The sequence below is a fragment of the Kitasatospora sp. NPDC023176 genome (assembly GCF_055560495.1).
In genome coordinates this window covers 115,344-171,721 of record NZ_JBVHIP010000018.1, presented here as the reverse complement: position 1 = coordinate 171,721, position 56,378 = coordinate 115,344, and the positions used below count along the sequence as shown (strand labels likewise).

General features: G+C 70.6%; 51 protein-coding genes and 6 pseudogenes (1 of these 57 only partly in view). 24 read left to right on the top strand and 33 right to left on the bottom strand.

What is annotated here, in order from left to right:
• Positions 1–885: 885 nt before the first annotated feature.
• The gene (locus tag ACZ3YL_RS24250; RefSeq protein WP_465659791.1) at positions 886–1,671 is read right to left on the bottom strand and encodes a hypothetical protein; all 786 of its coding nucleotides are present in this window, start codon (positions 1,669–1,671) and stop codon (positions 886–888) included.
• Positions 1,672–2,207: 536 nt separating this feature from the next.
• Positions 2,208–2,678 (bottom strand): VOC family protein, encoded by a 471-nt coding sequence (locus ACZ3YL_RS24245; protein WP_359008639.1) that lies wholly within the window; start codon positions 2,676–2,678, stop codon positions 2,208–2,210.
• 830 nt (positions 2,679–3,508) lie between these two features.
• Between ACZ3YL_RS24245 and ACZ3YL_RS24240 the strand changes: the two genes are divergently transcribed.
• On the top strand, positions 3,509–3,712 hold the full coding sequence (locus ACZ3YL_RS24240; protein WP_465659789.1) for a zinc finger domain-containing protein: 204 nt from the start codon (positions 3,509–3,511) through the stop codon (positions 3,710–3,712).
• Positions 3,713–4,007: 295 nt separating this feature from the next.
• Here ACZ3YL_RS24240 and ACZ3YL_RS24235 read toward each other — a convergent pair whose 3' ends face one another.
• Both ACZ3YL_RS24235 and ACZ3YL_RS24230 read right to left on the bottom strand, forming a co-directional pair.
• Positions 4,008–5,480, bottom strand: a complete 1,473-nt coding sequence (locus ACZ3YL_RS24235; protein ID WP_465659787.1) for a hypothetical protein — start codon at positions 5,478–5,480, stop codon at positions 4,008–4,010.
• A 167-nt stretch (positions 5,481–5,647) separates the two neighbouring features.
• A complete protein-coding gene (locus tag ACZ3YL_RS24230; RefSeq protein ID WP_465659809.1) occupies positions 5,648–5,908 on the bottom strand; it encodes an ATP-binding protein in 261 nt (86 codons plus the stop codon).
• A 206-nt stretch (positions 5,909–6,114) separates the two neighbouring features.
• Here ACZ3YL_RS24230 and ACZ3YL_RS24225 point away from each other — a divergent pair, with 206 nt between their 5' ends.
• Entirely contained in the window at positions 6,115–6,549 is a 435-nt protein-coding gene (locus tag ACZ3YL_RS24225; protein ID WP_465659785.1) for a DUF6228 family protein, read from the top strand.
• Between the two features lie 77 nt (positions 6,550–6,626).
• Here the strand turns inward: ACZ3YL_RS24225 and ACZ3YL_RS24220 are convergent.
• The 4 genes and pseudogenes from ACZ3YL_RS24220 to ACZ3YL_RS24205 form a co-directional block, all read right to left on the bottom strand.
• Positions 6,627–6,860 (bottom strand): annotated as a pseudogene (locus tag ACZ3YL_RS24220) (tyrosine-type recombinase/integrase); the annotation flags it as partial.
• Positions 6,861–6,932: 72 nt separating this feature from the next.
• The gene (locus ACZ3YL_RS24215) at positions 6,933–7,361 is read right to left on the bottom strand and encodes a hypothetical protein (RefSeq protein WP_465659783.1); all 429 of its coding nucleotides are present in this window, start codon (positions 7,359–7,361) and stop codon (positions 6,933–6,935) included.
• Positions 7,362–7,495: 134 nt separating this feature from the next.
• Positions 7,496–8,923, bottom strand: coding sequence for a replicative DNA helicase (gene dnaB, locus ACZ3YL_RS24210; protein WP_465659781.1), 1,428 nt, complete (start codon positions 8,921–8,923; stop codon positions 7,496–7,498).
• A gap of 437 nt (positions 8,924–9,360) precedes the next feature.
• Complete coding sequence (locus tag ACZ3YL_RS24205) at positions 9,361–10,560, bottom strand: WD40 repeat domain-containing protein (protein WP_465659779.1); 1,200 nt, start codon at positions 10,558–10,560, stop codon at positions 9,361–9,363.
• Positions 10,561–11,308: 748 nt separating this feature from the next.
• Between ACZ3YL_RS24205 and ACZ3YL_RS24200 the strand changes: the two genes are divergently transcribed.
• On the top strand, positions 11,309–12,940 hold the full coding sequence (locus ACZ3YL_RS24200; RefSeq protein ID WP_465659777.1) for an eCIS core domain-containing protein: 1,632 nt from the start codon (positions 11,309–11,311) through the stop codon (positions 12,938–12,940).
• A gap of 43 nt (positions 12,941–12,983) precedes the next feature.
• A complete protein-coding gene (locus ACZ3YL_RS24195; protein WP_465659775.1) occupies positions 12,984–13,415 on the top strand; it encodes a hypothetical protein in 432 nt (143 codons plus the stop codon).
• A gap of 194 nt (positions 13,416–13,609) precedes the next feature.
• Here ACZ3YL_RS24195 and ACZ3YL_RS24190 read toward each other — a convergent pair whose 3' ends face one another.
• Positions 13,610–13,780, bottom strand: a complete 171-nt coding sequence (locus tag ACZ3YL_RS24190) for a peptidoglycan-binding domain-containing protein (RefSeq protein ID WP_465659773.1) — start codon at positions 13,778–13,780, stop codon at positions 13,610–13,612.
• Between the two features lie 86 nt (positions 13,781–13,866).
• Here ACZ3YL_RS24190 and ACZ3YL_RS24185 point away from each other — a divergent pair, with 86 nt between their 5' ends.
• Positions 13,867–14,451, top strand: coding sequence for a hypothetical protein (locus ACZ3YL_RS24185; protein WP_465659771.1), 585 nt, complete (start codon positions 13,867–13,869; stop codon positions 14,449–14,451).
• 20 nt (positions 14,452–14,471) lie between these two features.
• Here the strand turns inward: ACZ3YL_RS24185 and ACZ3YL_RS24180 are convergent, their stop codons facing one another.
• The 3 genes from ACZ3YL_RS24180 to ACZ3YL_RS24170 form a co-directional block, all read right to left on the bottom strand.
• Positions 14,472–15,347 carry a WD40 repeat domain-containing protein gene (locus ACZ3YL_RS24180; protein WP_465659769.1) on the bottom strand — a complete coding sequence of 292 codons (876 nt, stop codon included), beginning with the start codon at positions 15,345–15,347 and terminating at the stop codon, positions 14,472–14,474.
• Between the two features lie 676 nt (positions 15,348–16,023).
• Complete coding sequence (locus ACZ3YL_RS24175; RefSeq protein WP_465659768.1) at positions 16,024–16,317, bottom strand: hypothetical protein; 294 nt, start codon at positions 16,315–16,317, stop codon at positions 16,024–16,026.
• A gap of 87 nt (positions 16,318–16,404) precedes the next feature.
• Complete coding sequence (locus ACZ3YL_RS24170) at positions 16,405–16,851, bottom strand: YybH family protein (RefSeq protein ID WP_465659766.1); 447 nt, start codon at positions 16,849–16,851, stop codon at positions 16,405–16,407.
• Between the two features lie 933 nt (positions 16,852–17,784).
• Here ACZ3YL_RS24170 and ACZ3YL_RS24165 point away from each other — a divergent pair.
• Both ACZ3YL_RS24165 and ACZ3YL_RS24160 read left to right on the top strand, forming a co-directional pair.
• Positions 17,785–18,141 (top strand): beta/gamma crystallin domain-containing protein, encoded by a 357-nt coding sequence (locus tag ACZ3YL_RS24165; RefSeq protein WP_188308081.1) that lies wholly within the window; start codon positions 17,785–17,787, stop codon positions 18,139–18,141.
• A 272-nt stretch (positions 18,142–18,413) separates the two neighbouring features.
• Positions 18,414–18,659, top strand: a pseudogene (locus tag ACZ3YL_RS24160) (helix-turn-helix domain-containing protein); the annotation flags it as partial.
• A 496-nt stretch (positions 18,660–19,155) separates the two neighbouring features.
• Here ACZ3YL_RS24160 and ACZ3YL_RS24155 read toward each other — a convergent pair.
• The 3 genes from ACZ3YL_RS24155 to ACZ3YL_RS24145 all read right to left on the bottom strand — a co-directional run bounded on the left by ACZ3YL_RS24155 (position 19,156) and on the right by ACZ3YL_RS24145 (position 23,311).
• Positions 19,156–20,883 (bottom strand): thiamine pyrophosphate-dependent enzyme, encoded by a 1,728-nt coding sequence (locus ACZ3YL_RS24155; RefSeq protein ID WP_465659764.1) that lies wholly within the window; start codon positions 20,881–20,883, stop codon positions 19,156–19,158.
• Positions 20,884–20,903: 20 nt separating this feature from the next.
• Positions 20,904–22,523 carry an FMN-binding glutamate synthase family protein gene (locus tag ACZ3YL_RS24150; RefSeq protein ID WP_188308079.1) on the bottom strand — a complete coding sequence of 540 codons (1,620 nt, stop codon included), beginning with the start codon at positions 22,521–22,523 and terminating at the stop codon, positions 20,904–20,906.
• An 83-nt stretch (positions 22,524–22,606) separates the two neighbouring features.
• Positions 22,607–23,311 (bottom strand): metal-dependent hydrolase, encoded by a 705-nt coding sequence (locus ACZ3YL_RS24145; protein WP_188308078.1) that lies wholly within the window; start codon positions 23,309–23,311, stop codon positions 22,607–22,609.
• 90 nt (positions 23,312–23,401) lie between these two features.
• Here ACZ3YL_RS24145 and ACZ3YL_RS24140 point away from each other — a divergent pair.
• A pseudogene (locus ACZ3YL_RS24140) lies at positions 23,402–23,881 on the top strand (IS5 family transposase); the annotation flags it as partial.
• Positions 23,882–23,983: 102 nt separating this feature from the next.
• On the opposite strand, the gene ACZ3YL_RS24135 reads toward ACZ3YL_RS24140, so the two are convergent.
• On the bottom strand, positions 23,984–25,240 hold the full coding sequence (locus ACZ3YL_RS24135) for an alpha/beta hydrolase (RefSeq protein WP_188308077.1): 1,257 nt from the start codon (positions 25,238–25,240) through the stop codon (positions 23,984–23,986).
• Between the two features lie 146 nt (positions 25,241–25,386).
• Here ACZ3YL_RS24135 and ACZ3YL_RS24130 point away from each other — a divergent pair, with 146 nt between their 5' ends.
• The 4 genes and pseudogenes from ACZ3YL_RS24130 (at position 25,387) to ACZ3YL_RS24115 (ending at position 27,278) form a co-directional block, all read left to right on the top strand.
• Complete coding sequence (locus tag ACZ3YL_RS24130) at positions 25,387–25,842, top strand: MarR family winged helix-turn-helix transcriptional regulator (protein WP_465659761.1); 456 nt, start codon at positions 25,387–25,389, stop codon at positions 25,840–25,842.
• Between the two features lie 210 nt (positions 25,843–26,052).
• Positions 26,053–26,295, top strand: a pseudogene (locus ACZ3YL_RS24125) (IS701 family transposase); the annotation flags it as partial.
• Between the two features lie 157 nt (positions 26,296–26,452).
• Positions 26,453–26,968: a hypothetical protein gene (locus ACZ3YL_RS24120; protein ID WP_465659759.1), complete on the top strand. Its 516-nt coding sequence runs from the start codon at positions 26,453–26,455 to the stop codon at positions 26,966–26,968.
• 112 nt (positions 26,969–27,080) lie between these two features.
• Positions 27,081–27,278, top strand: coding sequence for a hypothetical protein (locus ACZ3YL_RS24115; RefSeq protein ID WP_465659757.1), 198 nt, complete (start codon positions 27,081–27,083; stop codon positions 27,276–27,278).
• Between the two features lie 363 nt (positions 27,279–27,641).
• On the opposite strand, the gene ACZ3YL_RS24110 is transcribed toward ACZ3YL_RS24115, so the two are convergent.
• Positions 27,642–28,418, bottom strand: a complete 777-nt coding sequence (locus tag ACZ3YL_RS24110) for a hypothetical protein (protein ID WP_465659811.1) — start codon at positions 28,416–28,418, stop codon at positions 27,642–27,644.
• Between the two features lie 330 nt (positions 28,419–28,748).
• Positions 28,749–28,940: pseudogene (locus ACZ3YL_RS24105) on the bottom strand (helix-turn-helix domain-containing protein); the annotation flags it as partial.
• Positions 28,941–29,278: 338 nt separating this feature from the next.
• Here ACZ3YL_RS24105 and ACZ3YL_RS24100 point away from each other — a divergent pair.
• Together ACZ3YL_RS24100 and ACZ3YL_RS24095 are read left to right on the top strand one after the other, a co-directional pair.
• On the top strand, positions 29,279–30,526 hold the full coding sequence (locus tag ACZ3YL_RS24100) for a L,D-transpeptidase (protein ID WP_465659755.1): 1,248 nt from the start codon (positions 29,279–29,281) through the stop codon (positions 30,524–30,526).
• 728 nt (positions 30,527–31,254) lie between these two features.
• Complete coding sequence (locus ACZ3YL_RS24095; protein WP_465659753.1) at positions 31,255–31,794, top strand: hypothetical protein; 540 nt, start codon at positions 31,255–31,257, stop codon at positions 31,792–31,794.
• 34 nt (positions 31,795–31,828) lie between these two features.
• Here the strand turns inward: ACZ3YL_RS24095 and ACZ3YL_RS24090 are convergent, their stop codons facing one another.
• The 4 genes from ACZ3YL_RS24090 to ACZ3YL_RS24075 form a co-directional block, all read right to left on the bottom strand.
• Positions 31,829–32,566, bottom strand: a complete 738-nt coding sequence (locus ACZ3YL_RS24090; protein WP_465659751.1) for an alpha/beta fold hydrolase — start codon at positions 32,564–32,566, stop codon at positions 31,829–31,831.
• A gap of 69 nt (positions 32,567–32,635) precedes the next feature.
• The gene (locus ACZ3YL_RS24085) at positions 32,636–33,778 is read right to left on the bottom strand and encodes an FAD-dependent oxidoreductase (protein ID WP_465659749.1); all 1,143 of its coding nucleotides are present in this window, start codon (positions 33,776–33,778) and stop codon (positions 32,636–32,638) included.
• Positions 33,779–34,015: 237 nt separating this feature from the next.
• Positions 34,016–34,711 carry a TetR/AcrR family transcriptional regulator gene (locus ACZ3YL_RS24080; RefSeq protein WP_465659747.1) on the bottom strand — a complete coding sequence of 232 codons (696 nt, stop codon included), beginning with the start codon at positions 34,709–34,711 and terminating at the stop codon, positions 34,016–34,018.
• 61 nt (positions 34,712–34,772) lie between these two features.
• On the bottom strand, positions 34,773–34,919 hold the full coding sequence (locus ACZ3YL_RS24075; RefSeq protein ID WP_465659745.1) for a hypothetical protein: 147 nt from the start codon (positions 34,917–34,919) through the stop codon (positions 34,773–34,775).
• 536 nt (positions 34,920–35,455) lie between these two features.
• On the opposite strand from ACZ3YL_RS24075, the gene ACZ3YL_RS24070 reads away from it, so the two are divergent.
• The 4 genes from ACZ3YL_RS24070 (at position 35,456) to ACZ3YL_RS24055 (ending at position 39,138) form a co-directional block, all read left to right on the top strand.
• A complete protein-coding gene (locus tag ACZ3YL_RS24070; protein ID WP_465659743.1) occupies positions 35,456–35,932 on the top strand; it encodes a hypothetical protein in 477 nt (158 codons plus the stop codon).
• Positions 35,933–36,269: 337 nt separating this feature from the next.
• A complete protein-coding gene (locus tag ACZ3YL_RS24065; RefSeq protein ID WP_465659741.1) occupies positions 36,270–37,355 on the top strand; it encodes a PIG-L deacetylase family protein in 1,086 nt (361 codons plus the stop codon).
• Positions 37,356–37,430: 75 nt separating this feature from the next.
• Positions 37,431–37,643 (top strand): hypothetical protein, encoded by a 213-nt coding sequence (locus ACZ3YL_RS24060; protein WP_465659739.1) that lies wholly within the window; start codon positions 37,431–37,433, stop codon positions 37,641–37,643.
• Between the two features lie 502 nt (positions 37,644–38,145).
• Entirely contained in the window at positions 38,146–39,138 is a 993-nt protein-coding gene (locus ACZ3YL_RS24055; protein WP_465659737.1) for a methyltransferase domain-containing protein, read from the top strand.
• 147 nt (positions 39,139–39,285) lie between these two features.
• Here the strand turns inward: ACZ3YL_RS24055 and ACZ3YL_RS24050 are convergent, their stop codons facing one another.
• Entirely contained in the window at positions 39,286–39,714 is a 429-nt protein-coding gene (locus ACZ3YL_RS24050) for a hypothetical protein (RefSeq protein ID WP_465659735.1), read from the bottom strand.
• A 165-nt stretch (positions 39,715–39,879) separates the two neighbouring features.
• Here ACZ3YL_RS24050 and ACZ3YL_RS24045 point away from each other — a divergent pair, with 165 nt between their 5' ends.
• Complete coding sequence (locus ACZ3YL_RS24045; protein WP_465659807.1) at positions 39,880–40,107, top strand: MarR family transcriptional regulator; 228 nt, start codon at positions 39,880–39,882, stop codon at positions 40,105–40,107.
• Positions 40,108–40,326: 219 nt separating this feature from the next.
• On the opposite strand, the gene ACZ3YL_RS24040 is transcribed toward ACZ3YL_RS24045, so the two are convergent.
• Positions 40,327–41,328 (bottom strand): helix-turn-helix domain-containing protein, encoded by a 1,002-nt coding sequence (locus ACZ3YL_RS24040; RefSeq protein ID WP_465659733.1) that lies wholly within the window; start codon positions 41,326–41,328, stop codon positions 40,327–40,329.
• Between the two features lie 162 nt (positions 41,329–41,490).
• Here ACZ3YL_RS24040 and budC point away from each other — a divergent pair, with 162 nt between their 5' ends.
• Complete coding sequence (gene budC / locus ACZ3YL_RS24035; protein WP_465659731.1) at positions 41,491–42,261, top strand: meso-2,3-butanediol dehydrogenase; 771 nt, start codon at positions 41,491–41,493, stop codon at positions 42,259–42,261.
• A 200-nt stretch (positions 42,262–42,461) separates the two neighbouring features.
• On the opposite strand, the gene ACZ3YL_RS24030 is transcribed toward budC, so the two are convergent.
• Positions 42,462–43,442: an alpha/beta fold hydrolase gene (locus ACZ3YL_RS24030; protein ID WP_465659729.1), complete on the bottom strand. Its 981-nt coding sequence runs from the start codon at positions 43,440–43,442 to the stop codon at positions 42,462–42,464.
• 285 nt (positions 43,443–43,727) lie between these two features.
• Between ACZ3YL_RS24030 and ACZ3YL_RS24025 the strand changes: the two genes are divergently transcribed.
• Positions 43,728–46,940, top strand: a complete 3,213-nt coding sequence (locus ACZ3YL_RS24025; RefSeq protein ID WP_465659727.1) for a GDSL-type esterase/lipase family protein — start codon at positions 43,728–43,730, stop codon at positions 46,938–46,940.
• Positions 46,941–47,189: 249 nt separating this feature from the next.
• Here the strand turns inward: ACZ3YL_RS24025 and ACZ3YL_RS24020 are convergent, their stop codons facing one another.
• Complete coding sequence (locus ACZ3YL_RS24020; RefSeq protein ID WP_188308064.1) at positions 47,190–47,624, bottom strand: DUF2690 domain-containing protein; 435 nt, start codon at positions 47,622–47,624, stop codon at positions 47,190–47,192.
• Between the two features lie 143 nt (positions 47,625–47,767).
• Here ACZ3YL_RS24020 and ACZ3YL_RS24015 point away from each other — a divergent pair.
• Positions 47,768–47,934 (top strand): annotated as a pseudogene (locus ACZ3YL_RS24015) (IS5/IS1182 family transposase); the annotation flags it as partial.
• 139 nt (positions 47,935–48,073) lie between these two features.
• Here the strand turns inward: ACZ3YL_RS24015 and ACZ3YL_RS24010 are convergent.
• The 5 genes from ACZ3YL_RS24010 to ACZ3YL_RS23990 form a co-directional block, all read right to left on the bottom strand.
• The gene (locus ACZ3YL_RS24010) at positions 48,074–48,310 is read right to left on the bottom strand and encodes a hypothetical protein (protein WP_188308130.1); all 237 of its coding nucleotides are present in this window, start codon (positions 48,308–48,310) and stop codon (positions 48,074–48,076) included.
• 170 nt (positions 48,311–48,480) lie between these two features.
• Complete coding sequence (locus ACZ3YL_RS24005; protein ID WP_465659725.1) at positions 48,481–49,227, bottom strand: SDR family NAD(P)-dependent oxidoreductase; 747 nt, start codon at positions 49,225–49,227, stop codon at positions 48,481–48,483.
• Between the two features lie 93 nt (positions 49,228–49,320).
• Complete coding sequence (locus tag ACZ3YL_RS24000) at positions 49,321–49,752, bottom strand: Rrf2 family transcriptional regulator (protein WP_188308062.1); 432 nt, start codon at positions 49,750–49,752, stop codon at positions 49,321–49,323.
• 733 nt (positions 49,753–50,485) lie between these two features.
• The gene (locus ACZ3YL_RS23995) at positions 50,486–51,130 is read right to left on the bottom strand and encodes an NADPH-dependent F420 reductase (protein WP_465659723.1); all 645 of its coding nucleotides are present in this window, start codon (positions 51,128–51,130) and stop codon (positions 50,486–50,488) included.
• A gap of 48 nt (positions 51,131–51,178) precedes the next feature.
• On the bottom strand, positions 51,179–51,991 hold the full coding sequence (locus ACZ3YL_RS23990; RefSeq protein WP_465659721.1) for an inositol monophosphatase family protein: 813 nt from the start codon (positions 51,989–51,991) through the stop codon (positions 51,179–51,181).
• A gap of 119 nt (positions 51,992–52,110) precedes the next feature.
• Between ACZ3YL_RS23990 and ACZ3YL_RS23985 the strand changes: the two genes are divergently transcribed.
• Entirely contained in the window at positions 52,111–53,055 is a 945-nt protein-coding gene (locus ACZ3YL_RS23985; protein ID WP_465659719.1) for a LysR family transcriptional regulator, read from the top strand.
• A 591-nt stretch (positions 53,056–53,646) separates the two neighbouring features.
• Positions 53,647–54,552, top strand: a complete 906-nt coding sequence (locus ACZ3YL_RS23980) for an alpha/beta fold hydrolase (RefSeq protein ID WP_465659717.1) — start codon at positions 53,647–53,649, stop codon at positions 54,550–54,552.
• Positions 54,553–54,669: 117 nt separating this feature from the next.
• Here the strand turns inward: ACZ3YL_RS23980 and ACZ3YL_RS23975 are convergent, their stop codons facing one another.
• Positions 54,670–55,380, bottom strand: a complete 711-nt coding sequence (locus tag ACZ3YL_RS23975; protein ID WP_465659715.1) for a hypothetical protein — start codon at positions 55,378–55,380, stop codon at positions 54,670–54,672.
• A 214-nt stretch (positions 55,381–55,594) separates the two neighbouring features.
• A protein-coding gene (locus ACZ3YL_RS23970; RefSeq protein WP_465659713.1) for a hypothetical protein crosses the window boundary here: on the bottom strand, positions 55,595–56,378 show its final stretch. 1,550 nt of this gene lie beyond the right edge of the window; only the last 784 of its 2,334 coding nucleotides appear in the window; the start codon falls outside the window, past its right edge — the gene reads right to left on this strand; the stop codon is at positions 55,595–55,597.

The following is a 56,378-nucleotide window of genomic DNA, read 5'->3' as shown; positions in this document are numbered from 1 at the left end:
GTCAAAAGCCCCGGGCAGGGCGCAGCACGGGGCAGCACTCGGGCCCTCGATGCGCATGGGATTGTCACCTGCCCTCGGCCTTCGAATGTTACCGGGCAGACACGCGGGAATCAGTCGGTAAGCCCGGCCCGGTATCCGGCAGGAAACGCGCCTAACCAGCCGCATGGCATCCCGCCTTGATGTCGCAGCATGAATTCACTCGGTGCCCGCGCCTATCGGCCGATAAAGAGGCCCTCCAGCGCCCTCCAGGACACCCGGTGCCCTACAGCGAACGGACGGCCCGGAAAGGGGATCAGAAAGAGGGCTGGTCTTTGGCGGTGGGCCGGGGCCTGGCGGCCCCTCGAAAGGGGTTGTGGGTGTGGCCTGCGGCGCCACCGAGAAAATGGGGTGGGTTTTCGATGTGGGGCCTGGCGGCCCCGGCGCCGAGGTCGTCCTGGTGGCGCCTGCGGCACCCCCGGACAAATGCCGGCCAAGTCCGCGACGGGGCGCCGCATCCGGCGGTACGGGTGCGCCGAGGTGGAGCAGCACCGGCGGAGCAGGGCCGGGTGCGGCCTCCCGCCGAGGCCCCCGGGAGCGGCTCACCGGCTCCTGGACAGCGGCCTGACGGCCGCCCACGGCGGGCGCCGGGCCAGCCTGCGAGGCGGCCGCCGGGGAACGGGCGCCCACCCGGCTCCACGCGACGCGCGAGGCATCGCGCGAGGGCGTCGGCCAGGCGCAGCGACCCAAGCGACCCGGACCACCGACCCCCGCACCGAACGACGGCCAGGACGGCGGCGAGGACGGCGGCTGTCCTCTGACAGCCGACCTTGACCGATTGCCAAGTGACTCTGACCGCTCGACTTCGGTGTTCTTCCTGAACTTCTGCCGAGTCTCTGGCTCAGGACGCTAGCGGAGCGCGTTCGCCAGCGACTGGGTCAGGACGCAGGTGAACCCGACGCCCCAGTCGTCGCGGTCGTCGCAGCGCAACTCCCGGTCACCGAAGGCATCCAGCAGCTCCTCCAGCGGGACGACAGTGCCCTCGGCGGCGGGCTCCGCGACGTGCAGCACCTCGATCGCTCCCTCGCGGACGAACCGGACCAGCGGGGCGAGGTCCGCCGTCACGTACGCCCGCAGCTCCTCGCCCTCCAGCTCGGACGGCAGATCGGCGAGGATCCCGAACGGTCCGGTCAGCCAGCCACTCGCTTCCATGGCACACACCCGGACCCGGTCCTCGACCTCCGTCAGGTCCAGCTGATGGACGGTGGGCGGGGCGTCCGGAGCATACGCCCGGGCCTCCCAGCGGCGGCGTCCCTCCTCGGTCGCCCGCAGGGAGAGAACAGGCACGCCGGACCGGTCGTCCCACGGCCACACCCACGTCGCCGTGTCGACAACCAGCTGCGCCAGCTCCGCGCCCGTCACCTCCGGGCCATCCTCCTGGACGAACGCGGTACTGAGCGCCCGACGCAACGTCAACCACCCGCCCGCGACCAACCGGAGCGTCGCCGCGGCCAACTCCGGCACCCGCGCCGACTGCTCCTCGGGCGACGCGTTGCGACGCCTCGGCACCTCGGGCGAGCCCGCCCAGCGCAGCACGGCCGTGACGTGCTGCGCGCTGCCGCGCGGGGTAGTGCCGGCGACAGCGCGGCGGACCAGCACCTGCTCGGTGACGGTCAGTTCATCCCAAGTCTTCACGGCAGGCGATCCTGGCACACTTACCAGCTCCGACCTGCAGGGCTTTCGCCCGCAGACCCGGACCCGGCGGGACCGCCCGTCAGCACGGCATCGCCGTATGCTCGCGCAGCGACCCCCACCGCTTCCCCCGCCACCGGTCAAGATCAGGTGGCAGAAACCTGCTGGTGGTCAAGATCGAATGGCAAACGGTCAAGGTCTCCTGTCAGAGGTCAGCGGCTGCCCTACAGGCCCCACAGCCCCACAGCCCCACAGGCATACCGGACAAGAGGTCGACAGCCAGGCGGCCTGGGGCCTACCCCCGCATTCCAGATTTCTGGAACGGACCGGCCCCACGCGGCCAGGCCGGACGCCGAGGACCGGGCAGCGGGCCGCCGAGGCGGGCGAGGCCCGCGAGAACGACGAGACGGCGACGCGGGCCACCACCCAGGTCTCGCCGGGACGGCGGTTCCGATCCTTTTCTCGGCCCGGATCGGGCTTCCATCTCCCTCGATTCCCGGGCAGGCGGGACTCGCCGAGTGTGGCCGGGACCCCGGCATTCACTCCGAATCGCCGGCGCGCGTACTTGACGGCCAGTGAGCGGGCGACCAGTCTCCCTCGGGGTCGGTAGTCTGCCCTACTTCGATCAGGTGGCCGTCGGGATCGCGGATGTAGCAGCGGATCTCGTACTCGTGCTGTTTCGGCGGTGTCAGGAACTGGGCGCCCCGGGCGCTCCACTCCGCGTACAAGGCATGGACGTCCTTGACCCGGATATTGAGGAAACTGCTGACCCGGTCGGGATCGCGTGGCGTGGCCAGGGTGACCGACGGCTTGTCGTCGGTCGGGCCGCCGCCGACATTGATGATGATCCAGCTGTTGGCCAGGGCGACATAGGTCAGCCCTCCGGGGCCGGAGTAGGCCACCCGGCCGCCGAGTACTTCGGTGTAGAAGCGTCGAGAGCGCTCTACATCGTCCGAGACGATGAAGTGGGCCAGCACAATTCCTTCTGGCGGTGGGGGGAGCTCGGCCATCTGGTACCTCCGTACGTCGGTCTCATGGCCCGTTGACGACGAGGCCTGCAGGCGGCGGCGCCATGAGCGGGATTCAGCGGTGCTCCAGCATTCCCTCGAAGAAGCCAATAATTCACGGCATCACCCTCCTGACAGATTCGCGGGCTGTCGCCGCAAGTCACCGAACGCCGGCACTGGCCTGGGCCGCTCGGCCAGGATCGCGTTGTGCGGCGCCGTCAGAAGGCGTGTAACTGCTGGTGGGACCTCGCACACCCGTCGTGGCTGCGGGCGGACGAGGCCTCGCCCAGGCCGGCCGGGGCCGGCGGCGAGCAGAACGCCGAACAGCCGCCCCCGGACAAGCCGCCGACACGCGGCCTGACAAGATCACCACCCGGTGCGCGTCACACCCCATTGCCCGTGACGCGCACCGACCCCACCGCCCGGAAAAACCCGCCGATAAGCCGGGAAGACCACACCCCTAAAAGAGCCCGGAAAACCAGTCGGAAAACGACCACGGAAACACGCCGGAGAACCCCTGGGAAACATCCGGTAATTCACCACCCCCGACACCCCTAACCCCCGTTCATGACATACCCACGGCAAGCACGTACAGCAACCGAAACGGGCCCCGCCACACACCACCGGAACACCCCGGCGCCACCCTGACACCCCGCGACAATTGGTCCAACCAACAAAACCCAAACCCACCAAAATGCCCAAAAACACCCACCCACCCGCCACCAGGTCACGCCCGCGAAAGAGCGCGGGGTCAGCAGCCCAGGGGGTAGGACATCAGGTGTCCGCCGGAGCGCCATGGCGGCGGCCGTGTTCAGGAGCGCGAGGGGAATGGGATGGTCAATCCGTTGCAGGCTCAGTGCCCTCGATGCCAGGCCAAGCCTGGCGTGATGTGTGGTGGCCGATCCACGGTTCACCCGGTCCGGGCGGGTGCGGCCCGTCTCGGCCCCGCTAGCGGCCGTCCCGGCTTGCGCAGCCCCGCCGGGTTGTCCCGGTCCGGCCCGGCGGCCTGGGAAAAGGGTGATGTTGTCGGGTCATAGGGGAGCCACTGCTCCGATGTGAACGGGAGCCACGCGTAGGCCACACGTGACGGTGATGTACTCGACCTCGGTGGGCGTTCTTCGGCGAGTTCGGGAGCCGTTCCGGCGAGATCGGGAGCCACTGATCGGGTGTGACCTGCCGAGGCATGGGCGGAGTGTCCGTGGGGCCGGAGTGGTGGCGTCGATAGCGTGTGGTTCGGGGCCCGGGTCGCCTCCCTGACAAGTCGCGGCCGGGGCCTCACCCTGGATGCCAATAGGGCTGGACCCGTGGGGCCCAGCCCTTCCTGAGTAGCGGCTACAGACCCGCCCGGTTCAGCAGCCACTCCATGTGCTCGCCCGGAAGGAACGGTGAGGCGCCGGCGGCTTCTGCGACGCGCTCCGAGGGGTCAGCGAGGAGACGCAGCAGGGATTGGAGCGGGAGGTTGCGGTGGGGCGCGACCGCGCGGCGGACTCGGTCTTCGGGGTCGGCGGCCAGCTTCTCGGCGAGTTCCGAGGGCAGATCCGGATCGCGGGGTGCGAAGGAGCGGAGCCGGGGCTCAGGGTCGGTGGCGAAGCAGCGCAAGGCTGCCGGCGGGAACGTCAGGACCTCCTCCTTGTCCCACCAGAACGTGAACTTGTCCCGCCGGCGGTAGCGGCGCTCGATATTCTCGGCGGTCGCGGGATCGACCAGGTGCGGGGCGGTGTAGGCCATGGTGAGGCGGACCATCTCCTCCTCGTCGTCGAGCAGTCGGGCCACCGCGTTGGCGGGAAGAGCCTTGCTGGCGGCCGCGGAGACTCGGAAGCTGACGTAGGGCGAGTCGATGTGCGGCAGCGGAGAGGCCGTCACCCAGGGCAGCCGCAGGATCCGCAGTTCCGTGGGCGCGAACTCGTTCTGGAACCACTGCAGGACCGTTTCGTCGTCCGCGTCAGGGTCCGGATCAGCCGTCGAGCGCGACAGCTCGTGGACCGCGGCGTGGATCTGCGCCCGCACGTGCTCGGGCGTGTCCGGCCGGGCGAAGACCTTCACACGGACGCTCAAGGCCGGATCGACCGCAAGGGCCTCGCGGGCCGGCGGCGGCAGGTCAGGATGCCGAGCGAGCTCGGCGCGAACCTCGCTGTCCGGATCCGCGGCGAGCCGCTGGAGGGTGTCCGCGTCGAGAACCGCGTGAATGACCGCGCCCGCCCGAGTCACCGGGTCCGCCAACAGCGCCGGCAGTAGGTCCGAGGGCGGTATCGGATGCGGCAGATGCGCGTAGTAGGTCGAACAGGCCGCGGCGCGGACCTTGGCCTCGGGATCGGTCAGCAGGATCCGGCGGACCGCTTCCGGGGCCTGCGGCCAGTGCTTCGCCAGCGCGGCGCGGATCTCCGGGTCGGAGTCGGCGGCGAGGCGGGCCCGGAGATCGGGCGGCGTGTGGGGGCCCTGAGCCAGGTACTCACGGACCCGTGGATCGGGATCCTCGATGAGCTGTTCCAGCATCTCCCGTGGTGCGGTCGCGGCGTGGACAACGAGCGCGGCCCGCACCGCCCCGTCCCGATGTGTGGCCAGTCGGATACGGAACTGGTCCGGCAGCCGGTTGTTGAGCGCCAGGCTGTGCAGGAGCCAGTGGTCGTCGATCGCGATGATCTCGGCGATCATGTCCTCGGTAAGGTCCGGACGCTTCGCCACCTTCCCCGTGCCCCGCCGCCACGCGAATAGTCGCCGAACCATAGAAGCTGGCAGGGCGGAATTCATCGCCAACCCGTCCATCACCTTGTCGAGGTGAACCGGAGTCAGGGCGTCAGCATCCATGCGGCCAGCATGCCAGGCGGGCTGCTGTGCGACGCCGCCGGGCGGACAACCACGGCGGCCGCTTCGAGCGGTGCGCCGGCCACCGCCCCTGTGGTCAGCTGGAAATCCGAGTGGCCCCTCAGTGGCCCTCCAAGCCTTCACGGAGGTCACCGGGACTTCGCCGTCCATCAGTTCGAGGCTGGGAAGAGGGATTCCTGGGTGGCCTGGTAGCGGTAGGACTCGGTGCCGGTCTGGATCAGGGTGCAGCGGAACGTGATCCGGTCGGCGACGGCCGCGCGGAGGCGGGCGTCGCCGAAGGCTTTGTCCCACTCGGCGAAGGGTGAGTTCGTCGCGACGGCCGTGGCCTTGCGCCCCTCGCGCTCGGTGACGATCCGGAACAGCAGCTTGGCGCCCTTGCGGTCCAGGTTGAGGTAGCCGAACTCGTCCAGCTATGCCGATATCCGCATAGATCGACCTATGCCGAGACCGCGACTATGCCGACTGGCTGCGTAGGTGAAGACGAAGAGCGATTGTCGCTGGGCGCTGGCAGCACCGGATCGTGGTGGCAGCCTGGACTTTCGATGAGAAGTAGCAGCGGCTCGGGCGTCCAGAATGGTGATGCCATCGACTTGGCGGTGTCCGTATCCTTCGGCGGGTGAGTCTGATCGAGCTGGGTCCGGGGCAGGTCGAGCTTGTCGTCGGTGGGCGCGGGACACTCGCGCCCTGCGTCCGGTTGTTCGACTGGTCGCGGGCTGGTGAGTATGAGGCCTCCTTCGCCGTGGAGGCTGTTGCCGACGGTGTCCGCGCACGGCTCGAATCCGTGGCTGTGACCGTCTGGGACAGTCTGGACGAGTTCTTCGACAACCTTGCGCGCGACTTCCGCGGTTGGGAGGGCGAGCGGGTCTGGGTCAACAACCATCTGGTTGTGACAGCGACCTTCGGCTCGGGTGGTCACGTGTATCTGAGCTGGACCTTGAGGTCAGGCTTCTTCCCTGAGGACTGGAAGTGCACTGTCACGAACGTGGTCGAAGCCGGTGAAGGAATGACCACCCTGGCCGCTGACGTGCGCGAATTCCTGGGCCAAAAGTAGGTCGTCAGCGCGCTGAGCCGGGAACGTCACCTCTCGGCAGGTTCAACGGCAAGTCCTCTGTGAGGGCCTCGGCATAGTCACAGGCGGTCGAGGAAGGCCAGAACCTTGTCGGTGGGCCGGTAGCGGCCCGGCCGGGCCGTGACCGGCGCGGTCAGCGCGAGCGCCTTCTCCTTGATAGTCATGTCGGCGTGGACGTAGGCGTCGGTGGAGCGGACGCCGGCGTGGCCGAGCCAGAGTGCGATCACTGTGGTGTCGACACCTGCCTGGAGTAGGGACATCGCGCAACTGTGGTGGAGGACGTGCGGGTGGACGCGCTTGTCGAGGAGGGTCGGGCAGACTTCGGCTGTGGCTCGGGCGTGGGACCGCGCTGCCGGGCGGCTCCGTCAGCCGGCGGTCCGGGCGGCCTCCGCCGCCCTCGAGACGGCCCGGCTCTCACCGGGCATCCAGTGCCAGCCGGCTTCGGCGTAAACGCGGACGAACTCCTCCAGGCGCTCGCCCTCGTAGCCGACCTGGGCGTGAACCACGACAATCGCCCCGGGCTCGCGGTCGTCGCCGAGCGGACGCGGGTAGTGCTCGACCACCCGGACGATGTGGAACGGGTAGCCGCCCTGCGGCGGCGCGATGTACGGCTTCTCCTTCATCGGGCCCACCAGCAGGCTGACCGCCGAGAGGGATTCCCCGACTGCGGGCACCGCCAGCGCGGTGAACCCGTCCTCCTTCACCACCGAGCAGACGTAGCCCTTGGACTCCCCGTCCGGCCCAAGGGCCGGCTGCTCCCAGAAATCGACTCGGATACCGATCGTGACTGTCATGGCCGCCATCCTGCCGTTCCAGGGCCTTCCGCTGGGCCGAAACGGCCCAGGTTCACCTGGTCGCGAAGTCCAGGCGCGGGCTGGAACAGCCCTGTGTCGGCGCTGGTTCGCGGGTTCGTCGGCAGTGGGCGCGGCTACGGGGTGGGGTGGTGTCGGCGCTGCTCTCGTCTGCAGGCTGGCAAGGGGCGTCGTCTTCGGCGGCCTGGCGGGGGACGAAGCCGTGGTCGCCCGGGTGGGTGAAGGCCGAGATGGTGGGGTGGAAGGCGACGGTGTCGTGCGGTGGGGCCGTTACGGTGCTTGGCGACGATCAGGTCGGCTTCGCCGGGCCGGTTGTCGGCTGCGTAGGCGTCGTCGCGGTGAAGGAGGAGGACCAGGTCCGCGTCGTCTTCCAGGGTGCCGGAGTCGCGCAGGTCGTAGATGTGGGGGCGTTTGTCGGCGCGCTGCTCGGGCGCGCGGTTGAGCTGGGAGAGCGCGATGACGGGCAGGTGCAGTTCCTTGGCGAGGAGCTTGAGGCGGCGGCTGACCTCGTTGATGTCCTCGTAGCGGCTGCCGTACTTGTGCCTGCTGTGGTCGAGGAGCTGGACGTAGTCGACGACGATGAGCTTGATGCCGTGCTGGGTCTTGAGGCGCCGGCTCTTGGAGCGGATCTCGGCGAGGGTGAGGTTCGGCGCGTCGTCGATGAACAGCGGGGCGGAGGAGACCTCGGGTATGCGGGTGGTGGCGCGGGTCCAGTCCCGGTCGGTCATGTTGCCCGAGCGCATGTGGTGCAGCGGGACGCGGCTCTCCGCGGAGTGCAAACGCATGCCGATCTCGTTGCGGCCCATCTCCTGGCTGTAGAGCACGGCGGGCAGGCCGTTGCGGAAGGAGCAGGCCCGCAGGACTGTGAGCGCGAGGGCGCTCTTGCCGTGGGCGGGCCGACTGCCCAGAACGATCAGCTGCCCGGGGTGCAGGCCGTTGGTCAGCACGTCCAGGTCCGAGAGGCCGGTGGGCGCCCCGGCTGGAGCGCCGATGTACGAGCCGATGCCCTCGACCTCGTCGAGGACGCCTTCCATCACGTCGGCCATCAGGCGCACCTCGACCCAGCTCGGGCTGTGGCCGGTGGTCACGGCGTCCACCTCGGCCTGGATCACGTCGACCAGGTCGGTGATGGGGGTGTCGGTGTAGGCGAGGCGGTCGATGCGCGTTGCCGTCTCGATCAGCCGGCGACGCAGCGCCTTGTCCTCGACCAGGAGGGCGAGGGTCTCGGCTCCGACGGTGCTGCGGACCATGTTGACGAGCTTGTGCAGGTAGTCCCGGCTGCCGGCCCTCGCCAGCAGGCCCTGCTCGGTCAGCATCGCGGCGACCTGGATCGGGTCGGTGGACTCCCCAGCCGCGTAGTGCTCCAGGACCACGTTGTAGATGAACTCGTGAGCCGGGCGGTAAAAGCTGGACGGGCGCAGGATCTTGACGATGTCGGCGACCGCGCCCTTGGAGCGCATCGTCGTACCGGGGAGCAGCTGCTCGGCACGCAGGTCGTGGGGCACCTCGAAGGCCGGGCCGCCGTCCGGGTCCTGCTCGCCCACGCGCGTCCACCTCTCTGCTGATCTGGTGTGGCTCGGGCCGGGGCCGGCGAACGGGTTGTCGCGGCCACCTTGTCGGACCACCGCGCGGGTTGTCCCGGCTTTCCCGAACGAGCGAGGCCGGCTGCGGCTCACGCCGCTCCGGTCCGTGGCAGGACTGGGTGGGCGGGCGGTGCGCGGCGGTATCGCCCCGTCCCGGCCAGGGCGGCGGGGCACCGAGGTCACTGACGACCTGGAAGATCGAGGGGGCTGGCGCCGTACCGGCTGAGAATGGGTCCGGTCAGGGCCCGATGTGGACGGGGCGGCTGGTCAACCTGCACCGCAGCCACAAACCTGCGCACTGATCACTGAGCTCACCCGGAGGCCACCAAGATCACCGACAAAGTCACGCCAGAACCCACGGCAGGACGGCAAGGGGAGCATGGCGTCCGTGATGAACCTTATGCTCGGTCCATCGATGCACGCCAGAGCAGGACCGTGCTTCCATCTGCGCTAGCCAGCAACGGCTCTGTGGGGGCGAACGCTGCCGCTTTGAGGCCGTTGACGAACCCCGTGAGTGGAGACCCGACGGAAAGACCGGTGGCCGGATCCCACAGGCGTACCGTGTGGTCCATGCTCGTGCTCGCGAGCAGTCTGCCGTCGCTAGAGAAGGCCACAGCTCGGACCGCATTACGGTGACCCACCAAGGGGGCGCCGACAGGTCTGAAGGTGACGGTGTCCCACACCTGCACGGTCTCGTCCCAACTGCCGGTCGCGAGAAGGCTGCCATCAGGGGAGAAGGCCACCGCGCGTACCGCACCGCGATGGCCGGTCAGTGGTGCACTGACGAGCTGACCACTCAAGGGATCCCACAGACGCACGACGGCGTCCTCCCCGCCGCTTGCCAAGAGCCGTCCATTCGGGGAGAACGTCACGGCGTTGACCCCGCCGGTATGGCCCATGAGCGGAGATCCGACAAGAGCGCGGGTGTGTGGATCCCATAGGCATATTGCTCGGTCCAGACCGGCACTCGCCAGCAGTGTGCCGTCTGGGGCGAACGAGAGGTCCCAGACGGCATTGGTGTGTCCCGTGAGCGGTTGCCCGATCTGCTCGCCTGTGGCCGAGTCCCACAACCGCACCGTGCGGTCCCGGCCTCCGCTTGCCAGTAGCCGTCCGTCAGGAGAGAAGGCCACCGCCCGCACGCCGTCACGATGCCCGGCAAGCGGAGCGCCCTCCGGGGAGCCAGTGGCTACCTTCCACAGTCTCGCTGTGCCGTCCTCGGAGGCGGTCGCCAACAACCGTCCCTCAGGTGCGAAGGCTACCGCTGTGACGTTACCGGTGTGCCCGCTCAAGAGCGTGCCGGTGAGGTTCAGCGCCCGCCTTGGGGAGGCCACGCGCTCAGTAGCGGGGACATTGTTGTGGTGTACCGGGCCCGGCGGGCCGAGTGCTGCGCTGACCCACAGGCGTGCCAGCTCCGTGTCGAAGAACTCGATAGCCTCACCGTTACGTTCGACACGGATCACCGCTCCGGAGCGAGCCTGAAGCGACGGCGCGGGGGACGGTGCCTGGGGAGGGTAGATGTGCACGCCTCCTTCGACCGTACCCGCCTGCACGAGGGAGCCGTGGATTCGAGAATGGCCTTGGACGACGTTGCGGGTCACCCCCGCTGTCTCAGTGTCCGCTGATTCCTCTGGTGCCACGGGCTCGCCCCTGCCACATCGTGAATGCCCGAGTTGGTATGGGCGTTGACCCAACAGGCTATCTCGACTTCGGGGCGTTGCCCTCCGACATGAACTCAACCGCTGACAATCTCAACACGCTGACTTGCCAGGGAAGGTCATGCCGGGGTGGAACCTGTAAACGACGCTGATGCGGTCGCCGGTGTCGGAGGCCGGGTCGGTGCGGGCGGTGTAGTCGTCGACCTCGGGGTCGGTGCCGCCAGGCACCGGGATACCGAGCCGCGGGTGGATCACGAGGCGCTCGACCAGCTTCTCGACCGCGTCCAGCCTCGCCAGGGCGCAGCGTCGCGAGGGCGTGTTCGGCGGCGTCGGAGGGGAAGACGTGCAGCGGCGCCGGCGGCTGTTCGGGCTGGTCGGTCGCCGCCGGCGACGCGGAGCCGGGCGAAGGCCTCGCTGGCCGAGGTCCACTGCTGGCCGCCGATCGGCGCGGCGAGCGACGCCATCGCGTTCCCGTCGGTGCGCTGGACGAGGCGGTGGCGGCGAGGTCGCCGATCGGGGAGGCGTCGAGGGCGGCGGCCAGGTTGCCCGCAAGGGGTTCCCGGCGTGCCCTTGGGGCCGTGAAGACTGTCCTCACGCCTCTGGTCGCGTCGGCCCGGATGCCGTATTCAAGGAGGTTCGCAGCTCATTCACTCCGCCCCCGCAAAGGGGGCTTCGATCGTAGGCGGCACCGGTGCCACACCAGCAGGAGCACAAACCCGACCGACGGTCGGCCACCGCGCGCACTGCCGCACGAGCGCCCGGCACCGCCTCGGCGGTGCCGGCCTCCGCGCGGGGGATCCTCGCCCTGCAGGCCTCCGCGGGCAATGCGGCCGTTGTGCAGATGATGCGCCGGGCCGGACTGCTTCACGGCCGGCAACGGCACGAGCACGGCGCCGGCTGCGGTCACCGGCAGGCCGCTGAGGGGGCGGCTGCGGTGCAGCGCTCCGCCGTCCACAACGTCCTGGCGACCGGCGGGCGTCCCCTGGACACCGCCACCCGCACCGACATGGAGGCGCGCCTGGGCGCGGACTTCTCCGACGTGCGCGTCCACGACGACACCACGGCCAAGGCCTCCGCCGCCGAGGTCGGGGCCCGCGCCTACACCTCCGGCAGCCACGTCGTCATCGGCGCCGGCGGCGCTGACAAGCACACCCTTGCCCACGAGCTCACCCACGTCATCCAGCAGCGCCGAGGCCCCGTCGCCGGTACCGACAACGGCAACGGGCTGCGGGTCTCCGACCCGTCCGACCGGTTCGAACGCGAAGCCGAGGCGAACGCGGCCCGCGCGATGCGCCGGCCGGTCGCGGATCGACCCGCGTCCTCGCCGGACCCGGTCGAGGGCGTACGGGCCGGCGCCACCGCGCCGCCCGTCCAGCGCCTGGCCGTGCCTCCCACCACCCCGATCACGGCCCCGCCCCGGGTCGGGTTCTTGCTCCACACGCAGACCCGCTCGTCGGCCGGGTATCCGCGCGCCCTGGAGTCGGAGATGGTCACCGACGGCTCCCTCGTGGGCAACACCCCCCAGCAGAACCCGCCGGGGTGGGACTACCTGCAGGACCTCGTGCGGGCCGGCCACCTGCAGCAGGGCAACTGGATCCGCTTCCACCTCGTCAACAACATCGCCGGTGGGCACGGCGGCGCCGAGAACCTCGTGGTCGCCTCCCAGAGCGACAACCAGCGCTACGAGAGCCTGCACGAGAGCCAGCTGAAGGCGGACGTCACCGCAGCGCGCAATCACAATGCCACTGCGGCGCCCGCCAATCGCCGGTACGTCTACTGCGGCGTCTCCCTCACCTACCATCCTTACAACGCGACCGCGGGAACCGGGGCCCAGCAAGCCGCCTCCGACTGCTTCCCCGCCTCCCTGCGCTTCGTCGAATACCTGCTGGACGGCACACAGGCGACCCCGTGCTGGACGGTCCAGCAGAACGCCACGTTCACCTTCGCCAGTCGCCAGCCGGTCGACCCCCGCCAGCCGGTCGCGCTGTCAGCCATGAGCTTCCAGGACCTCGCTGACTACACGCGCATCCCCACCTGGACTCAGCCCGAGTACGCTTTCCTGCAGCAGATCGGAACGGCCCACTCCACCGCCCAGGACCAGTTCCTGGCGGGCAGCGGGGGCAGCACCAACCTCACCGTCGACGACGTGGAAGGCGGTCTCGCTCAGGCCATGTTCCCGCTCCCCGTTCCCGCGGCACCGCCGGGAGCCAGGCGATCGACACGTCCCACCAAACCGCAGGAGATCCCCTTCAACAACGTCCTGGACGCACAGAAGATCGCCCGCCTCGCGCGGGCCATCTCCCAGGGCTCCTTCACCCTCTGACCGAAAGCCGACCAACGACATGTCAAGCCTGTGGCACGCCCGCGTGACCGAGCAGACCCCGCAGCTGGTGTGCGTGGCCCTGCACGCCGTCCACCCCGACACCGGGGACGTACCCAGCACCGCGGTGTTCGCCCTGCGCCTGCTCATGGACGCCCCGCCCCGCGGCCCCTACCCCGAGCACGACCCGGCCGTCGACCCCGAGACGGCGATGCGACAACTGGCTGAACACGCCATCGCGTCGGTCGTCGTGACCGACCGACGTAACTTCCCGTTCGACGAACAGGCCACTGCCCAGCAGATCGACGACCGTGTCCGGGCCGACGACGGGCAGCAGGCGCTCGCACGGGAATGGGCCGCATTCTGGGCGGACCCCCAACGGGCCCCCAGTGCGACCGTCACCATCCGGCTCCGCCCCGACAGCACCCTGGCCCTACCCGCCACCGGCACCGAGTGGGACAGCGCCGCCTACGGCTGACCACGAGGCTGCCGGCGGCGCGTCGACCTGGCGGCAGGCAGCGGGCTGGGCGGCGCCGCGGCCTTCTCGGAACCGTTGGCCGGCGGCGGCTCGGCGGGTAAGTGCCGACAGCACAAAGTGCCGGCATCCCGCGACAGAGCGGGATACCGGCACTTCTGTTTGAACGGCGCCGCAGAATCTGGCGCCCTACCTACTCACGACTTGGTGGGGATCACCGAGTAGCAGCCGGAGTCGATCGGCGAGATCCAGTATCGGTAGAGCTCGTCACCGGTGTTCGGGCCCACCACACCGTCGTTGCCCAGGTAGGCCCACTCCTGGTACTCCACCAGCAGGTTGAGGGTGGCGTCACCGAACACGCCGTCCACGTCGAGGGACGGGCGGCGGGTGTGCGTCTGGGCGGCGGCGTTCCAGTTGTTCAGGCCCTCCTGGACGCACCTGACGGCGTATCCTGGTGAGCGCCGAGCACCACGTGCACGCTTGGCTGGACCGCCACTACGCCCGGCGGGCGTCGGCCGGGACCCGAACCGCGCCCGAGACTGGCGCAGCGTCCGTGGCCGGCCTCGCCGACGCCGGCCGACGACTGTGGGGCGGGCAGTGGGCTGCGGCGGCGGCATCGTGGACACCGTTCACCAACGGCGCGCGCTCAGACAACGCCGAGACCCGACCGGGGCCCCCCGCCGCCGCAGCGGCCCTGCGCGACCGCTACATGCGGCTGGCCGCCGGTTTCCTGACCGTCGCCACCGCCGGTTTGCTCCTGCTGACCTCCAGCACGCCCGACCCGGGATGGCTGCGAGCCGTGGAAGCCGAGATGGCCGCCGCCCACACCCCGCTGCTCGGACTCCTGCCGGTCCGCGCCGCCACCGAGCACTCCGGTGGGGCGCTGGCCCAGATCGCCGATCGCCTGGTGGGCGCGCTCGGCGAGGACCCCACAACAGCCGGCCGCCCCCTGCCGAAGCACACCGCCCGGCCCAGCGAGGCGTCGGACGCTCAACACAAGCCCACGACCGGCGGCGAGGCGCAGTCCAGTCCCGGTTAGGTCACACATGCGATTGCCGGTCAGCGGTGATACGTCAGCGCGGCGAGATACGGACCGACGCCGGCCAGAAGGCGGCCGCCCGGCGCCATCGCCAGGGCTCCCACCGACAGGGGAAAGACCAGATCCTGGCCGATCTGCTCCCCGGTGGCCAGGTCCCATACCCGGACCAGGTTCGCCCCGCCGGCGGTGGCGACCACCGTCCGGCCGTCGACCGACCCGATCGCCATCTCCAGCACCCCATCGTGGTGGACGGTCAGCGGCTCACCCAGCTGCTTACGGTCCGTCAGGTCCCAGACTCGGACGGTGTCGTCGTCGCTGCCGGTGACGGCGACGGGCCGGCCGTCCACCAGCGCCGTCGCCACGGTGTACACCGTCCCGTCGTGACCGAGGAGGGGCTCACAGACGTGTTCGCGGGTGGCAAGGTCCCACAGCGCCACCATCGGCCCCTCGCCGCCGGTCACGGCGAGGGTACGGCCCTCCACCGCTACTGTCGCCACCGCCAACGCTTCCGTGTCGTAACGGGGGAGGGGCTCGCCAAGCTGCTGGGGCACGGCCGGCTCCCACAGCTGCAGCGGCTCCCCGTCGCCGGCGGTCACGGCGATCGTGCGGCCGTCCAGCACCCCGATCGCCACTGCGTTGATGCAGCCGTGCGGGCTGACGAGGGGCTCCCCCAGCAGCTCACGAGTAGTCAGGTCCCAGACCCGCAGCAGCCCGTCGCCACCGCCCGCGAGGGCCAGGGAACGGCCGTCCACCACCGCCGCCGCCAGCCCCCACACCAGGTTGGGGTCACCCGCGTACAGCTGGCTCACGAGCTCCCCGGTGGCGAGATCCCGCACCCGCACCAGCTCGTCGGCACCGGCTTCGAGGGCTAGGGACCGGCCGGCCGCCACCGCCACCGCTATCGCCGTCACCCCGCCGACCGGGACACCGGGGGGAGGCAGGGGACTGTGGTCACCCCAGGACCCGCTGTCCCACTCGACCCGCCACTGCCCGGTCGCTCTCTCCTCCACCTGCGGCATCCCCTCGCCGATCGAACCACCGAGAGCTCACTATCGCAGACGAGAACGAGGCCGAAGGGGGCATCTGGGAAGCGTAGTTGTGTGACGCATCGGTGCCGACCGCGACCACCTGCCGCCCCAGCCGGCGCGAGACCCGGTCGGAGAGGGTCGAGGCACCGAGAAACCCGGTGCCGATCCCGAGGAAGAGCGGCCCTGCCTGCGGCTTGGCTCACGTGCAAGCAACAACGGAAGTGCCTGATTGTCAGCACCCTTCGCGACAGTCCGCGGACTGGGCGGGGAGGGCGCATGGGGGGCGCAAGAGGCTTGGCACCTGGGTGAACGGTATGGTCTTGAGCGCCGATGATGGCTGTTGTCGTTCCGATCTTGAGGGGTGTTGGTCGAACGGGAGTCTCGATCGGGGGACCGTGGCGACAGCCGCGCTTGAAAGCAGGGCCTCTTGGTAGTTCGAAGGGTGTCTACGCCAACGAGCTGTCCAGGAGGCCCAATTGTCGTATTTGTACGTCATGGTGGGAGCGGAATCCACCTCGCTCACCCTTGCCTGTGGCTGCCTGGCTCACCAGTTCGGGAACGCCGCCGACCACGGGATGCGCGAGCTCCGGGACGGTCTTTTGAACCGGATCCACATGACGGCCTGATTCGGACCCTCCCTCGGGTGTTTCGGATCGTCGCGCCGGCCTTTTGCCTGTGGCTCGTCCGTTTTGCCCGTCCTGGCGTGCCCGGGTGTGCCGAGCAGGTAGGACTCCCTGCCGGTCTCGATGTTCGTGTCGGTGTAGGTGAGGCTGACACCGCGGCTGTCGACCTGCTGCTCTGCCGCGCCAAGCTCGCCGTCCCCAAAGGCAACAGCCACCAGCTCAGCGAAGCCGCTACCGGACGCGGTGTCGTTCCCCTGAATTGACCGCGACCGCTGCGGAGAACCGCTGACCGCCTGGGACTTCTACCGTCCACCACCAGCGGGGAACTCTGTCGTCTGCCACCCGGGAGACCCGACTTCCCCTTCACAGTTGAGAACGGCGAACCGCCAGGACCCGTCCCCTGACCCGCGGGCGACGGCCGTCGTCGTTCCGGTCGGCGAGATCCGGGTACCGTCCGGCAACGTCGCCTCGAGGTTCCAATCGACGACGATCAGGGCCGTGTCACCCCCGATCAGGGTGGACCTGGGCTTGTTGGTCAGACGCGCCTGAGCCGCGATCGAATGCACCGTCTCAGCGCGCAGCGCTTCCCGATCGGTGAGGACGGTGCCGTTGAAGGTGCGCATCGTCGCGTCCTCGTGGAACAGCGCGAGGACGGCGTCGGCGTCTCCGGCGTTGAGCGCGTCCTGGTACGCGAACGGGAGGCGAGCCGGATCGACGATCCGGGTATCGACGGATTTCGGGGCGCTCATGGGTGACACACTCCTCGCGTGGGGTGGATCTGGATTTCCGGAGTCAGCGTCCACCTCGCAGCCGGCCCCCGGAACCGGGTCCGAATCAAGCCGACACTACTCTCCCGCCCACGCGCACCAGCCCACGCCAACCCATGAATGGTCTCCGCTCGAGCCGTCATCCTGGGCCCAGTTCAAGCCGTCCTGCACGAGGGTGCACGCATCACCACCACAGGCGCCGTTGCTGCCTCCATCGCCATCACCGGGGGCAACGGCACGGGTTCCGCCAATAGCGCCGGTGGGGACGGCAACAGCGGGCAGGTCCACGGAGGGTCGGAGCCCTCCCGGCAACGTAAGACCGGGTACAAGGCGCCCACTACACAGGAAAGCCAACGGCGAGGCCGTCACCGAGGTACCCGCAGGACTTCCCGTCCCGGGGGGGCGGAGCGAGGCAGGGCCGGCGGCGGCGTGGCGTCACGACGCCAGTCCGGGCCGGTGCGGGTATCCCGGGTACCCGCGCGGCGGGGGCGGTGCCCCGCCTGGACAAGGCCCTGGGTCCAGGGGAAACCCCCATAAGCGACACCGCGACGGCGGCGGGGCCAGTCCGGGCGGCGCACCCGGCCTCGCGCCGCTGGGAAGACTGGGCTGCCCGCTGCCTGGTGGCCGAGATGGCCTTCGTGTAGTCCCTGTTCTGGCCGCGTGCCCCCGAGCGCTGGTCTGGCGCGTTCGGCGGTCCCCTGATCTCCCCATGTCAGAACGGCCGACAGGTGACCTTCGGTCGGGCACCCCGCGCCTTGCGGAAGTCCCGCATGAAAATGACCTAGAGCAGGTTGGGTCAAGGCGTGTTCGATTGACCCTCATAAAAATGCTCTGGATACTGATCGGGCACGACGCAACGGAAAATTGTTGCACAGCTGAATTCGATTCATAATTTCATCCGACTAGGGAGGATCCATGTTCTCGAACGCGAAGAAGGTCGTGGGTTCGATGGCCGTGGCCTTCGCCGCGGCGGCCACGCTCACCGTGGCCGTGCCGTCCGGCAGCGCCTTCGCCATCGACCACATCCCGTGTGACGGAAGCCGCAATGACTTCCTCAAGATCTGGTCGCACCTCGACGGCCGTGACAGCGTCGACTGTTACGCGAACGGCGGGTCGATCGGCTTCGGCGGGTGGTGGGTCGACCGGATCTCCACGGGAAACAACGACCTGGTCTACTCCGACGACAACGGCGACTCGGTGAGGGTCAACCGCTGGACCGACATCTCGTACCCGAACCACCCGCCGAAGGTTAACTCCATCCGGATCCTCTGAAGAACCGGCAGAGCGGGCCCCGCACGGAATTCCCCCGGCCGCATCGCCACACGTCCCATCACTTGGATCGCTGTCGAATCTTTCCGTGACGTGAATTCGCTCCAGCCCGGCTCATCGGTGTCGGCCACGCCCCCGGGCATGGCCGGCACCTGCCTGGGGTGCCGCGGCCTGCCACGACCTGGCGCCAGCCGCCTCCGGAGAGATGCCCGGCCCTCCAGGCCGGCGCGCAGCACGGCACGGGGCCAGGACGCAGCAACCGCCCCCGACTGTCGATGAGCAGGCCCTCGACGAGGACGGCGGGCGCGCCCTGGCCCGGGTCCGAGGCCGGGGCCTTGACGGCCGCGCGGGAGCGGATCCGGCTGTAGGCCGTTGTTCGCTTCACGGGCGAGGAGAAGGACAGAGAGATCGCTGCCGCGTTGCGAGTGAGCGATCAGTCCGTTGAACGTTGGTGCCGGCATTGGCGGGTGCTGGGACCGGATGGGGTGCAGTCGAAGGGATCGCCTGTCGCCTGTCGCCTGTCAGCACCGACATCACCCGATCAAGTTCAGAAGCAGCAGACGACCTTCGAGTCCCCAGTGAACTCAGGAACGCGCAGCAGGAGCTGGTGACCATGCGGGCCGAACGCCGCGCCTTGCTGGCCACCCTGCCGACCTGGGGCGGCGATCTGAAGGCAGCCCGGCAGGGGCTGAGCAAGGAGCAGCCGGCCGAGGCCGGCCGCCTGGAGGAGGCCGAGCGTCAGGCCGCCCACGCGGTGTGGGCCGATGGCTACCGGGCAAGCCTGCCCGTCGGGGACCAAGTGTGTGCGCGACGGCTTTGCGGGGCCTGCGGGATTGGTCCGCAGGCCCGGGTCAGGGGGTGTCCCCCTGCCGGTCCCAGCGGCGCGGATCCGCGGGTGTCCGCTGCTGGATCGGGATCGACATGGCCCGGGGCCTTGGGCGTGTCTTTCGGATCACGCCCAAGGCCCTCGTACTGATCCTTCCGGGTACGGGGCGCTCCCCGGTCCTGCCCCTCCGGTCAGCCGTCGTGGCTGCGGAGCGTCTCCTTGACCTTGGCGATCGCGAAGCCCCAGCCCTGCTCGACGGTCGGCTTGCCCGGTACGGCGAGTTCCTGCGGGTTGGTCAGGACGTCCAGGAGCACCGGTCCGGGTGTGTCGAAGGCCTGGCGGACCGCGTCGAGCAGCTCCGAGGGGCGGGTGACCCGGATACCGGTCAGGCCGAGGGCGGTGGCGACGGCGGCGAAGTCCGGGTTGTCCAGCTCGGTGCCGAACTCCGGTAGTCCGGCCTGTTCCTGTTCGAGCTTCACCATGCCGAGGCGTCGGTTGTCGAACACCACGAGCTTGACCGGCAGCCGGTGGGTCCTGATCGTCATCAGGTCGCCGAGGAGCATGCTCAGCCCCCCGTCGCCGCAGAAGGCCACGACCTGCCGGTCGGGGGCCCAGAACTGGGCGCCGATGGCCTGGGGCATGGCGTTGGCCATCGAACCCAGGTTGTAGGACCCGAGCAAGCGCCGGCGGCCGTGCATGGTCACGAACCGGGACAGCCAGACCGTCGCCATGCCGGTGTCGGAGGTGAAGATCGCGTCGTCGCTCGCGCAGGCGTCGACCGCGGCGGCCAGGGCCTCCGGGCGGACGTCGTGGTCGCGGTTGTCCAGCGCGCTGCGCAGCCGCCCGAGCAGTCGGTGGTCGTGCCGGGGGTCCGCGAGGTGCCGCTGCCCTTCGGTCCACTGCTCGAAGCGTTCGCGGGCCTCCTTGAGGTGGGCGTCGCCCCCGGCGGGCCGCAGGAGGGGCAGGAGTGCGCGGAGGGTGGCGCCGGTGTCGCCGGCCAGTCCCACGTCGACCGGGGTGCGGCGGCCGAGGTTGCGTTCCAGGAGGTCGATCTGGACGACCTTGCAGTCGGCGGGGTACCAGTCGCGGTAGGGGAAGTCGGTACCGAGCATGATCAGGGTGTCGCAGGCGTCGAGCGCCTGGGCAGCGGCGGGATTGCCGATCAGGCCGGTCTGGCCGACCTGGTACGGGTTCTCCCCCTCGAAGCCCTCCTTGGCCTTCAGGGTGAGGACCATCGGGGCGGACAGTCGCCCGGCGAGTTCCAGCACCTCCTCGCGGGCGTCCCGGGCGCCCCGGCCGACCAGGAGGGTGACCCGCTCCGCGGCGTTGACGAGGTCGGCGGCCTCGCGGATGCCCGCGTCATCGGCTCGGGTGACGGGTCGCGGGCGCGGGAAGCGGGCGGGGCGGTCGTCCGTCAGCTCGCGGTCGCCGAGGTCCCCGGGGACGGTGAGGACGGCGACACCGCGCTCGCTGACCGCGCTCCGGACGGCGGTCTCCAGCATCCTGGGCAGCTGGTCCGGCGAGGTCACGGTGGCCCGGAAGACCGCGACGTCCCGGAACAGCAGGTCGTTGTCGACCTCCTGGAAGTAGTCGCTGCCCAGCTCCGAGCGCGGGACCTGGCCCGCGATGGCGAGCACCGGGGTCCGGCTCTTGGCCGCGTCGTACAGTCCGTTGAGCAGGTGGACGGAGCCGGGGCCGACGGTCCCCATGCACACGCCCAGGGTGCCGGACAGCTGGGACTGGGCGCCGGCCGCGAACGCCGCGGCCTCCTCGTGCCGGCAGCCGACCCAGTCCAGGCCTTCGGTGGTGCGGATGGCGTCGGTGAGCGGGTTCAGGGCGTCGCCGACGACGCCGAACACATGGCGCACACCCAGCTCCTGCAGGGCGTCGACGATCACGCGGGCGACGGTACGTGCCACGGGAGTTCCTTTCGGGGGTGTCAGACGGTGAACCGGTCGGGGCGCGCGGCGTCCCAGTCGCGCGCCCAGCCGGCGGGCGGTTCCTGGAGCAACTGCCCCGGTTCCAGCCAGTGATGGGTGTCCGCGTAGGAACGGATGGTCTCCGGGTCGAGGCGCCGCTGGAGCATGTGCGGGCGCAGCTGGGACGGGTGGGCGACGCCCATGGCGGCCATGATCTGCAGGGCGCTCCGGACGGTGGCCTCCTGGTAGCGCCGCACCCGCTGGGACTTGTCGCCCACGTGCAGGGCACGGGCGCGGCGCGGGTCCTGGGTGGCCACGCCGACCGGGCAGGTGTTGGTGTGGCAGCGCTGGGCCTGGATGCAGCCGACGGCGAACATCATGGCCCGGGCCGCGTTGGTGTAGTCCGCTCCCTGGATCAGCCGCTTCACCAGGTCGCTCCCGGTGGCCACCTTGCCGCTGGCGCCGATCCGGATCCGGTCCCGCAGCCCGGTGCCGACCAGTGCGTTGTGGACCGTCATCAGTCCTTCGGTGAGCGGCATGCCGACGTGGTCGGCGAATTCGAGCGGGGCGGCTCCGGTCCCGCCCTCCGCGCCGTCCACGACGATGAAGTCCGGTGTCACGCCCTCCTCCAGCATCGCCTTGCAGACGGCGAGGAACTGGTGGCGCGAACCGACGCAGAGCTTGAAGCCGGTCGGCTTGCCGTCCGCCAGTTCGCGCATCCGGCCGATGAAGCGGACCAGTTCGCGTGGGGTGGAGAACACCCGGTGGTAGGGCGGGGAGACCACCGTCCTCCCCTCCGGGACCCCGCGCACCCGCGCGATCCGGGCGTCGACCTTGGACCCGGGCAGCACGCCGCCGATGCCCGGCTTGGCACCCTGGCTGAGCTTCAGCGACACGCACTTGACGTGCGGGTGCGCCGCCTTCTCGGCGAACGCGCCGGGGTCGAAGTCCCCGTCCTCGGTGCGGCAGCCGAAGTAGCCGGTGCCGATCTCCCAGATCAGGTCTCCGCCGGGCCGCAGGTGGTACTCGGACAGCCCTCCCTCGCCGGTGTCGTGGGCGAAACCTCCGAGCGCCGCACCGGTGTTGAGGGCCAGCAGCGCGTTGGCGGACAGCGAGCCGTAGCTCATCGCGGACACGTTGAGCAGCGCCATCGGGTACGGCCGGGTGCAGTCGGGACCGCCGACCGGCACCCGGGGCGTCCGGTCCGGCACGGCGACCGGGGCCATCGACGGCACCAGGAACTCGCGTCCGGTGCCGTACAGGTCCAGCTCCGTGCCGAAGGGCTCGTCCGCGTCCGTCCCCTTGGCCCGCTGGTAGACGATGCTGCGGGTGTCACGGTCGAACGGGCTGCCGTCCACGTTGCGTTCGACGAAGTACTGCTGCACCTCCGGCCGGATGCCCTCCAGCACGAACCGCAGATGGCCGATGAGCGGGAAGTTCCGCAGCACGGAGTGCCGGGTCTGCAGCAGGTCCGCCAGGGCCAGTGCCGACAACGGGAGGAGGACGGCCGCCGCACACCACCACCACGGCGAGACGACCAGGGCGGCCACCGTGGCGCCGACCGCTGCACAGACTGTCAGGACAACCGGGAGGAATCTCGTCACAGCAGCCGTCTGTCCCCGAAACGCCCGGTCAATCATCCGGGTCGGGTGGATCGGGCACGTGGTCGGACCACGTGGGCCGGCTCACCTGGTCGACTCACCCGCGGACCGCACGGCGGTGCTCAACTCGCGGCCAGGAGCGGGGAGAAGACCGAGAACCACAGCACCGCGAAGGTGGCGACCGTCATCACCGGGACGACGAACCTGGTCTCCAGCTTCCCGCCGGTGCGCCGGATCAGCACCAGCTCGAAGCGCCCGGGGTAGGGCCAGAGCAGGGGGGCGCCCCTGCGGGTGAGGCAGTCGCCGATCAGGTGGCTCAAGGTCCCCAGGCAGACCGTGTAGGGCAGCCAGTCGGCGAAGCCGGTGAACCAGACGGCCACCGTCGCGGCCCCGACCCCGGCCAGGCCGACGGAGGTCACCCAGGCCGTCAGCCCGCGGCCCGGCGGATGCAGGTGCAGGGCGCGCGCCGCGAGCGCGAACAGCACGAAGGCGAGACCGACGGTGAAGCCGCTGCCGACGCGGGTGACGCCCATCCAGGTGCCCCACCCGGTGAGCGCCACGAACAGCAGCGAGTGCGTCGCGTGCCGGTGGCCCCCGGACAGCCTGCCGATCAGCCGGCACAGCCCCCTCGAGAGCGGACCCAGCAGGTGCGCGGGCGTCGCGTCGTGGTGGTCGAGGTCCGGCAGCAGCGCAGCTCCGGCGCACAGCAGGGTGCCGATCAGCACCTCGCTCGGCCGCATCCCGGTGCCGAACAGCGCCTCCGGAAGGACCGGCGCGGTCGCCGTGAAGAGCAGCGCCCCGCCGATCGCATGTGACTGACCCAGCACGCCGACACCCGCCCCCTCGCCATCGAGCCGACCCCCGGCCTCCCCTGGGCCGTGCCAGCCGATCGCCTGCCCGCGACGGCGCGGAACATTCCCCCGGACACCTGCGCCGGTCCGGGGCGGTCCTCGACCACGAAGGTCCACCTCGCCACCGACGGCCGTTGCCGCCCGCTGTGCTTCCACCTGGCCCCCGGCCAGGCAGGCGACGCGCCCGCGTTCGAGGACGTCATGGCCGCCTTGCGGGTGCCTGGGACGATCGGCCGTCCGCGCAGGCGCCCCCTCGTGGTTCCGACGGACCGGGCCCATTCGTCGAAGGCCATTCGACAGCACCTGCGCAGACGCGGGATCCGTGCGGTGATCCCACAGCCGGCCGACCAGATCGTCAACCGCAAACGCAAAGGCCGTACCGGCGGTCGACCACCTGCCTTCGACCGCGACGCCCACAAGCTGCGCAACACCGTTGAACGCTGCATCAACCGCTTGAAGAGCTGGCGTGGGCTGGCTACCCGCTACAAGAGGACCGCCGGCGTCTACCGGGCCGGACTCCACATCGCAGGCATCTTCATCTGGTCGGCCCGTTGCGCCTTGGGCGTCCTGGGCAGCGCGCTGCCCGGGGGTGGCGTCGAGTGCGGCGCCACCCCCGAGCGGGGTGCGGGTTGCTGGCCGGACGGTGCGTCAGGCGCGGCGGGCTTCGGTGATCTGGGCGGGGGTGGTGCCGAGCCACCAGGTCGGGTTGGCGGTGCCGTCGGTGGTGCGGCCGTCGGCGTGGACGTAGTGGCGCACGTCGCGGCCGGGCTCGGCGAACTCGCCGTTCAGGGCTCGCTCGACCCACTCGGCGCCGAACCGGAAGACCTCGGCGGCGGCGCCGCCCAGGGGGTGGAACTCGTTCTCGTAGACGCGCATCTCCTTGGGGGCGCGGACCAGCTCGTAGTTGGCCAGGGCCTGCTCCAGGACGGTGAGTTCGTCGAACTCGCCGATGCCGTAGAGGACCGGGCAGGTGATCTGCCCGACCAGGTCGCCGAGCGGCATCTGGGCGACGAGCTCGGTGTCGAAGGCCTCCTCGTCGGTGTAGCCGGCCATGAACATGTAGTTGTTCTTGAAGGTGGGCTGGGCCCGCTCGAAGATGGTGGTGAAGTCGCCGGTGACGGCCTCGAAGGCGGCCAGAGCGCGCAGGCGGGGGTCGGTGGCGGCGGCGCGGGAGCCCCAGTAGCCGCTCATCGAGATGCCGAACATGCCGATCCGGTTCGGGTCGACCTCAGGCAGCGAGGCCAGGTGGTCGATGTAACGGCCGATCGCGCGCTCGTAGTTGGTCAGGTCGACGGTCAGCCCGCCGGCCCGGCTCTCACCCTGGCCCGGGCCCTCGATGGACAGCGCCACGATGCCGCGCGAGGTGTAGTAGCGCTCGGCCGCGTAGATGTAGTCCTCCTTGATCATGTCCATCCCCGGGCCCAGGATCACCGCGGGAGCGCCCTCCACCTCGCCGGCGGGCAGGTGGAGCAGGCCGAAGATCTGCTTGCCCTCGAAGTCCAGGACGACCCGGCGCACCCGGCCCTCGCGCAGCGCGCCGAGGCGCTCGACGCAGTGGTTGGCGTGCTCGCGGAAGGCCAGCTTGCGCGGGTCGGCCGCGTCGAAGATCGAGTACTGGGCGCGACCCCACATCACGGCGGCCCGCACGTAGAGGTCGGCGGCGGTCTGGCCGTAGCCGTTCGCCTCGTGGTGGGCGGCGCGCTCCTCGGCCTGGCCGGCGACGGTGGCCCACGCCTTGGGCAGCATCACGCCGCTCTGCACCAGGTCGAAGACCTTGTCGAAGTCCGTGTGGTCGTGGCCGAGCTGCTCGAGGGTGCCCTTCGCCTGCGGGTGCAGGGCGTCGAAGCCGCCCTGGGCGAGGGCGATGTCCAGGGCCCAGTTCTGGCCGGTGGAACGAACAGTCATGACAGGTGTCCTCTCTGGAAGGGCTGGAAGGGGTACTGCTGGTACGGCCGCTGCGCCGTCCGCAGTGCCTAAGTACTTAACTATTAAGTACTTAGGCTAGAATTCTTGTCAACCCGGCACCATCCAGCGCCCCAAGGAGACCGCCCATGACGAAGCAGCAGCCCACCGCCCGCGACCAGGCCCTCGACCAGCTCGCCCGCGCCGCCTACAGCCTCAGCGCCGCCGACTCCCGCCTGCGCGGGCGCGCCACCCGCACCCCCGGCGCGCTCTCCCTCACCCACGCCCGCGCCCTTCGCGTACTCGCCGAGACCGGCCCGCTCCCGATCGGCCAACTCGCGGCCGCCACGGAGACCACCGGCGCCGCCACCACCCAGCTGGTCAACGGCCTCGCCACCGCCGGCTACGTCACCCGCGAACGCCCCGAGGGCGACAAGCGATCGGTGCTCGTCGCCCTCACCGATACCGGCCGCCAGCGCAACACCGAGCGCCAGGCCAACCTCACACAGGCGCTGGACACCGCCCTCGCACACCACGACACCCAAGCCCTGGAAGCAACGACCGACGTCCTGCGCCACCTCGCCACCATCTACGACCAGCTCTGAAAGCTGCGCGGCATGATCCGAAAGACACGCCCTGGCACTCCAGCCGGACTCCTCCATTCCCGCTGGTCAACGACCTGGGAGTCGGTGCGTAGCCGGATGGGGGCGGGTGTGGGGCGGTCTTGGCCGTCCCGTCCCGCCAACGGGTGGCCCCTGCGCGTGTACTGGCGACGCTGCGGGCAGTCATCCCTCGTGGACGATGCACCAACCAGCCTGCGGGAAAAAGAACTTGGTGATCTACTCCTGCGTATCGGCGGCCGCTCCTCCCACGTGGAGCCGCGGCGCCGGATGCGGGACTACGTCCGCGGACTCATCGGCCCGGTAGGCCGCAAGAACGGCTGGCAGCCGGCCGAATACGCCGGTCACGCCGCACCCGACGGCCTGCAGCATCTGCCGTCCCGCAGCCGCCGGGACGCGGACGAGGTTCGCGACGACCTGCAGGCCTACGTCGCCGAAGATCGACGACTGTCACGACGGGCCCCGCTCTTCTGCCTGACGCCCCCGTTCGTCACACTGAACCGTGCCTCGAATAGCCGCCGTCACCTCGTCCCGGCAGGTCCGCCGCCTCACCACAATCGCGTTCTTCGGTCCACCGGTGATAGTCGGGCTGTCGTTGCTGGCTGCCAATCCGGACTGGAGCGGGCTCGGGCTGGTGCTCGGGACCTTCGCGCTGATCGCGACTCTCCTGCTCATGATCACCGCCGCGCCGAACGGGTGGTTGATCGTCGGCGGGGTGTTCCTGGGAATCGCCGCGCTGTCCGTGCCGGGGCCGTTGCTGCAGGCAGAGGTGATGGCGCACCAAGGGCAGCGGGTGGAGGTGCGGGTCACCTCGGTCAAGAGGTACCAGGGCAAGCACGGGCCGGAGTACACCTGCCTGCTGGAGCGGGTGGACGGCAAGCCGCTCAAACACGCCGAGCTGGGCAACGACTCCTGCGACGGGCCGGTGGAAGTCGGGCGGACCGAGGACGTGCTCATCGACCCGCACGGCTGGACGGCGCCGGAACTGACCGAGACGGACTACAGCGGGATCGACATCGCCGCGTGGGCCCTACCGGTGGTTCTGGGGCTCTTCGAGCTACTGGTCTGGCTGTCCCGGCGGGTCGGGCTGCGCCGGTTCGAGGGCCGCTGATGGCGCCCGGGTCCCGGAAGAACGTGACCTGCCCGCCTCCTGACACCCCGCCGAAACCGCGGTCGGGTCTGACGGGCTACTGCCGGTCGTCCTCCGCCGCCGGGCGAAGGAGGTGGCTGTCGAGGCGGTTGGCCAGGACCGCGGTTCGCTGCGCCTCGAGGACCTGTTCCTGGCGAGCGGACAGGCCTGGTCGCGAGCCGAGCACGCTGCTGAAACGCTCCAGTGGCCCGGCACCCGCGAGGAGATCACTTCGCGGCCTGGCGGCAGCACCGGCTCGGCCGCAGGGGGCGCGGCGGGCGGCTGGATCTGACTGGCGGCTGTGTCCGCGGCGTCCCAGAGCGGACGGAAGTACTCGCGGGTCACCGCCGAGGAGGGCGTCGACGCCCGACAGCGGGCTGGTGCCGGACTCCGCGGTTTCGCGAGCAGGCCTCCTGTCCCTGAGGTGCTCGCTCTCCTGGCCCTGTTCGGCCAGGCGGCGGTCGGCATCGATGCCCTGCTCCTGAACGGTCAGCACGGCATCGACAAGGCCGGCCGTGCGACTGGCGGGTGACCCCGGTCGGCTGGGCCGGTCGACCCCTGCTCGCGGGGGCAGCCGAGCGCGTAGAACGTCCACATCGAGCTGAACGCCTCCTCCCCGCACGCCGACGATCAAGCCGGACCAAAAGGAACAAGCTCACTCCTGGAAGGGGCTCGGCTCCCAGGCATTCCCACCGTTCGGGAACCTGTACAGCGGCCGGCCCTTGACCGCGCTGGTGCGGAACGGCACGCCGGCACCGGGGCCGACAGTCAGGGTGCCCTTGCGGTCGCCGCTGGACCACTCCAGTTCCAGGTACCAGCTGACGTCGTGGAAGGTGGTCTCGGCGCTGACCTCGATGACCTCCGGGTCCCGCTCGCTCACCTTGACCGGCAGGCCGGTACTGCCCTCGCTCACGACCAGTCGGGGGCGGGCCGCGTCCAGGTCGAGGTCGTAGGAGTGGAGGTCGACTCCGCCGCCGCAGCCCTCGCCCATGGAGTAGGCGTTCCAGGCCAGCGGGGCCGCGCTCCGCACGACGCGGACGTTGAGGGCGGTCAGCACCACGGTCTCGCTGCCGGTGCCCTGCACGGCGAACTCGATCGACTGGTAGTGGCCGGCGACCGCGCCGACCTGGGAGACCCAGGCGGGGACGTCCACCAGCGCGGGCGGCCGGGGTACCTGCGATGGCGGACGGTCGACCAGGTACTGCTCACACCCGTCCTCCCGGCCGGGCCGACGGACCGCGACGGCGATCGGGGCACTCGCGCCCCGGTCGGCAGCGCCGGCGGGCCCCGACTGGCTCGCGCCGGCGGCGACCGGCGTGGCGCCGGGAGCCGGGAGCGGGCCCGGGGAGCCGGCCGACGGCCCGGCGTCCGCCGCCGTGGCGGGAACGGACTCGGGGTCACCGCCCTGATGGGTCTTGACACCTGTGGCCACAGCCCCGATGGCGGCGAGCACCGCGGCAGTCGCGACAGCGGCGAGTACACCCTGGCGCACGCGCCGCCGCGTTGGCACGGCGAAGGTACGCGCGGGGGCGGCCGTCCCGTCCGCCGCGACGCCTCCCCCAGTCGGCCGCGCTTCCGGTTCGGCTACCGCTTCAACTTCCGGTTCCGGTTCAGGTTCCGGTTCCGGTTCCGTGAGGAGCTCCAGTGCCGCAGAGGGCTCCGGTGCCGCAGAGGGCTCCGGTGCCGCGGGGGCAGGGGCGGACGCTTGCCGGTTCCCCCGCGCCGCGTGGGCGGTGACCCACAACCGGTAGAGCTCGGTGCGTTCCTCCGATGTCGCCCGGCACAGCCGCGCGAGGCGCTCCAGTGGGGCGAATTCCACCGGCATCACTTCGCCGTTGCAGTAGCGGTGCAGGGCCGACGTGCTCACGTGCAGCCGCTTCGCCAGCGCACCGTAACTGAGCCCCGACCGGCTCTTCAGCTCCTGGAGCAACCGCGCAACCTCGTCCGCTCCCATCGACTCCCCGATCCCCTTTGGCACTGATCCTCTCCCCCGCTCGTGCCCCCGTCATCGCACCCCCGGCTCCGGCCGTCACCGACAGCCGGATCACCGGGACGCGGGCCGACGTGACCTCCGGCAGACAAGCACGCGGCAGACCGCCCCACGGTTCCCCTCAAGGGGACCGGCTGCACCGGCCGCGCCCTCCCAGCGCCCTGTTGGCGCGTCCCAGGAAGGTTACGTCTTCCCAGCTCAAACAGGGTAAAGGCGTCCCAGCATCCCTGATCGCCGGCCCACCGTTGCCGCTGGGACGAACCGGCACACAAGCTGACGGCGAACACCGAGAGGGAGCAACTGTGAGCACTGTTCGGACGGCCCTGGCCGCGATACGCACCAACGAGCGTTTCCACCGCGGCGCGGCGGCACTGGCGATGGGCGGGGTCCTGCTGATGTCCGCGGCTTGCGGCGACAGCCAGGACAAGGTCGCTGATGCCACCACGACCGCCACCACCACCGGCGCGCCCGGCGGGGCGGCCGCCGCAGCGACGCCGAGGACGTCGACCGCGGTGCTGGACGTGCAGCCGAAGGACGGGGCCCAAGCAGTCGCACCGACCGCGCTCCAGGTGTCCGTCTCCCACGGCAAACTCACCGCCGTCGACGTGACCGACAAGGACGGCAAGTCCGTCCAGGGCTCGATCACCCCGGACGGCACCGGCTGGAAGCCCGCCACCGCGCTCGCCCCCGGCACGGCGTACACGGTGAACGCCCAGGCGAAGGACACCGACGGTCTGGTCTCCGCGGTCACCAGCGCCTTCACCACCGTCTCACCCGGCAAGCAGGTGTCGACCAACGACAACATCGCCGACGGCCAGACCTACGGCGTGGGCATGATCGTCAAGGTGGACTTCAGCAGCAAGATCGTGAACAAGGACGCCGTCGCCAAGGCCATCACCTTCGAGACGGACAACGGCACCGAGGTGAAGGGCCACTGGTTCGGCGACGACCGGATCGACTTCCGCCCGGCGGACTACTGGAAGCCGGACACCAAGGTCACCATCCACTACCGGCTGAAGAACGTCGAAGTCGCCCCCGGCGTCTGGGGCGACGTCGACAAGGACGAACCGTTCACCATCGGCCGCTCCCAGGTCACCACCGCGGACGCCGCCACACACCAGATCACGATCGTGCGGGACGGCAAGTCCACCACCGTGCCGGCCACCCTCGGCGACGACCAGCACCCCTCCTGGGGCGGAACCATGGTCATCATGTCCAAGGAGAACGTCACCCACATGAACTCCCAGACCGTCGGCCTGGGCAATGAGTACAACATCCCTGACGTCCCCCACGCGATGCGGCTGACGAGGAGCGGCACCTACCTCCACGGGAACTACTGGTACAAGGGAGACCCGTTCGGCAAGGCCAACACCAGCCACGGCTGCGTCGCGCTCAAGGACGTGGAGGGCGGCCGCGACACCTCCCCCGCGGGGTCGTTCTTCAACAGCTCGCTGATCGGCGACGTCGTCACGGTCGTGAACACCAAGGAGAAGACCGTCGCCCCCGACAACGGCCTCGGCGGCTGGAACCTTCCCTGGGCCAAGTGGTAGCACCCGCCCTTGCCGAGAAGCTGTCCTGCGCCTGGTGACCCGTCGGAAGGCCGAGGTCCGGCAGGCCCCGCACGCGGAGACGACCCGATCGGGCTGCGCGCGCCCGTGAGTGGCTCGGCGTCTGCTCCGCACGCGCGGGATCTGCGCCGCTGGGTCAACGGGCGGGCCGCGGGCCGGGAACTGGAGCGGCGTCAGAGGTGCGGGCCGATGAGCAGCACGGTGTCGAACGGCGCTGGGTGGCGTCACCGGTGACGCCACCCAGCGCGTCGGCGACGAGCAGCCGCATGTCGTGCTGAACGACCTCTGCGCGAAGACTCTCTGACGGCCCGCTGCCGGTGGCCGGCCTGCGATGCGGTCGGCGCCGACGGGCCACCGTGAGCTGCACGCCGCCTTGGCCACAGGCAAGCCGCCGGACCGGCTGCCGGCGCGGACGACGGTCAGCCGTGCCGGCGAAGGTGGAAGCCTACGGGCCGTGGCGATGCGCGAGACTGCTCTGGGACTGCCCTGGGACTGCCGGGCCGGGGTGGGTCGGCTCAGCGGCGATGCTCTTGTATCGATTGTCATGACGTGTGCGGGGTTGCGCCACGGGCCTGTAACAGGCGCTGACGTGTGCGGACGGCCCGTGTGAGGATCACCGTGTCAGCGGGGAGGCCGCCTCGGGAAGGGGCGGGGCCGCCCGCACCGCCACCACTGCGGTGGGACAGCGTCGAGAGTGAAAGAGGGACAACATGCGTATCAGGACTGCTCGTTGGGGACTGTCGGCTGCGGTGCTCGTCGTCGCGGGGTTAGCGCTGACAGCGTGCGGACCCGAAGACGCGACCTCCTCGGACACCCCCTCCGCCACCAGCGTGCCGGTCGCCACGAGTTCCGCGCACTCCAGCGGCAAGCCCACCGCCACCGCGCCCGTGGCGAGCGGTCAGGGTTCCTCCTCGACCTCCGGTGGGAGCGGCGGGTCCGATGCGGGCCACCAGCGGACGCTCGTGGGCAAGTTGAGCTACCTCGCGCCCGGCAAGCTGGCGGTCAAGCCCGACAACGGCGGCGCCGATCAGGCGTTCATGATCAACAACGCCACCAAGGTCCTCGGCGCGGCCGCGATCTGCTCCCGCGACGGCAGCACCGTGACCATGGACAGCCAGGGTTACGGCACCACGAACTGCACCGCCGACCAGGCGGAGACGGCCGCGAAGACCGGCGCCGTCACCGTCCGCGTCACCTTGGACTCCTCGTTGGGCGTCGCCCAGACCATCGCCGAGAAGTACCACCCGTAAACAGGGCGAGTTCGTGGTGGCCGCCAGCAGGGGTTCAGTGGCCGGTGGCCCGGGCTCGGTGGGTGAGGAAGGAGTCGAGATGGGTGAAGACCGTCTCGGGCTTCTCGCGGATGGGCAGGTGTCCTGCGCCGGGGATGAGTTCGAATCGCGCGTGGGGGAACGCCGCGGCGTAGGCACGGCCGAAGTCGGGGGTGACGACTGCGTCGTCGGCGCCCCAGATCACCAGGACCGGGCAGGTGACGGTGGAAAGGCGGGGCAGTATGCCGGTGTCTGCCATGGCCGGCCCGGCGTAGGCGCGCATGGCGGTCATCGCCTGTGCGGGCGGTCCGCCCTGTGGCGCCGGAGCGGGTGGACCGGCGGGCACGGTGATCTGCTGGCCGGGTATGACGGGGCCGATGGCGTCCATGAGGACCAGCTGGGAGATCCGGCCCTCGCGGTCGTTCAGGACGGTCTGGGTGGCGACCCAGCCGCCGAAGGACGTGCCGATCACCGTCACGTCGTTCAGCCCGAGGTGGCCGAGCAGGTCCAGGTAGGCAGCGGCGAGTGCGGGCACGGAGTCCAGGTCGTCGGGCCGCAGGGTGGCGCCCCAGCCCGGGTGGGTCGGCGCCACCACCCTGTGATCCGATGCGAGGTGGTCGATCAGGGGCGCGATGCTGGACGGGCCGGGGCCGCCGTGCAGGACGAGGACCGGGCTGCTGCCCGTGCCGGCCTCGCGCACTTCGAGGTCCAGTCCGGGCCGTAGCGGGATGGTGCGCCGGTGGGGCGTCGTCATGGTTCCTCCGGATCGGCTGAGCAGGGTGGGTTCGGTGACTTGAGGGAGCGGCGGCCGTCGGGGCGGGCCTTACCGGGCCGGCGGGCCGGAGGTGAAGAACGCGACCATCTGCTCCAGGCCCCGTTCGCCGAACATCGTGTCCAGGCTGGCGGCGGACTCGGCGGCGGTCGCCTCGCTGCGCGGGAAGAGGGCCTCCTCGTACGCGGCCAGGGCGGCCTCGGTGTCGCCGGGGTGGGCGGCGATGGCCAGGGCGAGTTCGGCGCCGTCGAACATGGCGAGGTTGGCGCCCTCCCCGGCGAAGGGGGACATCACGTGGGCGGCGTCGCCGAGCAGCGTCACGCCCGCAACACGGTCCCAGCGGTGCCCCATGGGCAGGGCGTGAATACGGCGCGGGGTGATCGTCTCCGCGTCGGCGACCAGGCCGCGCAGGCCCTCGTCCCAGTCCTCGAAGTGGGCGAGGACCGCGGCCTTGGCGGCTGGGTGGTCGGTGAAGTCGACCGTGTCCAACCAGCCCTCGTCGGCCTTGAGCGCCGTGTAGACGTGGAGACTGCCGTCGCTCTCCCGGTGCGCGAGGACACCGCGTTCGTCCCCCAGGGCGATGAAGAACCCGCCGCCGATGACCTCGGCGCTGCGCGGGTGGCGGGTGTCGGCGTCGAACAGGTCGGTCTCGACGAAGGAGATGCCGGTGTAGAGGGGCCAGGCGTTTGAGACCAGCGGCCGGATCCAGGACCAGGCGCCGTCCGCGCCGATCAGGAGATCGGTGGTGATGGCCGAGCCGTCGGCGAACGTCACCTCATGGCGCCCGTCGCCCAGCGCCCGGGCACCGGTGACCTTCCGTCCCCAGTGGATCGTGCCGTCGGGCAGGGAGCCCAGCAGCAGGTCCCGCAGGTCGCCGCGGTCCACCTCCGGCCGGCCGCCGGTGCCGTCGTCCTCCTCGGCCACGTGCACCGTGCCGTCGGAGCCGAGCAGGCGCATCGCCTGACCGCCCTCGTGGACGATCTCGAGGAAGGCGTCGTGGAGGCCGGCGGCGTGCAGGGCCTTCTGCCCGTTGTTCTCGTGGATGTCGAGCATCCCGCCCTGCGTACGGGCCGCCGCCGACGCCTCCAGTTCGAAGACCGCCGACTCGATGCCGTTGACGTGCAGGACACGGGCGGCGGTCAGGCCGCCGAGACCTGCACCGATGATCGCGATCGGGAAATGGCTGGTGGTCATGGGGCCTCCGAAAGCAGCAGGGGAACACCTCGGTATGCCGAGTCATCACCGCCGACGCCGCAAGGCTCCTTGCCGGGGCGGCTGCGCGGCGAGAAGGCAGGGGATGCCTCGTTCACTCCATCCACGATAACGAACGCGTTCGTTGCGAACAAGTTCGCCTCGCCCATCGGCAGGCCGCGCGGAGAACCGCCGTCCCCCTGCCGCGTCGGTCCCCAGGCGGGCCACCCCGCCCTGGGATCAGGCCACTACGCCCGGGACAGGCGTGCGCGTGATGCCGTTGACGAGGACGTCGAAGCTCCAGCGGATCCTGTCCGGCACCGAGCCGCCGATCAGGGAGGGCATGTGCGCGGTGATCGCCGGGTACGTGGCGGCGTCCACGGCGTGCAGCGCACGCACCGTGGCGTTCCAGTCGCCCTCGGAGGCGGGATCGTGCTCACGCGTCGAGTGCTCGGCGGCGGTGGCTGTCGCGTCCTGGAGCAGTTTGTCCGCCCCCCAGGCGACCTGCTCGCGACCGGCCCCGCTCTGTGAGAGGAGATCGAGGATGCGCTCCACCAGGCGCAGGTAGTTCTCGCCGCTCGGGCGGGCGACGAGCGCGGCCCGCGCGAGCTGCGGGTGCTCGAACAGCACCCGGGTGTACGACGCCATGACGGCACGAAGCTGCTCGCGCCAGCCCTCACCGCCGTCCCGCCCGGTCAGGTCGACCTCGCCGAGCAGGGAGTCCAGAACGGCCGCGTGCAGCTCGGCCGTGTTGGCGATGTAGACGTACAGTGACGCCGGGCCGGTATCCAGCTCCTGCGCCAGGCGGCGCATCGTGACCTTTCCCAGCCCCTCCGCCCGCATGATCCGCACGGCGGTGTCCACGATCCAGCGCCGGGACAGGGCGGGTTTCGCCGGACGCTCCCGGCGGCTGATCGGCTCTCTTCTCGTAGTCATAGCCCGATCGTAACGAACACGTTCGCACTGCGGACCGCCCGGTCCACTTTCAGGCCGCTGGTCAGCGCGTCGAGGTCCTCAAAACCGGTGGGCACTCCGGCAAGGCCTGGGACGTGCCGATGGCTTCGATCTCGTCGAACGCGCCTTCCAGGACGTCGGCGAGGCTGTCCACGGTCGCCTGCCGGCCGGTGACGGCGAGGATCTCCATGCAGTCCGCGAGGCCGAGCGCCCCACCGTGTCCTCGCCGCACACCCGGCACCCGGACGGCTTGCGGTCGGCGGGCAGCAGCCCAGCGACCTCGCAGCGACGAGCTGGAACGCCTGCATGTCATCCATGGGGGTGCCATCGGGATGCAGCCCGAAGGCGGCCACAAGAACGGCGGGGAGATCGGCCTCGGGGACAGCGGCGCTCAGCTCCGCGAGGACGTCGGGAAAGTCCGCGTCATCGATGGCGACCAGATGCTCCTGGCGCAGGCGGTGGATGACCTCCAGCAGCTCGGGCCTCATCAGCGCAGCGGAAGACGTCGGCCTGGAAAGGCCTCGGCGAAGCCCTGCTCGACTCCAGTGTTCCGGCAGCGCGTGCACCTCGGATCCTCGGTCACGGAGGGAGTGCACGCCAGGACCGGGGCCGTCCGGCAGGAGGTCCGGGGCTGCTTGCGACAAGGCGCGGTCAACCTCCTCGGCCGCTCGCCAAATCAGGCCTGTTGGCCGATAGTTGGCTCCATCAGACGGCAGGGGGGCCGTGATGCAGTTCATTGAGGTGACCGCTCTGGCGGGGGTGCGCTCGGCGGTGACGGTGCTCCGCCCCGATCTGGACGCCGCCCGGGTCGCCAAGGGCTGGCGGCGGGTACCTCGCGCGCTCCGGGTGTCCCTGATCGTCTTCAGTCCGCTCTACGGACTCTGGCTGCGCTTCCTCGGCAGCCGCCGCGCGCTGGCGCGCGGGCTTGCCGTTGACGACCTCTCGCTCGACGAGAAGCGCCTGCTCACTGCCGGAACCGGCGTTGAACGCCTTGAGGAACTGGTGCTGGACCAGCGGGACCAGCTGCTCCTCGAAGCTCTGTGGAAGCTTCACCACCGCCCGCTCGACGATCCGTTGGAGGTGGCAGTCGTCTACGGGGCGAGCCATATGCCCCCGGTCGTCCGCGGCCTGCTCCGCCTCGGCTACCGTCCGACCGACGGTGAGTGGCTGACCGTCTTCACCTTTCTCGACGAGCTCGACTGAGCGCTGTCCGCTGTCGCCGCCGGATCGCCGACCACGGCCACGACCGCCTACTTGTCCCGTCCGTGCGCCCGCGCCGCCGACGGACCGGGCTGCGCTGCGAACGCTGCCCATGGACTCCTTCTCTGCCGCTGCCACCGCCGATGGGCGGGCCGGGACCCGGGAGCACGGTACCGGGTCGGGGCGGGGGCGGGAGTGCGGTCCCCGTTCCGGTGGGTGACGCCCGGTGACGGGTGCGCTCCGTAGTGTCCTGGGTGTGACCTGGTGGTTCGTCCACCGTCACCGTCAACGCCCGTTTCCCGCGCCGCACCCGTGGCGCCGCTGTCCAAGGAGCCTGCCCATGGCCGATCGCCACTTCCGCCACCGTCTCGATCTCTCCGCTTCCACCGGCGACGGCGGGCCGGGGTTCGGGCCCGCCCGGTGGAGCGGGCCGGAGGCCGCGCTGGCGGACCTCGCACCCGCGGGCCTGTCCCGGCGGCGCTTGCTGACGGCGGGCGCGATGGCCGGGGCGACGCTTCTGGGCACCGGCCTGATGGGGGGCAAGGCCTCGGCCGCGTCCGCCCCGGCGATCTTCTACTCGCCGCACCAGGACGACGAGGCGCTGGGCCTGGCCGGATCGATCCTGGAGCACAAGGCGGCCGGACGGCCCGTGTACCTGGTGCTGGTGACACGGGGTGAGAACGACCAGCTGGCGGCCATCATGAACGAGTGGGCGTGGCAGAAGAACGATAAGACGGGGGAGATGGAGAAGGTGGACTGGCCGTGCAGGCTGCGCCCCTCGGGCCGGTGCGCGGCCCACGGCCTCCACGGGGTGGACTGGCCGACCGACGGTGCCAGCATGGTCGTGCCCGGCCGGACCACCGAGTTCATGGCCTCGGCGAAGGCCCTCGGCGTCGACAAGGTGATCAACTGGAAGATCCAGGACTCCGCGTACAACGGCGGCGACGCCTTCAAGAAGCTCACCAAGACGGTCAAGTCGAAGATCGCATCCCTCGCGGACCAGTACCCGGGCGCCTCGCACAAGTTCACCGCGGGCTGGCTGGAGGTCACCCGGACCCACAAGGCGATCACCGACGCGGCCGTGGAGCTGGCGTGGGACGGCGCGCTCACCGACGTGCGCTTCAACTTCGTCTACGCCTACGACTACCCGGAGAGCGACCGCCGCAGGGGCGCCGCCTACGTGCTGGACATCCCCGACGAGCACATGAAGAAGAAGCGCAACGCCATCTTCTGCTACAACAAATGGAACCCGTCCGAGAACTTCTACGCGCTCGGCTACCACAGTGTCTCGGAGAAGATGGAGAGCGCGGCGGCCGACCGGCGCGAGTACGTCTTCGCCCTCCCCAAGAAGGACAAGTACAAGACCGGCAACATCGACAAGGAGAACAAGGACTTCACCGGCGAGCCGCAGTGGGACTGGTCCTGACGGACCGCCGGGCACGGACCGCCGAGCGCGGACTGGCGCCCGGGCGGTTCGTTTCCTGACCACCGGGTCGGGTCGTTGAACGCTGCACCATGTTCTCGACGCAAAGCCCCCCGGCGCCCGTTCGCCCCCGGCACGCCGACCACCGCCGCCGGCGTGGCGCCGGCCGCGCTGCTGCCGGCCCCGGCCCGCGCCGTTCCGGTGGAGCCGGTGGCGTACGAGCTGCGCAACGCCCGTACCGGCACCTGCCTGCAGCACACCCCCGGCACCGCCCAGGTGGTCGGGTTGTAGCCGGCGAGGTGCCAGTGGTCGGCGGCGTCGGGGCCGACGATCGTGGGCCAGCGCTCGCGCAGGCCTCCGCCTGCGGTGCCGAGGGTCCAGCCGTGAGCGGCGGCAAGGCGAGGAAGTCGTCCGCGATCGGTTCGGGTCTACCGGCAGGCGGCGTGGTGGGCGAGGATGGACGGCTGACCGTGTCCCGTACGCGACCGAAAGGGCAGCATCATGGGGAAGCACGAAAAGGCACCGCCCGACCCCTCCAAGGGAACTCCACCCCCCGGAAACGGCGACGGGCAGGTCCCGCCACCTCCGCCGGGCACCGGCAAGCGGGGGCGGTAGCGCGGTGACGAGCGGCGAGGACCTGGCGGGGCGCCGGGCGCGCCTGGACGTGGCGATGGCGAACGAGCAGGCGTGGCCTGCCCGTTCGCCGTGGGTGCGGGAGGCCTGTGCGGCGGTGCCGCGCGACCGTTTCGCGCCGGACCGGTTGTGGCGGTGGGATGGTCGGGCGTACCGACCGGTGGACCGAGCGGTCGATCCCGGAGGCTGGGCCGACGAGCTGTTCACCACGATCCACGACGCGGCCATCACCCAGGTGCGCGGCAGCCTGCCGTCCTCGTCGCTCTCCGCGCCCGCGGTGGTGGCGGACATGCTGGACAGCCTGCGGCTGGAGCCCGGGCACCGGGTATGGGACATCGGCACCGGGCAGGGGTGGACGGCGGCGCTGGCCGCGTGGCGGGCCGGTCCGGGCCGGGTGGTCTCCAGCGAGGTCGATGAGGGCCTGGCCGCGCTCGCCCGTCGGCGCCTGGCGGCCGCCGGCCTTGCGGTCGAGGTGGTGACCGGCAACGCGACCGGCGGCCCGGTGCCCGGGGGCGGGCAGGTCGACCGGATCCACGCCACCTACGCGGTGCAAGCCGTTCCGTGGACGTGGGTGGAGGCGGTGCGGCCGGGTGGCCGGATCGTCTACCCATGGGGCCTGCTGGGGCATGTGGCTCTGATCGTGGCCGACGACGGCAAGAGCGCGACCGGCTGGGTGCAGGGACTCGCGCAGTTCATGGCCGACCGCGCCGGCCCCACCCCGGTGCCCATCGGCCACGCCGCGTACACCGCGGTGCGCGGCGACGCCGAACCGGACTCGCAGCGGCTGCTGACGCGCGACCTGAGCCCGCTGGAGAGCGACTGGGACCTGCGGTTCGCGCTGCGCGTGGCCGTGCCGGACGCGGTGCTGCTCACCGGCCGGGACGAGGACGGCGTCAACGCCTGGGTCCACGACGGCGCCCGGTCGTGGGCGGCGTTCACCGCCCGCGGTGACGGCACGGTGACGCTGTACCAGGGCGGGCCGCACCGTATCGGCGACGAGGTGACCACCGCCTGGTCCGAGTGGGAGGAGCTCGGCCGGCCGGACCGGTACGACTACGGGATCACCGTCACACCCGACTCCCAGTGGGCGTGGCAGGGCAGCCCGGACGGACCGCGCTGGCCGATCGCGCAGCCCGCACCGGCCAGGCACTGACCGACGGCGGCTCCCGCTCCACGGGCGGAGCCCGGCGCTGTCGGCCTGTCAACCAGGCCGAGACCATGGCCGATGTCGAGCGCCACCGGCCCCGCGTCAGCTCCGACCAAGGCGTGGGTGGACGCCGGCTTCAGCGACATCCTCAGGTCAGAGCCCGGCAGCGGCGTTCGATGACGAGCGAAAGTCAGCCAGGAGCTGGTGCGCGTGCTGATCCGCTGGGCCGAAGTCTTGGACCGCTTGATAGGCCTCTTCGACCCCGCTCGTCTCGCACAGCAGTCGTACAAGGCCGTACAGGGCGGCTCGGTCCCCATCTCCGGCGCGCATGCGCAGCGCCGCCTCCATCCCCCGCTCCCGAAGTGATCCATTGAGCCTCCGACGCGCATGGACATCGGTGAGGGCGAGCTCCGTGAGCTCCGTGAGCCGCCCCGCGCGGGCGAGCAGACTCATGTGCCAGAGATGGTTGTCGTGCGCGTAGTGATCGACGGAGTAGCACTCGGCATGTGCGCTCACCAGCGTGATAGCCGTATCCCAGTCCTGAAGCTGCTCTGCTTCCCGGGCCCGCTCGAACCACTCCATGGGACGAGTATCGCTGAGCACCACCTGGTAGGACATCGCGGAAGGGGGCCGTCGACGAGCGTCCGTCAAGACGAAGCTCCTCTATCGGACAAATAATCCCAGAACACCCTCTGAGAGTTCCGGTGAGTGTCCCGATGACGCCGGCCGGACCCTCGAACACGTCGGCTGCAACTCGACCACGGGACCCTCACCCCGCTGATCAAGCGGCTGGAGACGGCTGGACTGGTCAGCCGCGAGCGGCGACCCGACGACGAACGCACCGTGCAGGTCACCTCACCGACCAAAGCCGGGAGCTGCACGAACGCGCCCGTGCCGTGCCCACCGCCATCGGCAACGCGATGGGCCTGTCGCCACAGGAGTCCGACGAGGCCCGACACCTGCTCCGCCAACTGACGGCCAACGTCACCCGCGACCGACCGGACACACCCACCGGAGCCTGGCCAACGGACAATCAGCTCGGTCGCGTTGGAGAGCGTGCCCGTCCGCATGGCGGGGGAACCTCAGGCGGTGGGCACGGCTGAACCCCTCATGACCGACCCCTGCCCCTTGGGTGACCCCACTCCTTCGGCTCACTGCGGGGTTGCACAGTGACGTCCCGATGCCCCGGCTCCGTCACGCGGGAGGCCGGTCCGGTACGGGGCGGCTCCCCGACGCGCGGGCGAACTCGGCCGGGCTCTGGCCGTAGTGGCGCTTGAACGCCCGGCTGAAATGGCTGCTGTCGGCGAACTGCCAGTACGCGGCGAGCTCGGAGATGCTCGGCCGACCGGTCGCCAACAGGAGCGCACTTCGGGCGTGTTCGAGCCTGCGGCGGCGGATGTATCCGGCGACGGTCTCCTCGGCACCGGCGAAGGCGCGGTGCAAGGTCCGGACCGAAATATTGAGTTCCCTGGCGAGCAGGGCGGGCGAGAGCTCCGGGTCGGCGAGCCGGGTGTCCGCGAGGTCCCTGGCGGCCTGCGCCAGGGCGGGAGCGTGGGCGGCCTCGGTGGCGTCGGGTTGCTGTCGCAGCACGCCCCGGATCAGTTCGACCAGGGCCAGGTGGGCGGCCTGCGCGCCGTTCGGGGAGAGGTCGGGGGCGCTGCGCGCTACGAGCCGGACGTGGCCCAGGAGCAGCCGTGCCTCGGGCGCGGCCGAGGAGCCGGTGATCAGCCGGTCGCCGATCAGCGGACCGAGCGTGCGGGCGGGCAGGATGACCACCGTCGCCCTGGCGCGCCGGGCTGCTTCGAAGGTCGGTGGCCCGCTGCGCTGGAGTGCGAAGCCGCCTGCGGGGACGGTGAGTCGGCCGCTCTGCTGTCGGGTGAACTCCCAGGCGTTGCTCGTCACCGCGTGCAGCAGCAGCAGGTCGTCCCCCTGGTCGAGGGCACTGCCGTTGGTGCCGATCAGGGACTCGCTGCGGACGTCCGCGAGTACCGACTCGTGGGCCAGGACGGCGCGGGCGCTGATCCTGAAGTCCCCGGTGGCTCCGGGTGTGAAGGCGGGCGCGGGGTAGGGGCCGCCGATCTGGTCCTCCCAGCCGTGCCGGAACCGGTCGTAGCCTTGCTCGGGGGCGCTGGAGGCTCTGACGTCGACCGCGAAGGTCCTTCCGCCGGCCGAGCCGCTCGACCCCGACACCGCCATCTCGCCTCCCGTCTGGCGCTGAAGTCCCGTCGACGTGGCACTGGAGTTCAAGCGTACGGGGCCACGCCGTTCCTAGGGTGGGTGGTGCCGGACAGGACGGATTCCTGACGCGCGTCCCGCCGTGACGGCCGGATTCGCGATCGCTGCGCCGAGGAGGACGTGATGGGTTCAGAGGCCGGGCGGGTCGTGGTGGTGACCGGGGCCGGGTCGGGGATCGGCGCGGCGATCGCACACCGCTTCGCCGCCGAGGGCGCGAAGGTCGTCCTGGTCGGGCGCAGTCGGGACAAGCTCGACCGGACGGCGGCCGAGGCGCCCCCGGGCGCCGAGGTCCTGACGCGGACCGCCGACCTCACCGTGCCCGACCAGGTCGAGGCGCTGTTCGCCTCGGTCGCGGCGGAACTGGGACGGCTGGACGTCCTGGTCAACAACGCGGGTGCGCCCGCGTTCGGCGCCGTCGACACGGTGGCCCCCGAGGCTTGGCGGGCCGCGATGGCGCTCAACCTGGACGCGGTCTTCTACGCCAGCCGTGCCTCGCTCGGGCTGTTGCGGGCCGCGCGCGGCGCGATCGTCAACGTGGGCTCCACGGGCGGTCTGGGCGGCGACTACGGCATGGCCGCCTACAACGCGGCCAAGGGCGCGGTGGTCAACCTGACCCGCGCGATGGCGCTGGACCACGCCCCGGAGGTGCGCGTCAACGCGGTCCACCCGGGATTCACCCTGGGTACCGGCATCACGGGCGGCCTGAGCGCCCAGGCGCCGGTGGTCAAGGCCTTCGCGGAGCGCATCCCGCTGGGCCGGGTCGCTTCGCCCGCGGAGATCGCCTCGGTGGTCGCCTTCCTCGCCGGTCCGGACGCCCGCTACGTGACCGGCATTCAACTCCCGGTCGACGGCGGCCTCAGCGCCTCGAACGGACAGCCCCGCGTCGTCGTGTGAGCCGGCCGCACGGCTCGGACACCGGCCGCAGGCGCCGCGCGCGGTCGGGGCGGTGTCCGTTGCTCATGTGCCATGTGCTGATCGATCGGCCCCCCGACCGCGACAGGGTGGGGCCGACCACGAGTCCGGCCCGGTCGCACGGGCCTCGGCGGAGGAGCGTTCGAGCGGCCCAGCAGGCTCCGGCGGTTGCGTGACGGGCCTCAGGCGGGCAGGTCGGCGAGCCAGTCGGTCAGGATCCGGTTGACCTCGGTGGGGCGTTCCTGCTGGATCCAGTGGCCGCAGCCGTCGAGCAGGTGACAGGAACGCAGGCCCGGCAGGGTGACCGGGAACGCCTCGATCGCGTCGGCCAGCCAGGTCGTGGAGGCGTCCAGGCTGCCACCGACGAACAGGGACGGCTGGGTGATGGGGGCGCCGGCGTGGGCGGCGAGGTCCGCCCAGTCGCGGTCCATGTTCCGGTAGCGGTTGAGCGCTCCGGTCAGGCCGGTGCGTTCGAACTCCCCGGCGTAGACGTCGAGGTCCCGCTGGTCGAGCCAGGCCGGTAGCGGGCCGGCGGGGAACCGGTCGCACAGCGTTGCGCCGACGCCGACGAAGTGCGGATCGGGGGCTCCGGGTGCGGGCATGGTGTCGGCGGAGAAGGCGGCGTAGAAGCCTGCGAGCCAGCCGCGGACGTCGGGTTCGATGTCGTCCTCGGCGCGGCCCGGCTCCTGGAAGTAGGAGACGTAGAGCTCGTCGTCCCCGCCGAGACTGGCGAAGACGTCGCTGGGACGGGGGCCGCCGGGCGGGGTGTAGGGAACGCTCAGCAGGCCCACCGCGCGGAAGACCTCCGGGTGCAGCAGGGCCGAGTTGGCGGCGATGGCCGCGCCCCAGTCGTGGCCGATGATCACCGCCGACTCCTCGCCCAGCGCGTGCACCACCGCCACGTTGTCCGCGACCAGGTCGAGCATCCGGTAGGCGTCCGTGGCGGCCGGCCTGGATGAGCGGCCGTAGCCGCGGACGTCGACGGCGACCGCGCGGAATCCCGCGGCCGCGATCACCGGCAGCTGGTGGCGCCAGGAGTACCAGGATTCGGGGAACCCGTGGACCAGCAGCACCAGAGGCCCGGCGCCCTGCTCCGCGAGGTGGATCCGGCCGCCCGGCGACGCAACCACCCGGTGCGTGATCTCTACGGCCTGCTGCGACATGCGTCTCCTCCTGAACCATGGGACCGCTGTGCGATCAAGGTAGCGTCCACCGCATCGGGCGGCCGCTTGCCTCCGCCCATCCTGCAGAACCAGCGACGAGGCCACCAGACTTGTTGCCAGGTCAGCAAAAATCAGGCTCAGCCGATCCCGCCGCCTGCCCACTGGAGCAGGCCGCCTGCGGCGGGGAATACGGACGGTAACCTTGCTGTGGTGAACTTATTAAAGGAACACCTCACCGGTGCACTGGCCCGGCTGCGTCTGGTGACCAGACCCAGGGTGGCACTGGTGACACTGTCGATTCTGGGTACGGCACTCGTCGTGGTACCAGGAGCTTCCCCCGCCGCCGCGGCGCCGTTACGGCAGACGTCGATCATCACCAACAACATCCAGGGCGAGGGCGACGCGACGGCCAGCAAGTGGTCCTCGCAGGTCCAGGGCTACGCCAGGTCCGCCGAGATCGTCCTGATCCAGGAAGCCGGGCCCCAGGGCCCGAGCCACGCCACCCAACAGCCGGACGTCACCACCGCGGACGGTGACACCGTCGGGCACTCGGCCTGGCAACCGTTCAGCAGCCGGCTTCAGCCCAGCCCGTACCACGTCTTCTTCATCCAGACCGACGACAACGGCGGCCGGGGCCAAGGCGGCCGGGTGAACCTGGCGACCATCACCCATGACCAGCCCGACGAGGTACGCGTCGTCACCAACCCGATCGAGCGGGGCCGGGCCGCGCTGGGCGTCCGGTTCGGAGACGACTGGTACTTCAACGTGCACGGCCTGTCGGGCGGCGGCGGTGACTCCAACACCCTGCTGACGGCGATCCGCGACTCCGTCCGCTCCTGGGGCGCGCAGTACCGCTGGACGGCCGGCGGCGATTTCAACATCGACCCGCGGACGCTGCAACGCCGCGGCACCTTCCCGATCGGCGCCCGCGTCTACAACTCCAGACTTCCCACCCACCAGAGCGGAAACGAACTGGACTACTTCGTCAGTTCCGACGGGAACCCCGGCGACGCCACCGCGAGCCGTATGAACGGCGGCAGCAGCGACCACTACCCCGTGTGGTGGAACGGCATGCGCGCGGCGGCGGAACCGCCGGAGCTGAAGGTGATGCCGCTGGGCGACTCGACCTTCGGCACCACCGCGAAGATCGGCTACGGCGCCACCCTGGCCGGCTCGCTCTATGCCCTGATCTCGCTCGTCTCCAAGAAGCGGGACGTTCCGGTGGACTTCGTCGGCTCCGGCTCCACGGGGCAGAAGGGGGACCCGGCCTACGAGGGCGCTCCCGGCGAGCAGATCAGCGACATCGCCAAGCGGTCCACGACCGCCCTGCCGAAGTACCGGCCCAACATCGTGACGCTGCAGGCCGGCACGTACGACATGCGGGACGGCAAGCAGGACGGCGCCGCGCAGCGGCTGAAGGACCTGGTCGACCAGATCGAGAAGGACAACCCGGGCACGGTCGTGGCACTCGCCACCCTGGGTCCCGCGACCGACCCCGCCGTCCAGGCCCGGATCACCGCCTACAACGCCGAGATCCGCGAGATGGTCGGCGCCTGGCAGAGCGCGGGACGGCACGTCGTCCTGGCCGACACCGGCGCCCTGACCACCGAGGACCTGTCCGGTGACGGCCTGACGCCGAACGACTCCGGCAACAAGAAGATCGCCGAGGCGTTCCAGGACGCCATCCGCTGGGCCCTCGTCATGGACTGGGTCGCGGAACCACGAGCCGGCGACGGCGGCACCGACGAGTCCAGGGTGCCACTGAAGGTGATGGTGGTGGGCGATTCGATGAGCCAGGGCTACGAAGGCGACTGGACCTGGCGCTACCGCCTGTGGGAATGGTTCAAGAAGGAGCACATCGACGTCGACTTCGTCGGTCCGTACCAGGGAACCCGTCCTCAGGAATCCCCCAAGCCCCCGCCCGTGCCGCCGTTGCAGGGGGAAGCCCCGCCACCGGCTCAGAGCGCTCCCGTCACCTCGGGCGCGTATGCCCCCGGGGTCGCGAAGGACTTCGACTCCCACCACTTCTCGGTCTGGGGCCGGCAGGCGGCGCAGGACAAGACGCTGATCGCCGAGCAGGTGGCGAAGTACCAGCCCGACCTGCTCCTGGTCGGGCTCGGCTTCAACGACATGGGCTGGTTCGTCAGCGGCCCGGAAGGCACGCTGGACAGTATGCGGACGCTGGTCGACCAGGCCCGCGCCGCCAAACCGGACCTCAACTTCGCCCTGGCCAACGTTCCCCAGCGGACGTCCATCGGCGGCAGGGACGACCTGCCCGTCAACACCACCACGTACAACAGCATGCTCGCGGCCGCGATCCCGTCGTGGAGCAACGACAAGTCCCGCGTGGCCCTGGTCGACTGGGCCGGCAACTACAGCTGCGACACGCATGACTGCCCTGCCGGCTACGACGGGCTGCACCCCAACGCCCTGGGCGAGTACCAGATCGCCCAGGCCTTCGTGCACACCTTGCACACCAGCTACGGTCTCGGCAGCCAGCTGATCGACATCCCCACCCACATCCCGGACCGGCCGACGCTCGCGCCGGACACGATCTGGATCGACTCCGGCCCGAGCGGCATCACCCTGGACTGGGAGCCGGTCTTCGGCGCCCACGGATACACCGTCCGGCACCGGATCAAGGGCTCCGGCACCTGGAACGAGACACCGGTCAAAGCGGCCCGCTTCGACACCACCTGGACCCTCGACGGCTGGGAGTGGGAATACCAGGTCCGTACCGACAACGGTGAGGACGGGAAGTCCGAGTGGTCCCACACGGTCGGTGGTGTCGCGCACCCGAAAACCGCCGCGGCCCCCAAGGGAATCGTCACCCGGGCCACCGCCACCGGCGTCGACGTGTCCTGGGACGCGGCGACCGGCCCGTACACCGACACGATCGACCGGTACGAGATCACCACCTGGGACAGGGACACCCCCGGAGCGTTCACCAACAGCACCGCGGTCAGGGGACATTCGGTGCACATCGACGGGTTGAAACCGGGCCACCACTACCTCGTCGCGGTGGCCACGTGGAATGCCGCCGGTGGCGGAATGCCGGGCGTCGCCCGGTCCGTCACCGTCGGCGCCGGGACACCACCAGCCCCCAGCGGCTTGGAGGTCACCTCCACCGACGCCACTACCGTCCAACTGTCATGGAACGGGTCCGTGTGGGCCGCCGGTTACCGCGTCTGGATCCGTAACGTCGACGACAGCAGCGGGTCCAAGCACGACGGCAGCGGGTTCAAGGCCGACGAGTACATCACCAACGAGACCAGCCGGGGCATCGCCTACCTCGTCCCCGGCGTCTGGAACTACGAATTCTGCGTCACCGCCATCAACGGCGAAGCGGAATCCGGCAAGTCCAACTGCGTGATCGCACCGAAGCCGTCGGCCACAGCCCGGACGCCGGCCCCGCTGGACGCGAAGAAGGACGCACCGCTCTCCGCCCTGCTCCGGGCACCGCGCGCACCGGCCGGGTTGGCCGGGTTGGCCGGGTAACAGGGGCCGCACTCCAGTGAGGAGGCGGTGGGTGAACGCCTCACCGCCTCCTCACTCAGGGTGGCACCCGTCCGAGACACCCTGGGACTTCGCGTCAGTACGGGCGGATCAGCTCTCCGTCCGCGTAGCGGTCGTAGCCGATCATGGAGCCGGTGTACGTGTTCTGCAGACCGAAAACCAACCACGTGTTGCAGTACCCCCTGGAAGCCGCCGCCGGTCTCCCGGGGCGTCGGCGCGGGCGGGGCGGGGTCAGAACCAGTCCGTGCAGGAGACGCCGCCGTAGCTGTCCACGACGTCGCAGGCCCGGGACTTGATGTCAGCGTCGTTCACCATGAGCGTGTAGTACGACCCGGAGGCGTCGGCCGGAACGTGCAGGGCATTGAAGTCGGAGGAGGAGTTCCAGATCGAGATGGTGTCGCCCACCCCGTTCATGCCGGACGTACGGCGGGCCCAGGTGGCCCGGCAGGAGGGGCTGTAGCGCAGTTCGACGCCGAACGACGAGGTCTGGATCGTCCGGGCGTCGTTGGCGCAGGTCGTGGTGGCGGGGTTGAGTCCGCTGCAGCTGTTGGCGTAGCAGCTCGTCGCGGCGAACGCGGGTGAGGCGCCGGCGCCCAGCAGCAGGCCGGTCACGGCTATGGCCATGGCGGCACCAGTGCTCGCGATACGGCGGGTCGTCAGGCGCATGGAGGGGCTCCTTCGGGGAAACGTCGTGCGGGATCCGCGACGCAGAGTGTCGCGCCCGGGGCCCGCCCGTGTCACCAGCCGGTGCGTCCCCGCCCGTCCCGGGACGCCCGCCTGCATCCCGGGGACGCCGCCGGGACGTGGGGGGCCGTCCCCGCACCAGGCCGGACGCCGTCCTGGCCGACAAGGCCTGCTCGTCCCGCGCCGTCCGCGACCACCTGCGCAGGCGCGGCATCCGCACGGTGATTCCCGTCCGTGCAGACCACGAGCCCACCGGTTACGCCGAGGGAGCCACGGAGGCAGACCGCCGGGCCAGGAGGCCCTTCATCGGGCAGGTCCTGAACTTCGGTCGCTCCGGTCGCTCCGGTCGCTCCGGTCGCTGTCCCGACCCGGAGACACGAGTGCGGCCCGTCGACGCACCGCCGGGCACGTGCGCGGCTCACGTCCGTGGCCTACGCCAGAGCTGGTCGCGTGGGCAGCGCGAGTACGGCGTGCCGGGTGCCCGGCTCGGTCAGGTAGACGGTCCACGAGGGTGTCGCCTCGGCGTGGGCCGGCGCGCCGGGGTGTTCGAAGACGAGGACGGTGAACAGCCCTGACGGCGTGTCGAGAACGCCTCCGTGGGACAGCCGCTTCCCGGGCTCGTCGAGAAGGGTCTCGGGAGGACGGATGACGGTGGGCTGCTCGCTCATCCTGCGACCGTAGGGGACGGGCCGGTGCGGCGGCCCGGGATTGTGGGGTGACACTGCGGGCCCGGCGGTGGTGACGGGCGAAACGCCGGCTCATGACCCTCAGTGGGGCGCCGAGCAGGCATCAGCGAATCGCCCTCGGCGTGGAATTGCGCCGAGGGCGATCCGTGTGGCTAGAGCTGGGTGGCGCCGCCGTCGACGAACAGTTCCGCGCCGGTGGTGAAGGAGCTCTGGCCTCCGGCCAGGTAGAGGGCGGTGGCGGCGACTTCGTCGGGGTGGCCGGGGCGGCCGAGTGGGGTCGGTGCGGCGGGCTCGGCGGCCTGGCCGTCCTGTGGGAGGGCGGCCCGCAGTTCGTCGGCGCCGGGGGTTGTGACGGGGCCGGGGGTGAGGGCGTTGACCCGGATGCCGCGGCCGGCGAGTTCGGCGGCCCAGGTGCGGGCGAGGCTGCGGATCGCGGCCTTGGTGGCGGCGTAGATGCCCAGGCCCGGGACACCGCGCAGGGCCGCGCTGGAGGAGAGCAGGATCACCGAGGCGCCGGCCGACAGCAGCGGAAGCGCCTTCTGGACGGTGAAGACCGTGCCCTTGAAGTTGATGGAGGTGGTGAGCTCGTACTCCTCCTCGGTGATCGCCCCGAGCGGGCCGAAGGCGCCGACACCGGCGTTGGCCACGACGATGTCGAGACGCCCGCTGCGCTCGGTGATCTCGGCGAAGAGCCGGTCGAGGTCGTCGAGTTGCGATACGTCGCTGCGGATGCCGATGGCGCGGCCGCCGATCTGTCCGACGGCGTCGGCCAGTTCGGCCTCTCGGCGGCCGGTGAGGTAGACGGTGGCCCCCTCGGCGGCGAACCGGCGGGCGATGGCCAGGCCGATGCCGGTGGAGGCCCCGGTCACGAGGGCGGTCTTGTCGTCCAGCTGTCCCATGGCATTCTCCGATGCTTGATGTAACTGTTCTGGTTACATTCAGGGGCGCGAAAAGCGCCCTGCTGCCGCGGTCCGGCAGGGCCCGCGGCGAAACTAGGTGGCTTTCAGTACGTCGCGCAGTACGTCCTCCAGCGTGGTTCTCGCCAGCTCCGCGCGGAGAGCGGTCTCGACCCCGTCGTAGACGACGCCCAGCACTGGTGCGATGCCGTGGCCCACGACGCACCCGGGGTCGGGCGTGGCGGGATGCAGGGCGAAGATCGGACCCGGCTCCACCGCCTCGTAGACGTCGAGCAGGGTGATCGCCGACAGGTCCCGCGAGAGCGTCCAGCCGGCGCCGGCGCCTCTTCGCGAGTCGGCCAGGCCGGCCTTGCGCAGTTGGGCCAGCAGGCGCCGGATCACCACGGGGTTGGTGTTGACGCTCGTCGCGATCTGTTCGGAGGTCGCGACCTCGTGGCCGCGGCGCTGATACAGCCCGATCCAGGTCAGGGCGTGCGCGGCGACGGTCAGCCTGCTGTTGGCACCCATGCCGTCCACCACCTCCCATCGCGTTGTAACAATAACAGTTATGACTGCCGTCGGCGAGCGCCCTGGCCGTACGTCAGGCTCCGCTCGCGGCGGCACGGCCGTACGCCGAGCCCCGCTGCACTCTTCGTCCCGGGCCCGGCGTGGGGTGACACGGCGGGCCTGGCGATGGTGACAGGCGAGACGCCGGCTCATGACCATGGTCATGAGCCACAGGATCACTGCCTGGGAGCCGTCGGTGCGGATCTCGTGGTCGCGGGTGAGGCGGCGTGAGCGCATGAGCCGGCCGAACGTCCGCTCCGCCACCCAGCGGCGTGGGATGACGGGGAACCCGGGCAGCTCGTCGGTCCGCTTGACGATCTCCACGACCAGGGCGAGCCGGGCTTCCGCCCGGGTGACGAGGCCGCCGGTGCAGCCGGCCCAGGGCCAGGCCGGCCAGGCGGGTCGTCTCCGCCTCCGCGCGCCGGTCGCGCCCGGCCGCCTGCCGGTCAGACGCCGCAACGGTGGTGGCCGGTGCCGAGGCCGGCAGATGCGGGGCGGCCTCGGGCACGATCATCGGCGGCTTGGCTCCGTACACGGGATTCGGGGTCGTGTGTCGACGACCTCGGGAGTCGCCTCGCGTCCAGTGGGCGTGATCAATGTCGATGAGTTCGGGCGTCACCTGCACCTCGGCGGACGTCGTCCGTGCCAGCGCCCCGCTGCCTCGCAGGAACCCGCTGCTGGATTCGGCCTGGGGTCAGCGGGCGAGGGAGACGGCGAAGGGCTTGAAGCCGTGCCAGCGCAGGATGTGGGGAACCACGAGGATCATGGCCTCGGCGGAGCGGGCTGTGGTGATGCCGCCGAGGTCCTCGATCCATGCGGGCTGCCAGCCCAGGTCGCGGAGCAGGCCGGTGACGGTCTTCTTCGCGTTCTGGTCCTCACCCGAGAGATAGGCGGTCGGTGGGGTGGCCAGGGTTTCCGGAGCGGTCATGACCATGAACAGCATGGTGTTGAGGGTCTTGACCACGCGGGTGTCGGGGAGGGCGGCCTGGAGTTGCTCGGCGAGGCTGCTGCCGGGGTAGCAGAGGTCGCCGGGCAGGCCGTCATCGGCGTCGCGGGTGGCGTTGGAGACGTCGACGAGGAGTTTTCCGGCGAGTTCGGTGCGCAGGCCGGTCAGTCGGCCCAGGGAGGTGTCGCCGGGCGTCGCGTTGATCACGATGTCCGCGGTGCGGGCGGTGGTGCGCTGGTCGGCGAAGGCGGTCTGCGGGGCGATGCCGTCGGCAAGGGCTGCGGTCTCCTCCGGGTTCCGGACACCGAGGGTGACACGGTGTCCGGCTGCGGAGAGCTTGGCGGCGAGGTTGGCGCCGACGCGGCCGGCGCCCAGGATGCCGATGCTGGTCATGAGGTGATGCTCCTTGCGGTGTGTGGTGGGTGGAGCGGGGGTGTCCGGTCAGGCGATCGGCGCCAGGACCTTGAGAGCGGCGGTGTGGATGCCGGGGGCGGCGGCCAGGAAGTCGCGGCTGCCCGTGTTCCAGGGCTCGCCCGCCAGGTCGGTGACGGTGCCTCCGGCCTCGGAGACCAGCAGCGCACCGGCGACCAGACCGGAGCGAACGTCGGAGAACTGCCAGAAGGCGTCCGTGCGTCCGGCCGCGACGTGGATGAGCTGCATCGTGGCGGGAACGGACACGCGCACGACCAGGCCGTTGATGAGCATGGCGGTGACCGAGTCACCGATCCGCCGGAAGGTACGCTCGTCCTCGCCGGGCCTGGCCTGGCCGGTGCCGACGAGCGCGGCGCGCAGGTCGGTCTTGGCGGACACCTTCAGGGGCCGGTCGTTGAGGCGGGCACCGCCGCTGGCCACAGCGGTGTAGGTGTCGCCGGTCAATGGCAGGTGGACGACGGTGAGCACCGGCCGGTTGTCGCGGACCAGGGTGGCGGTCACGGCCCAGTCGTCCAGGCCGTGAACGTGGTTGATGTTGCCCTCGGCGGGGTCGACGACCCACCACTCCCCCGGCGCAAGCGCACCGCCGGCCAGTTCGTCCTCGGCCCACTGCGATCCCCGCCGGGCCCGCAGCAGCGGCTCCCGCAGCACGTTCAGCACCGCGTCGTCGTTGGCGTGGATCTCGGCGACGACCTCGTCCAGACTCACGCCCCGGGCGTGCGGGGTGTGGCGGCCGAGCAGGGTGCGGCCCGCGGTCTTCACCGCGGCGGTCACCTCGGCCAGGAGCGGCGTGTCGGCGGCGAAAGGCATGGCTGTGCTCATGGCGGGCTCCCTGGATTCGATGGGTGCGGGCGGCTTGCTCGACTCCCGCCTGCACTTCGAAGGTATGTGCCCCGCTCATTAACAACAAGTGCATGCTATTCAGTTGTAGAGTTACTGCCGTGCAATTGGATCTGAACCTGCTCACGGCCCTGGACGCGCTGCTGGAAGAGGGCAGCGTCGCCGGCGCCGCAGCACGCCTCCACGTCACCGCGCCGGCGATGAGCCGCTCCCTGGGCCGTATCCGCAAGGCCACCGGTGACCAGATCCTGGTCCGCACCGGCCGCAGCATGGTTCCCACCACCCGCGCGCTGGCCATGCGCGGCCAGGTCCACGCCCTCGTACAGCAGGCCCACCACCTTCTGTCCTCGCAGCAAGAACTCGACCTGGCAGCTCTGGACCGGGTGTTCACCATGCGCTGGCACGACGCCCTGACCGCCGCCTGCGGCACCGCCCTGATCACCGCCGTCCACCACCAGGCCCCCGGCGTCCGGCTGCGCCTGTGGGCCGAGCCCGGGACGGACGACGCCGAGCTGCGCCGAGGTGAGGTTGACCTCGAATCGAGTTCCAGCGCTCCGACGCTCCCGGACATCCGCCACCGCCTCGTCGGCAGCGATCGGCTGGTCGTCGCTGTCCGACCAGGCCACCCCCTCGCTCAAGGCCCGCTGAGCATCGAGCGCTACGCGGCCGCCGAACACCTCACCGTCTCGCGACGCGGAAGCCTGCGCGACCCGATCGACGACGCCCTGACCACCCGCGGCCTGGAACGACGCGTCGTCGCCGCCGGGCCCACCGCCGCCTTCGCGCTGCAACTCGCCCGCGACACCGACCTGGTCGTCACCCTCCCCGACGCGGTCACCCGCGCAGCCCGGGACCAACTCGGCCTCGCCACACTGCCGCCGCCACTCCCGCTGCCCGAGGTCCCGCTGTACCTGCTGTGGCACCAGCGCTACGACGGCGACCGCGCCCACACCTGGCTGCGAGATCTGGCCACCGAAACCGTCCAAGCACTCTTTGAACTGCCGACCGTCCCTCAACAGCCCGTCACCAACCGGACCGGGCAGTGACAGATACGCCGGGGGCAGGCCCGCGGCAGCCGACTCCCCCGTTCTCGTGAACATCACTGAGAGCGTCCGCCGGTAGGCGTGGTGGGCGGTAGCAGCGGAGGGGGAAACGGAAGCGCTCCGGCAAACTCACCAGAGCCATCAAGCCCCCGGTGGGTTTCCTTGATGGGCCATCGAGGAAACCCACCGGGGGCTTGATAGCCATTCCAGCAGGTCAGAGAGGTGCCGAGCGGGCCGACGAGGCCATGAACCATCCTCCATGCCAGCAGGACGTCCTCTCAAGGGGGATCATGTCGGCCCCTCGCCCGTCGACCGCGCCCGCCCCGGCTCCAAAGGGGCCGAGGTTGAGTACGCGTACTCATGCGGTACCGGGTGGTCGACCCGTTGCGCCTTGCGGTCTCTGCCATGTCCTCATCCTGCGGCACAAGCGACACGGCTTCGGAGAACAGGGCCGAGACGACAGCGAGCGGTAGAAGCCCGCGCGGTCCAGCCGACACCTCCGTGAACTATTCAGTATTTTACCAGAATGGTGATGGAAAGTCATATCGACGGAGACAATGGAGAATTGCCCACTTGTTCGCTACATTGGCAGCCATGACTGCGCGCGCTGAATTGATCGTCGATTCCGGTGAATTGCGGCTGTGGACCGAACGGTTCGGAGCCTCGAACGACCCAGCAGTCCTGATGGTGATGGGTACCGCCGCACCGGGCATCGGATGGCCGGACGAGCTGGTGGATGCGCTGGTCGCCGGTGGTCGACAGGTCATCCGCTACGACCACCGGGACACCGGGCGGTCCAGTTGCGTGGACTTCACCACCCACCCCTACGCCCTGGCGGACCTGGCGGCCGACGCGACGGCGGTGCTCGACGGCCACGGGGTAGCCGCCGCGCACATCGTGGGAGCGTCCCTGGGCGGCGCGATCGGCCAGTGGCTGGCCGTGCACCGCCCTGAACGCGTACTGACGCTGACCGCGGTGATGACCGGCCCGATGGGCCACAGTGCGGGCCCGGCTTGGGCGCGCGCCCTGGCCGGCCAGGCAGCCGACCCCAGCGACCTGCCGCCACCCACGGCACGCTTCCTGACTCACCTCGCACACCGCGCCGCCCTCCCGCAGCGGACTCGCGACGAGTACGTCACGGCGAACCTGGAGACGTGGCGTGTGCTCAACGGCGACGTCCTTCCGTTCGACGAGCCAGCCGCTCGCCACTTCGTGCACGCCTCCTTCGACCGGACCAGTGACCACACTGCGGCCCTCAACCATGACCTGGCCGGACGTCACATGACCGAGGACCGCCTGGCCCCGCTGTCCTCGATCAAGGCCCCGACACTGGTCATTCACGGAACCGAGGACCCCCTGCGCCCGCTCCCGCACGGCCGCGCCCTCGCCGAGGAAGTCCCTCACTCCCGATTCCAGCCGATTCCGGGAATGGGGCACTCATTGTTCTCGCCTGGACTTCCTCGGCAGATCGGAGAAATCATTCGCGAGCACATCGCATAGAGAATTGGAACGTCGAGCGGAACGTCCGTCGACAAAGCCATCGGGGTCCGCCGGCCACTGAGCCGCTGCTTCCCTGGACCTCGCCCAGGATGTCGCCGGAGGGGGCGGTCGGAGGCGTCACCCTCTGGCTTCGGCCGCAACCCAGTTCTGCCAGACGTGGATGGTGTGAGGCACCTCGGGGCGATCGAGGAGCCAGAGAACATAGCCGGCATGCCGCCGCGCCCATGGGTTGTCAGACCGGGCGGCGGTTTCCAGCCTGCCGCGCAGATCCTCACTGTCGACGGCTCGGGCAACGCGCAGGTACTCGCGGTCCTTGCAGCGGTAGGCCCTCTGGACGACGATCTCGACGAGGTCGGTGAGCTTCGTCCTGACCGTCTCGCCGTGGTCAGCGACCGCCACGTCCCGTAGGAGGCTCTGTTTCGTGCCCCACTTCTTGGCATGCCGGGTCCACTCCTGCGGATACCTCGCCTCCCACTCCAGGAAGAGGAGCGCGTAGGGCAGACCCTGCCATGTCCTGATGTCCCCGGACGGGCGGTTCCACAACGCGTCGGGCAGCGAATGCCTCCCGGCTTCGACGTACCTCTCATGTGCCTCCAGGAGAGCCGGATCCTGCCACTGCTCCTGTCCTCCGAGCGGCAGCGTCAAGCGCCACACCTCATTGAACCGACCGAGAGCATCCCGCACGTTCCCCTGGACCCCGGCAAGACGGACCAGCGCCGCAGCCCGTTCGGCGGGATCGTCGGCTATCAGCCCGAACGCCCAGCCCAGCCGGGCGTCCCACATATGAGCTTCATCAACGACCGCACCCGCATCCGCTTCCTTCGTCACGCAGGAGATCATCCAGCAGCCACTGCACCGAGGTGCATCGACTCTCGCCTTCATCCAGAGCACCGATCGCTCGGGCAGTGCGGGAGCAGTTCAGGGATCCCGAAGTTGCGTCAGTAGGCAGTCGATCCCCCTGCGGCCCGCCGCAGCGCTCGGGTTCGCACGCCCCAAGCAGGCCCGGGCCGGTGAGCGGGCAAAAGCCCGGCACCCACGCGGGTCAGGAGCAGTCGTGGGTGTCGGCGGGGTCGTTGTTGATCACGATCGAGCAGTGGTCACCGCCGCCGCTACCGGCTTCGATGTACCCGTCATTGGTGCCGACGTTGATCGTGTTGTCACTGCCGGTGCCGCCGTTGATGCTGGAGTGGTCGCCGAGCGCGGTGCCGTTCTGGTCGACGGTGACGCTGTTCCGGTCGCCGGAGAAGGCAATGGTGCCGCCGGAGTTGCCGACGCCGGCGGGGCCGACGAGCAGATCACGGTTGGCCTTCTGGGCCGTGGTGGCGCTGCGGGAGGCGTCGGCGAGTGCTGCGAGGAGGGACCCGCCGTTGCCGCCGGTGCTCACTTCCTCCCAGTGGCCGGTAAGCGGGCCGTAGATCATGCCTCCTTGGTTGCCGTTGCCACCGTGCCCCCAGTAGTTCTGGTCGAGCGTGTCGCTGTCGCCGCCGTCTCCGCCCCGGACGCCGACTCTGGCCGAGCCGTTGATGCTGCCGTCGTTGCCGTTGCCGCCATGGCCGGCAGGCCCGCCGCCGAAGAGGCTGCCGCCGCGGCCGCCGGCGCCGCCGGTTCCGCCGGTGGCGGTGGCCCGGGCACCGGTGATCGTGCCGGTGCTGCTGTTGCCGTCGCCGCCGGTGCCGCCCGTGCCGCCGCCGAAGGCGCTGTCGCCACCCGCGCCGCCGTTGCCGCCGGTGGCGGTTGCGGTGGGGGCGTTGATGGTGCCGGTGTTGCCGATGCCGCCGTTGCCGCCGGTGGTCGTGCCGCTGGTGCTGCCCGTGCCGCCGTTGCCG

Bases quoted from the DNA above. Each gene is read 5' to 3' on its own strand.
- ACZ3YL_RS24085 (WP_465659749.1), bottom strand. From the start codon at position 33,778: ATGACCACCAGCCATTTCCCGATCGCGATCATCGGTGCAGGTCTCGGC.
- ACZ3YL_RS24170 (WP_465659766.1), bottom strand. From the start codon at position 16,851: ATGAGCGCCCCGAAATCCGTCGATACCCGGATCGTCGATCCGGCTCGC.
- ACZ3YL_RS24245 (WP_359008639.1), bottom strand. From the start codon at position 2,678: ATGGCCGAGCTCCCCCCACCGCCAGAAGGAATTGTGCTGGCCCACTTC.
- ACZ3YL_RS24235 (WP_465659787.1), bottom strand. From the start codon at position 5,480: ATGGATGCTGACGCCCTGACTCCGGTTCACCTCGACAAGGTGATGGAC.
- ACZ3YL_RS24065 (WP_465659741.1), top strand. From the start codon at position 36,270: ATGGCCGATCGCCACTTCCGCCACCGTCTCGATCTCTCCGCTTCCACC.
- ACZ3YL_RS24165 (WP_188308081.1), top strand. From the start codon at position 17,785: ATGTTCTCGAACGCGAAGAAGGTCGTGGGTTCGATGGCCGTGGCCTTC.
- ACZ3YL_RS24075 (WP_465659745.1), bottom strand. From the start codon at position 34,919: ATGGAGATCCTCGCCGTCACCGGCCGGCAGGCGACCGTGGACAGCCTC.
- ACZ3YL_RS24130 (WP_465659761.1), top strand. From the start codon at position 25,387: ATGACGAAGCAGCAGCCCACCGCCCGCGACCAGGCCCTCGACCAGCTC.
- ACZ3YL_RS24005 (WP_465659725.1), bottom strand. From the start codon at position 49,227: ATGGGACAGCTGGACGACAAGACCGCCCTCGTGACCGGGGCCTCCACC.
- ACZ3YL_RS24240 (WP_465659789.1), top strand. From the start codon at position 3,509: ATGGTCAATCCGTTGCAGGCTCAGTGCCCTCGATGCCAGGCCAAGCCT.
- ACZ3YL_RS24010 (WP_188308130.1), bottom strand. From the start codon at position 48,310: ATGAGCGAGCAGCCCACCGTCATCCGTCCTCCCGAGACCCTTCTCGAC.
- ACZ3YL_RS24040 (WP_465659733.1), bottom strand. From the start codon at position 41,328: ATGGCGGTGTCGGGGTCGAGCGGCTCGGCCGGCGGAAGGACCTTCGCG.
- ACZ3YL_RS24135 (WP_188308077.1), bottom strand. From the start codon at position 25,240: ATGACTGTTCGTTCCACCGGCCAGAACTGGGCCCTGGACATCGCCCTC.
- ACZ3YL_RS23980 (WP_465659717.1), top strand. From the start codon at position 53,647: ATGACTGCGCGCGCTGAATTGATCGTCGATTCCGGTGAATTGCGGCTG.
- ACZ3YL_RS24215 (WP_465659783.1), bottom strand. From the start codon at position 7,361: ATGACAGTCACGATCGGTATCCGAGTCGATTTCTGGGAGCAGCCGGCC.
- budC (WP_465659731.1), top strand. From the start codon at position 41,491: ATGGGTTCAGAGGCCGGGCGGGTCGTGGTGGTGACCGGGGCCGGGTCG.
- ACZ3YL_RS24090 (WP_465659751.1), bottom strand. From the start codon at position 32,566: ATGACGACGCCCCACCGGCGCACCATCCCGCTACGGCCCGGACTGGAC.
- ACZ3YL_RS24030 (WP_465659729.1), bottom strand. From the start codon at position 43,442: ATGTCGCAGCAGGCCGTAGAGATCACGCACCGGGTGGTTGCGTCGCCG.
- ACZ3YL_RS24020 (WP_188308064.1), bottom strand. From the start codon at position 47,624: ATGCGCCTGACGACCCGCCGTATCGCGAGCACTGGTGCCGCCATGGCC.
- ACZ3YL_RS24070 (WP_465659743.1), top strand. From the start codon at position 35,456: ATGCAGTTCATTGAGGTGACCGCTCTGGCGGGGGTGCGCTCGGCGGTG.
- ACZ3YL_RS24150 (WP_188308079.1), bottom strand. From the start codon at position 22,523: ATGATTGACCGGGCGTTTCGGGGACAGACGGCTGCTGTGACGAGATTC.
- ACZ3YL_RS24080 (WP_465659747.1), bottom strand. From the start codon at position 34,711: ATGACTACGAGAAGAGAGCCGATCAGCCGCCGGGAGCGTCCGGCGAAA.
- ACZ3YL_RS23990 (WP_465659721.1), bottom strand. From the start codon at position 51,991: ATGAGCACAGCCATGCCTTTCGCCGCCGACACGCCGCTCCTGGCCGAG.
- ACZ3YL_RS24000 (WP_188308062.1), bottom strand. From the start codon at position 49,752: ATGGGTGCCAACAGCAGGCTGACCGTCGCCGCGCACGCCCTGACCTGG.
- ACZ3YL_RS24095 (WP_465659753.1), top strand. From the start codon at position 31,255: ATGCGTATCAGGACTGCTCGTTGGGGACTGTCGGCTGCGGTGCTCGTC.
- ACZ3YL_RS23995 (WP_465659723.1), bottom strand. From the start codon at position 51,130: ATGACCAGCATCGGCATCCTGGGCGCCGGCCGCGTCGGCGCCAACCTC.
- ACZ3YL_RS24050 (WP_465659735.1), bottom strand. From the start codon at position 39,714: ATGGAGTGGTTCGAGCGGGCCCGGGAAGCAGAGCAGCTTCAGGACTGG.